Raw genomic sequence first — 56,880 nt, forward strand, 5'->3', positions numbered from 1 at the left:
TGCCCACGTTCAGTTCAACCGGGGCGACCACCGTGCGCGCAACGAGATCGGAGAGCGCCAGCAGAGTGGCCCCACCTAAAGCACAGGCGGGAATCAGATAGCGGTGACGCGGCCCCACGAGATAGCGGAGAACATGTGGAACAATGAGGCCGACAAACGAAATGACGCCTGTTGTGCTCACGGAAACGCCGACGACGAGCGCACACAGCCCAAGCGCAATCTGCTTGACCCGCTGCACGGCCACACCGACACCTTCGGCATGTTCTTCGCCGGTCACCATGATGTCGAGGGCCCACGCCAAAGTCAGAAAGGCGGGCAACACAACGCCGTCGACGATGGCGAGGATAAACGTCTCGTGCCAATTGCTGCCGTCAAGTCCACCAAACAGCCAAAACATCATCTGCTCCATTGTCTGCAGTGGTGACATGTCGAGAATCGCCGTGATGATGGCGCTACACAACGAACCCACAGCAACACCAGCCAAGAGCAACGCGTAAAGATTCGTCCGGCGACCGAAAGTGGAAAGGCGATAAATGAGGACGACCACCGCAAGGCCACAAACGAACGAGCCGACAGGCGTTACCCACAGCCATTTGTTTGACCAACCTAGGGCAATGGTGAGCACTGCGCCAAGGGCACCACCGCTCGAAACGCCGATCACGCCCGGGTCTGACATCGGGTTCTTGAAAATGGCCTGGAGGACGCAACCGGCCACAGCCAGCGCTGCCCCCGCCAACAGCGCGACCAACAATCGCGGCCAGCGAATGGCACCGACGACAATCGCGTCGAGCGACCGATGGCCGCTCGCGTACGCGATGGTGTCGCCAGGAATGTGCCAAAACGGGATATAGACGGGGCCAATCCCGATTTCGAGCGCGACGGCGACGCACAAGGCGAGCCCTAACAGCGCGAACGCAAGGGGCCGCCGACACCTCATGAAAGCACCTGAACCGCCGGAACGTGCGCGTTCGGGTGAATCACTTTTGCCACATCATAAACGCCTTTCACGACATATTGCGAAACGGATGACAAGTCGGCGCTGTCGATGGCGTAAAGATGATGCTCACGGATGGCCGCAACCGACTGCAAAGCCGGATCGGACGCTAGTTTTTTGAGAAACGCGGCATCGTCGCTCGAATCGATGATCACACTGGGGTTGAGTTTGACAATCTCCTCATCAGTGATCTTGGCCCAACCCTTCAAGCTCGCGGCGGCGTTTTTCCCGCCGGCCATGCGGATGATATCGTTGACCGTCGTACCTTCGCCAGCGGCGTACCCATAAGAACTGTAATCGAGGACCGTCGGACGACCGTACGGCGCGACCGCGTGTTCGATCTTGGCGATGTTGTGATTCATATTATTTACGATGGCCTTCGCCTTTTGCGGCTCACCGACTAGCTTGCCAATGACGCCAATGTTGTGCTCAATCATCGCCACCGAGGTAAAGTCGTTGAACTCATAAACCGGAACGCCCGCACTGCGTATTTGGTTCACCACTTTTTGTGGCGCATACGATGCCATGAGCACCAAATCCGGGTTGACGGCGAGCGCCTGCTCGGCGTCGTCACCGCTCCACTGGTGAATCCCTTTGACAAGGTTCGTGACATCCGAATATGTGGCGTCGCTGGAGAGGTTGGTCACAAGTGAAATGCGCGATTTCGGAACGAGTGACACGAGAATCTCGTCCGTGCCCTCGGTGCCTGATACGATGTGCATTGGCTCTTTTTGGATGGTAACCTTGGTGCCGGTGTCGTCGGTCATCGTGATCGGAAACGAAGCGGAACTGGATGCGGCTGCCCCGCTCGTTCCTTGCGTGGCGTTACCGCCGGATCCGCCAGTTGCCGCACCACAACCGGTAAGGGCCGCAACCGCGGCCAATGCCGTTGTCCACATTGCCCAGCTTGTCTTTCGTCTCATAAAAAAATGGACCCCCATTCATCTGGAGCGTCCCTTGCGAGAAAGTTGCCTGTGTCCGTCGTGCACGCCTCTCTGGACGCGCATGTCGAAACAAACCTTTCCTCGAAGGTTGGCTCGTAAGCAGCTAGGCAGGTCTCCTGGCTCACAGGTTCGTGTCGCATCCTTCCCACCCTACGGCAGTGGATTGCAATACGTGCCTCGTAGCAAAGGCGCCTATCCTGTTCACAGTGGCGGGACCGCACCGGATTTACACCGGTTTCCCTATTCTCTTCGCTTCGCGCGAAGCACCTAGCGGCTGGTTCAGTTCGCCTTTCATCCTAGTCAGCGGCGGCCCTGCTGTCAATCCTCTTGTGGGCGATCGCGGCGCGAGCGCGGATCGCGAAAGACTGGTGGGCTATTCGCGTAGTCGATGTCGTCCACGTGCATGCGGGCATTAACGGCCCGGGCAAGGACAAAGAGCAGGTCTGACAGCCGATTTAAATACCGCAGCACCGCGCCTGGGACCTCCTCGAACTCGGCCAAACGGACAACCTGACGCTCTGCTCGGCGCACCACTGTGCAGGCGACGTGCAGGGTTGCCGCTGGTTGCGAGCCCTGGCGGAGGACGAACTTGTCCAACTTATCTGCCTCTGCTTGGTATGTATCGATGTATGGTTCCAGCACCGACGCCGCATCTTCAGGCGTGCGTAGCACATAGGCAGTCGCGGACTTTGGTGCGGCCAAATCGGCTCCGACGTCCCACAAGCGCTGCTGGATGGCAAAGAGTAGCTCGCGGATGTCCGCAAACTGTGGATCGACAAGCTGGCTTGAGGCCAAGCCAAGAAAGGCCCCGGCCTCGTCCACCGTCCCGTATGCTTCGACGCGCAAATCGCTTTTGCGTCTCCGTTCGCCGCCGATCAGCGCTGTCGTACCGAGATCGCCCCCGCGCGTGTATAATCTCATCGTATATTCTCCTTCCATGGTTTTGCCCAGCCATTAAGAAAGACAATTTCATCAATGGCGATGCGATTGCGCCAACCGACCCTCTGCAAGATGGGTTCGTCCGCAAAATGAGGCGTATAGCCCAGCGAAAGCAAGGCAACGGGATCGACGTGTTCAGGAATACCTAAGAGGGTTCGCAAATCCCCCTTTTCATACATCGATACCCAGCCCATACCTATCCCTTCCGCACGCGCGGCCAACCACATGTTCTCAATGGCACAGGCAGTCGACATCAGGTCGGTTTCAGGAATCGTGTTGCGCCCGAGTACGACGGGTCCGCCCCGCGTCGGGTCGTTGGTGACGCAAATGGTCCACGGCGCCTCGCGCAATCCCTCTACCTTTAGCCGCAAATAGTAGTCCCTCTGCTCATCTGGAAATTTCTCACCGGCACGCACGCGTTCGCGTTCGACGAGCTCGGCGAGTTCGGCAAGCAGCTGTTTATCGCGAATCGCAATGAAGTTCCAAGGTTGCATATAGCCAACCGACGGCCCCTGGTGCCCGGCTTCCAAAATGCGCCGCACGACCGTGACGGGCACGGGATCGGGCAAAAACACGCGAACGTCGCGCCTTGTGGCAATCGCTTTGTACACCGCCTTGCGCTCGGCATCGTCAAAGTCCACGGCGACCGGCGGCATCTCGCGCCTTGTATCTGCATCGTTGAAGACGAGATGGCCTTCATCGTTAGGCAGATCGCCGGCAAACGGATTGGAGACGCGCGCGTCGGCAAACGTCGCTGTTTCCGCCATGATTTCACACCCTGCTTTGATCAGCGGCCAAGCCATCATGGCCCCCGTTCCTTCACCGACGCGCAGGCCCATATCGAGCATAGGCGTCTTTCCAAGCGCGGACAAAATCCGGCCATGCGCCGGTTCAGGCGAGCGATGGCCGGCAATGAGATACGCGCTCGTCTGGGGCCGCAGACGCGTTGCCCACAGCGCGCAAACGCCTGCGAGCAATCCGTCCAGCAAAACAGCCACGCCCGATGCGCTGGCTTGTAAGATGGCCCCCGCCATCGCGGCCAGCTCAAAGCCACCCAGTTGTGCCATCCCGGCTAACCAGTATGCGTCGCTACCCGGTTCGTAGGCCTGACTGGCGCTCTGCCAGAGCGCACACGCTCGCTCAACGGCATCGCGCTTGCTCGCGACCGCTTCGTCGGCGATGCCCGTACCTGGCCCGACCACCTCCTGTGCGTCGAGACCCAGCAACCATGCGGCAAGCGCGCTGGCCGCCGTCGTATTGCCAATTCCCATTTCACCAAGAATCAGCAAATCCATGCCATCTTCTTCAACGGCTCGTAACGCGGCCTTCATGCCAATTGCAAGCGCTTGTCGACACTGCTCTTCGGTCATCGCCGGGCCGGACGTAAAGTCGGACGTGCCAAGCCCAACTTTCTCGACGTGCACGCGTGGATGGCGCGGCTTGCGCAATACCCCGACGTCGTAGACGTCGAGCGCAACGCCCATGTTGCGAGCCATCACCGAAGACACGCTGGTGCCCATCGCGATGTTGACCACCATCTCTTCCGTCACATGCTGGCCGTAGCGCGAAATAGAGCGATTCGATGCGACACCGTGATCAGCGGCGAATAACAGAAAACGCGGTCGCCTCACGGATGGAATCGCTCGGCCTTGGATGGCGGCGAGATCGCATAAGATGGGTTCGAGCAAACCGAGACTTCCAACCGGCTTGGTCAATTGATTTAATCGATCCTGTGCTCTGGCATACGCCTTTGGGTCGACCGGGCGCGGATCAGGAAGTTGCAAAGGGCCGTCCACCGCTGTCATCTCCTTCATCGTGCGCATTCACTTGTCTCAGATGTAACAGAACTGGCGGCAATCTGCAATGGATGGAGGGTTTCGCCACGAGTGGTCGAAGATTCTGGCGACGGCAAAGAAAAGTTACTCACATTCAGTAGGAGACGTTGAAAGAATTGTGGTACAATATCGTTAGGAGATGATCGTCATGGGCAACCATGAGCAGATATGCCCGCGCTTCGAGTCGGCTTTCGCCCTTTTGGGCAAGCGCTGGACCGGGCTCATCATACGGGTTCTTTTGCAGGGTCCGAAACGATTTAAGGATATCTCGGAAATGATCCCGAACATGAGTGATCGAATGCTTGCCGAGAGGTTTAAGGAACTTGAAAAGGCGGGCATTTTGATTCGTCACGTGTACCCGGAAACACCGGTGCGCATCGAATACGAGTTGACACCCAAAGGCAAGGCACTCCGCCCTGTGATGGATGCGGTGCAACAGTGGGGCGACGAATGGGTGACCCCGGAGGAGTGTCAAGAACTCACGTCGAAATTGAGTCGCTGAGACCAATACAGCGATGGAAGGCTGTCATCCAACGGGTATCCTTGGTGACAGCCTCATTTACGTGTATAGGAACATATTCCTCTTATGCGCACAAACAACCGTTCAGTCGGTAGTAAGGAGTGGAGACGATGGCCGAATACAGAATCCCTGAGCGACTGCAGGTTCTCGGCGTCGATATAGAGAAATCGGAACTCCCTTATCATCAAAAGCGCGTCGCCGTCACCAAAGAATTTACGTTCGATGCGGCACACCATCTGCACGCGTACGACGGCAAGTGTACGAACTTGCACGGCCACACCTATCGGCTGGTCGTGACCGTCAGCGGCTTCGTCAATGCCATTGGCATCGTGATCGACTTCGGCGAATTAAAGCAGATATATCGCGATGTCATTGAGCGCAAAGTGGATCACCAATATCTGAATGAAGTGCTGCCAAAGATGAACACGACCGCCGAAAACATGGTCGTATGGATCTGGGAACAATTTGAGGCGGCCTTGGCTCAGTATGATGCTTACCGCGGCCTTCGTTTGGAGCAAATTGATCTTTTCGAGACGCCGACGAGTAAAGCGACGCTCAAGCGGGAGTGGATGATATGACTGGAAGCTCCGCTGGCACAACGGTTCGGCGTAACGTCGACTGGCACGTACAATACGAGCAGGCTCGCGAGGGCGATTGGCGATCCAGTCGCTTACCGATGGTTGAGATTTTCGAAACGGTGGAGGGCGAAGGTACGCGAGCAGGGTATCCTACCGTCTTTGTGCGCGTCTTTCACTGTAACCTGCGTTGTACCTGGTGCGACACACCCTACAGCTATGCCCCTGCCAAGCCGGAATTCGAAGCGTCGATTGGCGAGATCGTAGACCGCGTGGATCAGTTCGGCTGGCATCAGGTCTGCCTAACTGGCGGGGAACCGCTGATTCATCGGCACAAATCCCAGTTGCTCATCGACGCCATCGCGAGCCTGCCACAAATCGAGGACTTACATGTCGAGACCAACGGCGCGATCGACGTCCGGCCATTTGCAGCCCTGCGCGAGCAGTCTCCCGAATTGGCGGCAAAGCTGCGATTTATCGTCGATTACAAACTCCCGTCAAGCGGCGAACAGGCGCAGATGGTGCACGAACACCTGGCTGCCCTCTCGGACCGGGATGAAGTGAAATTCGTGATTGCGGACGATCACGACTTTGACACAGCCGTCTCTGTCTTGGCGGCCTATCCAACCAAGGCTCAGGTCCTATTCAGCCCTGTTTGGGAGTCGATGCCTCCTCGTGAACTGGTCAACCGGATACTGCAACACCGACTCTCACGGGTCAAGCTGAATCTACAAATACACAAAGTCATTTGGGATCCGAATCAGCGCGGCGTATGAACTTATGCGGCAGGGGGATATGAAAATGGCGGTTGTGGCGTTTGATGCCTATGGAACACTGTTTGATATAAGTGATTTGGCGGATGTTGCGCGCCCCTGGTTTGCGGACCAACCCGCCGCCGATGCATTTTGCCAACGTTGGCGACAGCTTCATCTCGAGTTTGCGTGGCAATCGGCATTGGCTGAGCAGTATCGCGATTTCGATCAACTCGCAAAACAATCCCTTTACGCCGCACTCGCCGAGCATGAGATGGTGCGGACAGATGCCGATGCGGTCGTCCAACAGCTACTTAAACACATGCAAAAGGTTCCTGTGTACCCCGATGTCAAGCCGACACTTCATCAGTTGGGCAATTACAAAACGGCCGTTTTGTCCAATGGAACCCTGCGCTCTCTACAAGCCTTGGCCGTTGCAAACGATGTTTTATTTTCGTTCGACTTCATCCTTAGCGTCGATCCCATTCGCACCTATAAACCGTCGCGCAAGGCTTATGCCCTTGTACAATCGGCCTTTGGCTGCGAGAAGCGGGAAGTTCTCTTTGTCTCAAGCAACAGTTGGGATATCGCCGGCGCGAAAGCGTACGGATTTCGCACGTGTTGGTGCAATCGAAGTCAAGCGCCATATATATCGCACGGACAAAAGCCGGATTACGTGATCGCAACGCTTGCTGAGTTGCCTGCCATCCTGGCCGAATCATGACGTTGTATCACGGTGAAAAGGGGCCGAACCCAATGGTTCAGCCCCTTTTGCAAACCCAATCTAATTACACACGACCAGCAAGGTTTTGCTCAGCAAATGCGACCAGGCGTTTCGTGATCTCGCCGCCGACCGAGCCGTTTTGGCGCGATGTCGTTTCGGCGCCCAAGTTGACACCAAACTCGGAAGCAATTTCGTACTTCATTTGCTCCAAAGCCTTCTCTGCTTGCGGAATCAACTTGCTGTTGTTATTGTTGTTGGCCATCGTCATTTACCTCCTTGTGGTGTGGTGATGATGACAGTTGTATTGTGACCCCATAGCTACGATCTATGCCACATTTATCATTCCTAATAATCCATTCAAAGCCAAATCCATCCTTCTGAACGAATCGACTTCCGCCAGCCATACGCTTATCATGATACTGACTGAAATCAAAGCGGAAGAGGATGAACACATGGAACGAAGCGAGCGGCTCGGTATTCTCGATCTCGGTTCCAACTCGTGCCGGATGTCGCTATTTGATACGTTTGCAGACACGACGTATCGTCCTGTTTATGAAGTCAAACAAAATGTACGTCTCGCGGAGGGCCTTTCAAATGACGGCAGTTTGACTGACGAAAGTCTGTCACGAGCCATCTATTGTCTGAAACGATTCGTCCGCGTTGGAAAATTGTATGGAGTCACTCGGTGGCTTGCCGTCGCCACCGCTGCGGTTCGCCAAGCCGATAACCGCGAATATGCGCTCTCGTTGTTGGAGCATGAAACCGGCGTTCCATTTCGCGTCTTAACTGGGGACGAGGAAGCCCGCTACGGATACTTAGGCGTGATCAATACCGTCGCCCTAAACGACGCGTTAATCTTTGACATTGGTGGTGCCAGCAGCGAATTGTGCCTTGTGCGCAATCGTCAACTGCTGAACGCCATCAGTATCCCCTATGGGGCACTCAATCTTCGTGAAATGTATGGCGCCCTTGGCGAGCAGGGAGCTGTCGAACGGGCTTACGCAGTCGTAACGGAGGCGTTAGCAGACGTTGTATGGTTGGCAAACGCCTGTGCGTTGCCGCTCATCGGCCTTGGCGGAACCGCCCGCGCCATGGCCAAACTTCATATGGGAGATACGGGCGCTGAATGGACACGGCTACATGGCTATTCGTTCCCCGCTTCTTACACAGGTGGAAAGCTGCGCGAGCTGCAGGCCATGAGTGTGAATAAACGGCGTAAAATTAAAGGTATTGCCAAACACCGAGCGGAAATTATCACGTCCGGGATGGCAATATTACAAGCTATTATCGATCACGTACGCCCCACCACCATTCATATCAGTCGCAACGGCATTCGCGAAGGGTTGCTCTTCGAAGCACTGCTTGCCGAAGCCCAAACACCTGTCGTCGGCTCCGTGTTGGCGCACAGCGTGGGCAACTTGCAAAGGCAGTTCGAGGTGGATCGCAATATTGCCGCCATCGTGACGACCGCCGCCCTGCGGCTATTTGATGTCATGCAGCCCGACGCAGATTTGAATCAAGAAGACAGAATGATTTTATGGACCGCTGCTCAAATTGAAGGTGCGGGTACATATATACATCCGGAACATGCGGCGGATCATGCCGCTTACCTTGTGCAATCGACGTACTTGTATGGCTTGTCCAACGAACAATGGGCCAGGGTTGGACATGTGGTAAGCGGAAAAACGCCCGATCCACGTTGCGCGAAGCTCTCCGTATTGCTTCGACTTGCGCGCTGGCTCACGTTAGAACTCGGCGTTCCCCTCACGGATATCGGATGGGTCACACAGCCCCGTCAATTGTCCATCGCTGGCGGTGCAGATCTCTGCCTGATTGCACCAGATACTGCAGACGCGAAAGTCGTGGAGGATGCACAACGTCTGTTCGGGATCACGCTTCACTTCTCGCAAGCCTCATCATGAAGAAAAACAAAACGGCCCAGGTCTGCCGGAAACGCTCCGACAGCTTGGGCCATCATATGATCCCCATGTATCGCGATTCACTCACCCTGCACACCCAACGGAGTTTTGCGCTTTTCCTTCAAAAAGATCCAAACGCCAAGCAACAAGCCGACAAGAACAGTCGCGAGTGCGGTCCACTGTGCGGCGTCCCAGCCAAAGACACCCCGCGGTGAGTCGCCGCGAAGTATCTCGAGAAAGAATCGGCATATGTTATACACGACCAAGTAATACACGAACGGGAACCCGAGCGGCCAACCCTTCTTGCGCTGCAATATGACAAACAAAAGGGCCAAGAGCACAATATCAACTTGTCCCTCCCAAATGACCGCAGGCCATAGGGGTTGGTGTCCATATTGCTCATACGCCAAGGTTCCGGGTGGGAATAACACGCCAAAGCCTTGGTGAGTCGGCGCACCAAAGGCACTTCCGTTCATAAAGTCTGCGTCACGACCAATGCTCTGCCCCAGCAAGATGCCTGGCGTCGCAATGTCAGCAAAGTGCAAAAAGCTCTGCCGCTTTCGCCATAAATAGATGATGGACGCCGCTAGCGCACCCGCAATACCGCCCTGGATAGACAGGCCTCCGTGCCAAACCTGTAGAATCTGACCCGGATGTGACGCGTAATAGCCGAAGTCGAAGAAAAATACTTGCCAAAACCGGGCTCCCACGACACCACCGATGAGACACAGCGGTGCGAGCGCCCACCAATGCTCGGAATCCCCAGGGTTTCCCCGAACCTTGGCTAAATAAAGCGTGATGCCGAGTCCGAGTAGAAACGCCAGTGCAAAAATTGTGCTGTAAGAACGAACCGGAAACGCACCAATGTGAAACCAATACGAATGCACGCTTGCCACATCCTTTGTTCGAGTTAGTCACTCGTACCAATTTCCGTAGCCAGCGTACATGGATTCGCACCGCCCAGTCAACTCGTGGTCGTGCGATCCGTAAACTGGACGACGTGAAACCTTCTACGATACTGGAGGGGAAGTATACGTTTTTCGATATACGTGTGTTCTCCTGAGACACGAGGAGCAAATCCAATCTGCCTATCGTCGTTCGCGACAGTTCCGAGCTGGTTGCGCATCGCCGCCACCAAATGAAGATCCAGCAACTGACTGATGCGAATGACCCGCTCGTCTAACAGATTACCTGTTTCCTCTGCGGTCTCAACCATCTTTTTGCGCAGATATTCAACCAAATCTGTGGTGTTGCCCGCGCAGGCCATGAAATTCCCCCCACCCAAGTGACACAAAACCAACGTTCAACATTATACGACGTTTTGTCGTGTGAGGGGAAAAATAGTTGGAACAAAAACGTGACAAGATTGTCGAACAAAGTCGATCCGAAAGGGATTTCGTGAAATCGGATTGGATAGCTAAAGGTTATCCGCGAACAAGCCGAACGATCGCAGCGACAATCGCACTGGCGACCATCGGATCGATATATTGCGACAGCAAATCGCGTCGTAAAAACCGATGTTGTAACAGGTACTTACGGACTGTCGACAACAGGCCAAAAGCGAGGACAAAGAATCCCAATACACACGCAATTTTGACAGAATCGCCAACCACGCGCGCGATCCCCCATGTGGTTGCGGAGCATAGCAATGCCGTCACCACGCGAATCCACCAGACCATGACGACACACTCCTTGCAAATGAGATGATCGCGCTGTCATTGATGCTTACGACTTCGCCACGCGCTGTCGAATACGCCCGCTCAGGTCGTACGGTGTCTCTTGGTATACGCAGTAATTCAGCCAGTTCGCAAACAAGAGATTGGCGTGGCCGCGCCACCGATTCAAAGGCTCACGCCGCGGATCGTCCAATGGGTAATAGTTGTATGGCACATCGATTTCCAATCCTCGTTCGATGTCCCTTTGGTATTCTTCGGCTAGCGTTATAGCGTCGTACTCCGGATGTCCGGTGACAAAAATCTGACGAGCATCCGGGGTGGCGATAAGAAAGGCACCGGCATCGGCTGACTCGGCGAGGATATCGAGCCCTTTGACGCGCCGAATATCGTCCGGCCGCACTTCTGTATGGCGCGAGTGCGGCGCCAGAAACACGTCGTCAAAACCTCGCGTCAAGTTACATCGAACGTTGACGACGTGTTCGAAAATCCCGAACGTCTTGCGCTCCAGCGCGTATTTCGGAAGTCCATAATGTCTATATAACCCCGCCTGCGCGGCCCAGCAAATATGCAGCGTCGAGGTCACCGCACCCTTGGTCCAGTCGAGAATTTCACAAAGCTCTGGCCAATACGTCACTTCTTCAAACGGCAAGTGTTCAACAGGTGCTCCCGTGATGATCATCCCGTCATATGCCTGTTGTTCCACTTCATCAAAAGTCTGATAAAACGCCTCAAGGTGCTCCGTCGAAGTATTTTTCGCAACATGGGATCGCATGCGCAACAACGTGACTTCCACCTGCAGCGGCGAGTTACCGAGCAAACGCAATAACTGCGTCTCGGTGACTTCCTTGCGCGGCATGAGATTTAAAATCAAGATCTTGAGCGGGCGAATGTCCTGCGTATAAGCTCGTTCTTCGCCCATAACAAAAATATGTTCAGACTGCAAAATTTCTTTCGCAGGTAAGTGGTCCGGAATCTTGATTGGCACGTCGAAGCCACCTCTCATCTGAGTTTGCCTTGATTCGAAAAACATCAGAATCGGACAAATTCCGCAATGGTATCAGTGTAGCATAAATCGCCCCGTCTCACCTTGCGCCCAAAACACTCGGGACACTCGCACAGGACTTCAGTTCAATGCATTCTATGGTGATGACTTCGCGATTAGGAGGATGTGTACGCGTGGCAAGTGAATTTCCGTGGATGTTTGACGCAGAGCATGGGCGTAGCGAATCACCGTCACATACTGCAAAACAGGAGAGTCATGCAATCTTGGAGCCATCCTCACCATCTGCCTCCGACCCCGTAACACCCATTGCGCCTATGCCACCGTTCTCGTTCGACGACCCCGACAGCTCGCCCGCGGAGGTAGTCTTTCACACACCGCAGATGCCTTCGGCCCCACCGATGGCGACGGGCTTCGAGGCGCCGGGCGTGCAATATGAGGTAGTGGAAGAAAAGGTCGAGATCGAGGAAATATGGTTTAAACCCCATCCGCACCATCAGTGCCTGAACATCTGCGAGTACGTGAAAGACTGCATGCTGCATTGTGAGCGGGCCCTGCATATGCTCATGTGCCAACCCGACGCCCCGCTGCGCAGGCGACAACTGGCCCTATTACAGGACATGGTTGACGTATCGCTGATGACCACACGCGTTATCGCTCGCAAGAGTCCGTTGATGAAATCGGCACTACTCTATTGCGCAAAAGTATGTCGTACGTGCGCAGACGAGTGTGCGAGCTATGCGGACCCCGTCTCGCAGTCTGCAAAACAGTGTTGCCTACGTTGCGCGGACGCCTGCGAAAAGTTTATCGCGGGATACACGTGGATGTAGCCGAAGGTTGAAGACTGAGTGAATCCAACCGCCCCCCTTTGTCGACATGCTAACCAGCGCGTCCGCATAGGTTGTACAGAGGGGGTGCTCGCGGGTGCTCATCGCCATGGTAGTGCCGATCGCGCTGATTGAAACGTGGCTCATATGGAAGCGGATTGGCGCAAGCGCCGACGCGGACGCCGTCGTCTCTCGCGACATCGCAAACAGCGTGTTGATGCGACTGACGTTTGCGACGCAACTGATTGTCGAACTCTTGGTCCACAATAAAACGGTGGGCGGGATCGCAGCCTGCGTAGCGGGCGTCAGCGCCGGCTTGTTGACGATGCGATCCGCCCACCTCGAGGCGTTTTCCGAGCTTGCGATGAACGTGTTTATGGGCGTATCCATGGGCATTTTTCTAGTCGGGTCCCTACCACGTCACATCACCATTTTACTGATTACACCCGTGCTCGGATCGAGCGTATTCACGTGGTTGCACGTCGTTATGCGGAAACGTCTCGCTTCGTAAAGGACAACCAAGATATGGCGAGAAAAACGACATAGTACACGATGAGTACGATGATAGAAAACGATAGAGTCATGTTCGGCAAAGGCGACATATCGTTCTCAAAGTACGGTGCGAGGTTCCAGTTTGCAAACAAGACAAACCGATCCCACGCATAGCTGCGCAACACTTCTGTGATGACCGGGCCAAAGAGGACCAGAAACACCGAGAGTGCAATCGCCACCACAGAACTGCGAAATAGTGTAGAAATCATAAAGGCTAACGTCGACGTCAAGAGTAGCGGAATGGCCAGATATGCGTACGTTCGCACACTTTCTGAAGAAGCCGGGATCGACACGGCGTGTCCGCCGTACGAAAGTAGGTATGGTTCACCCGCTCCCGAAAAGCCAAAGACAAGGCCGCCGACAAGCCATGCGACGAAGACGGTGAACACGAGAAGTGTAAAACTGAACGAAAGAACGGACAGATACTTGCTAAGGAGTATTTTCCATCGGCGGTGTGGCCGAATAAGCAAAAGTTTGACGGTACCGCCTGCAAATTCCCCGCCGACAATGTCACCGGCGACAATCGATGCAAACACGATAACAAGATAGACGGCACGGCCCATACTATCCATGAACATCCAAACTGTTTCCTTGTCATGCAACTGAACGGCCGTATGATGTTTTAAGGCGGCCCCTAATATCGCAATGGCCGTAATAGCAGCGAAAAATATCCAAGTTCTCGCCCGACGATAGATTTTCACGTGTTCATTGCAGATAAGACCCATCATGCTTTGTCTCCACCTCCCGTCATTTCTAAGAATCGATCTTCCAACGTCTGCGTAACGATACGCACTTCAAAGACCGGTATATCCGATTGCACCAGCAATTGATGAACGCGTGGGATGACATCCCGCGGGAGTTTCATTTCAATGCCGCCATCGACTACGGCGAGATCCGCCATGCCATCCACGCGTCCGATCAGGGCCGTCTTTGCTTCCTGCCCACACTCAGTCTCGACAAATAGGCGCACCAGTCCATCTGTTCCAGCCGCAACCATCTGGTCGATCCGCCCGACGCTGACAAGCCTCCCCTGTTGGATGACGGCGACGCGATCGCACATTAATTCCATCTCGCTGAGCAAGTGACTGGACACAACGACAGCTACGCCTTCCTCGCGAGCCAAACGTCGCAGATGATCGCGCAACTCGCGAATACCTGCCGGATCGAGCCCATTTGTAGGTTCATCCAAAATTAACACAGATGGGCGATGCAAAAGCGCTTGTGCGAGGCCGAGACGCTGGCGCATGCCTAACGAATATTGACGGACTTTGTCGTGAATGCGCTCGGACAGTCCGACAAACTCCACGACTTCATCGATTCGCCGCGGCTCAATCCCCGGCGTCATGCGCGCAAATTGCCGTAAATTCTGATACCCAGACAAGTACTTGTACATCTCAGGATTCTCGACAATCGCACCCACTTGGCGGATGGCTTGTCCATAGTCGCGCACGATGTCGTGCCCCGCAATTTCGACCGTTCCTGAGGTCATGCGGATGAGACCGACCATCATCCGAATGGTTGTGGTCTTTCCCGCTCCGTTTGGACCAAGCAGACCAAATACCTCGCCGGAAGGAATGTCGAACGTCAGGTTGTCGACAATCGTCTTTTGGCCAATCCGTTTGGTGAGCCCTCGCAATACGATGGCGTTTGGCATGCAGCCCCTCCTCAAAGACAAATCCATGGTATCGGCTTACGTTCATGGAAAAACTCCACAAACCCTATTGTTTGCCGATCACCATGGATTTTGTCAATAGCCGAACGAGAATGTGGCCTGTCCAGCAACGCCATTTCCTACTCTTCTTCGACCTTTACGCGTCGGGTATGCGGGCGCATACTCCAATAAAGAAAGGCCACAACAACGGAAGCAACGGCGATAAATAAAGACGTATATTGATTGCGAGCCAAGATATCGACCAACAAATAGCTGACGAGTAACGATGTCACAGGAGACACAATCCAAGTCTTCAGAATGCGCGTAACCACGCCTTGCCGCCAAATGTCCGACCCGACATGAGATTGACCCACGCCAAAAATGGCCATTGTCGTCGCCTGTGTCTGCGGCACAGGTAAACCAAGAATCGAAGCAACCAGAACCAGCGTCGCACTCGTAAAGGAAACCACAATGCCTTGCATCAGCGACAATTTCGTAATCTTTTTCGCATTTGTATCTAAGACTTTGCTACCGAGCGTCAAAGCGCCCAGGGAAACGAAGAGGGCTCCCCAATACAATCCTGCGTGTACCGTAAGAATTCCAGATGCCACCATTGGTCCAACCGCGTTCGCCACGTTGTTCATCCCCGCCGAAAACGCCTCATAACATCCGGCCAAAACCAGCACGGCGATGAGGACTGGCACCATTCCCTTTACGTTGCGCAACAAACGTGGCTCTACGTGGCGAACCAGAATCCCTAACATAAATGCGATACACATCGCGATAAACGGCATCACCAGCCAGACGGCGATGATGAATAGCAGGTGTGCGTAATACACGTGGCCCATTGCGAGACCCGCACCGACGACCGCGCCCACGGTTACCTCACTCGTGGACAACGGGACGCCAAACAGGTTGGATCCAAACAAGGTAAGACAAGCTGCACCCAGAATGATGACGGTGATCTCAACCGTGATCACGTGCGAAGGAACAATGCCGCTACCGATGGTTTTGACCACGCTTCCCCCGCCAATCACCGCACCGAGAAACGCCGCCATGGCAACCAGCAGCAACGCAACCCACTTTTTACGCACTGCGCCAGCCCCATATGCCGCACCCATCGACGCGGCTGTACCGCTTGCCCCAATGTTGGCGGCAAAGAACAAGGCGATCAGCCAAGCTGCTATAACCATGGACATCCCTCTTGACGTACCTTCATGGTACCCAAATCATCATAAGTCCTAAGCGAAAAACACATTAAACCAAATAGAAAAGTCGGATTTAGAGCAGTGTAGCATACTGAAGATGCGGTTGCAATTGTCGCTTGTCCTAAGTTTCTGCGCCGCAACGCCAAGCGCTGCGGCGATCCCATCAAGGTCCGTCCTGCCAACCGTCAAAGGGCCTACTTGTCACGACGGAGGTGATCTCGTTGTGATCACCTACAAACACGACACTCGCGGTAAAGTCCTCCCATTCGCTTTCGTCGATCCAAGCTAGTGATAGGACAATGGCTTGATCGCCCGGCTGAAAGTGGCGGGCCGGCGGGCCGTTCAGGCAGACAACACCGCTGTTCTCCTGGCCTTCAATCGCATAGGTTTGCCAGATAACACCGTTCTCGAGGCTCGTGATTTGCACCATTTCGTAAGGTCGAATGCGAGCGGCTCGCATCAAAGCCGGATCCAGCGTGATGCTTCCCATGTAATTGAGATCTGCCTGCGTGACGCGAACACGGTGAAGCTTACCTTTGCACACTTTCCTCAGCACGCAAATCGCCTCCTCCCCACATCCGCAGACGTGGTGTTCGATTCAGCATATTGTTTGCGTGCTTGTTCATATGTTCCAAGTTACGCGCTGGTATCCGCAGTTCCGCCGCCACCAGAACCTTGGTTCGCAGTGTCTCCGGCCCCCGGATCCTGCCACTCGATGGGCCCCGTGCCAAAGGTTTCGATGAAATCGTCAAAGAGAAGTTCTCCAGCCAGTTCGTGTCCAGCCTCGTTCGGATGCCAACTGTCGCCGTAATATTGCTGCCAAGTCTGACCGTGCGCGGCCATATACACAGACATGTCGTGGTTTAAATCGATGAAATAAATGTTTGGGTTGTCAAAAGAGCTCGCCTGTTGCTGTTCCAGAGCGATGTAATTCTCCACTTCGGCGTGATTGTACGTGGCTGTGGCCTTGGTCACAGGCGACGTCACAAAGATCACCACAGCATTCGCCGCAAGCGCTTCCTGAATCTCGTCGTGTATGGCTTGGCTAAACGCGGCCATCGGAGTCTTGTCAAACACATCATTAAGCAAGCCCCAAGAAATGACGACAATCTGAGGCTTATCCTCGGCCAGCCAGGTCGCATACTTGCCACTCTTGTCCAATCCCACCGGCGATCCGCCCACCACCGTACGATCATCATACGCATACTGCGTATCGGTCGAATTCGAAAGTGCCGCAAACGCGCGCTTTAGATAACTATCGTTGTTCGGATCTTTCCACCCGTGTGCCATGGATCCGCCGATAATCATCACCTTTTGGGTGGTCAGTTGGCTGGATAATTGCCCTGTAGGCGTCGCCGCCAGCACGTTGGCGGAGCGGTTTTGCAAGGTTCCAATACACCAACCGCCGACCATCAGCATGGCCCCACTGATGACCAGGCCCGCCCCGCGCCACAGACGTCGCCATGCCTGACGTCGTGTGGCATCTACCCCCCGCATGTGCTCCTCCTCGCGATCCGCCATCGCTGTCACCCTTTCGAGCTCTGCCACGTGGAAAGGTCCGAATTGCCTTTCATCCAGCTCGCTTGATCAAATCTCCTTTCGCTATGTATATCAAAAATTCCTTGAAGCGAATTCGAAAAATGCGGCAAACGCCAATCTCAATGCACAGTTTTGTGTGCGTCGCAATTCACTTCGTCGATCACGTTGCGAATCACTGCATCATCGACTGTATCGTCGTCGTACGTGATGACCGCAATTTCATCCGAGAGGTCGACGTCGAAGTTGCGTACGCCCGCAACGGCGTGTAAGGCCACCGATACGCGATTGGCACAAAGTGGACATGTTGCAGATTGCAGCGTGATCGTTGAAATAGCCATGGAAAGAACACCCCTTCCGCAGATGTACGGATAGCATCCCCATGCGACGGTGGGCGTTATGCCTAGGACGAGCAGACACATACCATCAACACGCATAACCTTCCAGAATTATACACATGCTAAAGGCGCACCTATGGATAAGGGTGGTATCGCATGGGATGGTTCAAACAACTGACAGAGCGCTGGTCGTTTACCAATCCGGTACACGGCCGCTATGCCCCACACATACCAAATTTCAGGGACTTCCCTGACTATACAGGCAAGCTGGACGAGACGCTTGACTACCTTGCCCGGACACTCGGCGTAAGCGACGACTATGTCGTTCGCATGATTGAGGTTCAAGGGGTTTCGGGAGCGTTGATTTTCTATTCGAGTATCTGCGACAAGCGTGCGGTGGAAGACACGCTGCGCTCGATTCATTCGCACCGCTTCCCCCGCCGCATGCCAAAGAACTTGTCTCAATATTTGATCGAACACGTGCTCATCGGCTCCGACGCCATTTTCATGGTCAATATGTTCGAACTGCGCGAAGCCGTAGCATCGGGCAAGCTGGTTTTGTTGTTTGACCAACACAAACCGGCCGTCGTCATCAGCGCGAAAGCAGTGGAGCATCGCACCCCAGAACAGCCTACGGTTGAAAGTGCATCGCGCGGATCGCAGGTTGCCTTTGTTGAAAATATCGACATCAATCTGGGCATGATTCGGCAACTGCTGAGCTCCGATACCTTGGTCATTAAGCGCTGGACCATCGGCGTTCGCTCGCATCATACTGTGGCCCTGGCATTCATTCGGGACGTCGCCAACCCGGTCTTGGTCGATACCGTCATGAAGCGCTTGGAAAGTATTCATATCGACCACATCAGCAACTCGGCTGCCATCGAGCAGCGCATTAGCGATCATCCTTGGTCACTGTTCAATCTGACGCGGGTGACGACGCGCGTGGATAGCGTCTGCCGCGAATTAAACCAAGGAAAGGTGGTCGTGATTGTCGACGGCGACCCCACCGTACTCCTTGCACCTGCGACGTTTCAGGACTTTTTCCAAACCGAAGAGGATTATGTGCACTCTTGGTGGGAAGGGACATTTATTCGCTGGCTGCGCATCATTGCGTTTGTCCTAGCCGTGTGGCTTCCCGCACTCTATATCTCATTTGCCGACTTCAGCCCGGAACTGTTACCCAAGACCATGGCGTTACAAATCGCGCAATCGCGGCAAGGCGTGCCGTTTCCGGCCGTCATGGAAGTCATCATCATGCAAACGGTCGTCGAGATTTTGCGAGAAGCGACCCTACGTATGCCGAAACAAATGGGCCAGACCATCAGCATTGTCGGCGGCTTGGTCGTCGGTCAGGCGTCTGTTGAAGCGGGCATTGTCAGTAACATCCTGATCATCGTGGTCGCGCTGACTGCCGTCAGCATCTTTGTGACTCCCAGTTATGAATTCACCGTCATGATTCGCCTGGGCGGCTGGATCATGATTTTAGCGGCTACGCTGCTTGGATTTTATGGGGTCGTGCTCGTCACCATCTGGGCCTTGTATGAAATCTGCAACTTAAAGTCTTTTGGTGTGCCCTATGTCGATCCTTTAGGTGGCGATTATGTCAAAGACGCCTTTGTCGATGGCTTAATCCGTCTGCCCATCACGGTGATGGACAAGCGCACCAAGCACTTGCATCCGTTCGACGCAACCGGCGATACGGATCTGGTGGTGCCCATCCCCCATCCGCAGCTTGAGAAGTGGCCGCCACCGTCCACCACCCCAAAGCGTAGGCGAAGGTGGTGGCAACGTCAGCCATGAAACGACTGTGGCCTTTGTTCATCCTCGTCCTTTTTGGTGTGACAGGGTGCGGAGATTACCAAAAAATTAACGAGCGCTCGCAAATCATTGGCATCGGTGTCGATCCAGTACCAGGGCGCGACGACATGCTGGCGTTCACACTGCAGATACCGAATTTAGAAAAACCTGCGTCGGAAAACATGAACCTTGGTACAGACGGCAGGCAAGGTGGAGAATCGCAAGCTTATAAAAACTTTTATGTCGAAGCGACTTCGTTGCAATCCGCAATCGCTCGGGCACAGACGACCTATGACAAATCGTTTTTTCTTGGCAATATGGAATCCATTGTTTTACAGTCAGGACTGAGCGAACAAGCGGTGATGCGCGTCACGGAGCAGATGATGCGGGACGAGTCGCTTGACAAGCTTGCCGTAATCGTCGCAACATCGTCATCAGCGCGCTCCGTCTTGGAAGCCAACACCAGTTCTCCACCCGCTACCTATATCGAATCGATGTGGACGCGAGCCATCCCGCAACGCGGCTTCACGGCACCGACGCGCCTGTGGGAATTTTGGCGAGACGCCGAGTTGATTGGCCGCGAACCGCATATGCCCCTCGTCGAAAGTTTGGACAATAGCGTCAAGGTCGGTGGAACGCTGACCTTTCAAGGATATCGACCGGTTGGATCGCTCACGCCTGATGATACGGTTTTTTATAACTTGCTCGCTCACGATATCCATGCCTTGGCCCTGAACATCCCGGATGGCGACAGATCTTTTGACATCAAAAATGCGTCGAGCCACTCAAATTTCTATGTCACAAATGACCACGGCGGGCTGACCTTGCACGACGTGATCCATGTAAGTGCAGACCTCGCGTCATCTGAAGGACTTGGCGAACGCCCCATTACGAACGCCGAAAGTGAACGGTACGAAGACGCCATCGAATCCTACGTCAAGGCGAATGCACGAAATGTGCTGAAAAGACTACAGGAGAATCAAACAGATATTGTTGGATTTGGATTTTGGTATATGATTAAGCATCCAAAAGCGGCTCTTCTCGTGCGCGATCATTGGAGCGACATGTTCAGCCATGCGCGTCTCGATGTGCAAGCTCACTGCACCATTTCCCGCGAAGGCAACCTCATATGACAGGAGGTAAACACTTGAACAAGGCAACCCTTTCTAAGTACCAAGCCATCGCTCTTTCTTCATCAAGTTACCTGCCTGTCATGTTCTGGTTTTATCCAAGCGTTGCTGTACACTACGCACTGCTCGACGCACAGTGGGCAGTTCTCGCTGTGGTACTTATCGGCGTTTGGGTCAATTGGATGCACGGCAAGTTTAATGACCGCTTCCCGAATATGACAGGGGCGGATCCGGCCATCCTGCTGTTCGGAAAACCCTTGGGCAAACTGATTGTCATAAGCTATATGCCAGTCTACATTCTGTTTGTGGCGCTCAGTCTATATTTCACAATTAGTTTGATGAAGTACTTTTTCCCGCACACGCCTCGCTATATCCTTGGCGCCGCCATGATGCTCGTCAGTTGGCGTGGAGCTTGGTGTGGAATCGAGACGCTTGGCCGCACGGCCGCCATTGTTCATCCTTTGACCTTTGCTGGCATTATTGCAGCGTTTACAGCCATTTTGTTTCAAGCGAAGCATCCAATGATCCCGCTTACGATGGCAAGCCCAAAGGCCACCGCCATCGCAACCTATCATCTGCTACCCCTTTATCTCGGCGTGGATCTCATTCTCATCTTGAGTCCATATTACGCACACAAAAACAAGGTCAGTGTATGGTACCCAGTATACGGATCCATAGCCAGTGCCATCATTGTGCTCTTGGTCTTCTTTTCCATCGTGATGAACCTAGGTTGGTCCCCTGTGGAACGGCTGGCCTATCCAGTCCAAGTGGTCATTCAACTCATTCGCATGCGTGGCTTTTTGGTCGAGCGCTTAGGAATTGTAATTATCATCCTATCGGTCGCGTTCACCACGCTTTTTATCAGCAATCACATCTGGGGCATTTCCACGACCATTGCTCGAATATTTGGCCAGTCGGATCACAAGTTTAAGCCGTTTACCTTCTTCACTGCGCCGTGTGTATATACCATCAGCATGATTGTGCAGTCGACCGTCGAAGCGCGCTCGCTCGTATACAACATTCTGACCCCGGTGACTTGGCTGCTTGTGGTCATTATTCCGACCGTCAAGCTCGTCACGTCGTACGTACGAAACATCCGTACCGATGACCGAGAAGAAGGTCCGAAACAAATCAAGCAGCCAAGTCGCAGGTACCGGCGGCTTCAGCGCCGAGCGAAAGGAAGAGTGTAAACGGTGTTACTGCGCCAAGCTCGACAACGTTTGAAAATCAGCATCACGAAGATCGATACTGACGGCCGCCATGTTCTCTTCCAAATGTGCGACGGATGAGGTGCCGGGAATCGGAAGCATGACGGGCGAACGCTTTAGCAACCAGGCTAAAGCCAATTGGGATGGTTTCGCCTGCAACCGCTTGGCAATCTCGTCAAGGGGTCCGCCCGCTTTCGCAAGCTGGCCAGTCGCCAGTGGAAACCAAGGGATGAACGCAATCTGATTCGCCTCGCAGTACTGTAAAACCGGCTCGGCATCGCGTTTTACGAGGTTATACAGATTCTGCACAGATGCGATTTTGGCAATTTTACTGGCGGCTTCAATTTGCTCAACGCTCACTTCGCTCAGACCGATGTGGCGAATCTTCCCCTCGTCTTGTAATAGCTTTAACTCGCCGATTTGCTCTTCCAGAGGAACCTTGGGATCGATCCGGTGCAGTTGTAACAGGTCAATCCGCTCAACCCCTAGATGGCGCAAGCTTAAATGGACCTGTTGTCGTAAATATTCGGGTCGTCCGACCGGGCGCCAATCGTCCGGACCGGAGCGGGTAAGTCCCGCCTTTGTGGCGATGACGAGGTTATCCGGGTACGGGTGTAACGCCTTGCGAATCAACATTTCGGACACAAACGGTCCGTAGGCGTCGGCTGTATCAATAAACGTGACATCGAGTTCCACCGCGCGGCGCAGGACTCTCACAGCTTCATCAGGATCGCGAGGATCTCCCCAAACCCCTGGGCCTGTCAATTGCATAGCACCGTACCCGAGACGATGCACGGTCAAATCGCCGCCGATGGTCAACGACCCAGATCGCTTCGCGGACATCGTTTCATTGGTCATGTTATTCCTCCAAGTCTCTCATACAAATGTTTAGTTCGGCATACTCCGTTTAACCTGTCCAAATCAAAACGCCAAAATGCCTACACCGACCTGTCACGTACCAATCTCGCGTGCGTGATCGGTCTAACGCCCGTCGTGTTCTATGTACGATACGGTTGATACCTGTGGCAAAATCGCTGACTGTGTCGCAAGTGGTCGTGGTGAACTGTCCATTCTCTGCGCATCAAAATCAGGAATGTTAGGAGGAAAGTGCTTGGTCTTGCGCGTAGTCGCCGCATTGTATAAACAAAGCCAAACGACAGCGGCCGTCGGTACGTGTCGATGTCATCGTGATCGGGGGAAATTACGGGAACCGTCGGGGGTGTGATTATCCGGGGCGACGATGCCGCAAGAGACTCCACCAATGCGACGTCGCGCCCCCTTTGTATTAGGCCCGTTGGAACAGCTGTACCTGCACAAGGAAGGAGTCTGGCATTTCTTGCTTGGCAAACGCCTCTGCTTCTTTTGCACTTCCAAGGGGGGGCGTGAGAACGATTTTCGGCTTCTTGGCAATCACTTCGTACATCGTCTTATATGCAAACACCTTGTATACGCTCATCATGCTATGCTCGCCTCCTGAATTCCATCTTTCATATGTAGTGTATTCCGGAGGCGTTGTGCACTCAATCGAAAAAACGTCGATTGTATGCGCTAGCATCAGAATGTTGTACGAAACGTTAGGCTAACGAAACCGCTTGCCCTAACGAAATAGCCACTCAGTCGTTCCACCCCACTTTGCGATCCAGATTATGAATGGCATCGACAAAACGCACTGTACCCGTTTTCGCACGCATCACAATCGACTGTGTACGGGCACGGCCGTTCGCAAGGAACCGCACACCATGCAATAGCGATCCTTCCGTTACACCCGTAGCCGAGAAAATGGCATCGTCACCTGCAACCATGTCATCCAACATGAATACGTGATCCACATCCGTGATTCCCATGTCCAGACAGCGCTGACGCTGCTCTTCATTCTCGGGAAGCAGGCGCCCCTGCATCTCCCCACCCAGACATTTCAGGGCACACGCGGCCAGGACCCCTTCCGGAGCGCCGCCCGCCCCCAGCAAGATATCCACTCCGCTTTCCGGAAACGCCGTTTGTATGGCAGCGGCCACATCGCCGCTCGGAATGAGCTTGATCCGGGCACCAGCCGCCCGCACTTGCTCAATGAGTTCCGCGTGCCGGGGCCTGTCCAAAATGACAGCAACGACCTGTGACACAGGCTTATGATTGGCCTTTGCAACAGCCTCCAGATTTTCACGAACGCTCTGTTCCATATGTACGCGTCCCTTGGCACTTGGTCCAACGACAAGCTTATCCATGTACATATCCGGTGCATGGAGCAGGTTCCCGCGCGGCGCAATCGCGACGACGGTCATCGCGTCCGTCTGACCACTGGCGACGACCTCTGTCCCTTCCAACGGATCTACCGCAACGTCGACGATGGGAGGCACGCCAGTACCCAGTCGCTCACCGATGTACAGCATAGGGGCTTCATCCATTTCCCCCTCGCCAATGACGACGGTTCCGTCCATCGAGACGGTGTCAAACATCTTTCGCATCGCTTCGGTCGCCGCTCTGTCTGCTTCCATCTTGTTGCCCCGCCCCATCCAGTGCGCGCTCTTAAGCGCCGCCAGTTCAGTTACGCGGACAATTTCCATCGCCAATTCGCGTTCCATGTCACATCCACCTCTTTACTTTCCAACACCCCCAGTATCATCTTCACGACGACCGACTATGCGAACAATTGCCGAATCTATTCTTCTATATCTTGCATTCGCGGAATCCCTATAGTGAAATGAACATGAGCTGTATGACCGTGTGCAGTTGGCGTACCGCCGTTTTCTTTGGCAAGGAGGCATTTCGATGCAACCGACGGACGAAGATTCATCACTGCCATTTCCTTGGCGTTATGTTTCGGCATTTCTCATTTGCGTTGCCTTGACCGGACTCGCCATTTTGATTGCGAACGAACTTCATATGCCTCATGCTGTTACCGTCGTTATCATCCTTGGCATGGCACTGGTGCAAGTCATTCTTCAACTTACATTGTTGTTGCACGCCAGTTTCAAAGACGAGCGCTGGGTGCGCTTGGCCGCCCTCCTTGGCGGCACATTTATCGCCGTCGTCGTCGTTAGCTTTACCTATTTGGTGATGACCTTTCGAAGCGGCGTTTCATGACGAGGAAGGGGATTTGCATGATTCGACTGCGTGGCCATCACTTGCTGTGTCTGCTCGGATATCGGGGCATGGGCTACTCGCAGGACTACGTAAGTAACATGACACAAATCTATGAAACTTTGCGCAAAAATCCAGAGACGCGTATCCGATTGGTGGCCGGCCCAGACGATTTGTGCGCGCGATTTCCAGTTGACAAACCGTACCACTGTCAAAATGCAAGTGTCCACAGGCGCGATGCAGCCGTATTGGCTCGCCTTGGGCTCAAGCCTAGTGGTTGGGCAACCTGGTCCGAAATCCAAGAACGCATCGCCCAGCGCGTGGAGTCCCATGACATTCACGGGTTATGCAAAACGTGTTCCTGGCGCACCTATGGCGTTTGTGAAGAAGGTATCGTGTTAGTTCGGTCAGGCCGCCCTTTGCCCCCTGCACCGCCAGTCGACTAAGCGGCGGTCTGATCATTCCTTATTCTGTCGCAACGCTTGGCTTTTGGGCAACCGGTAGCAGAATCGTTACGGTCGTCCCTTGCCCGATGGTGCTCTGCACGGAGAGGCGACCGCCGTGCTCTGCAACAATTCTCTGACTCACCATCATACCTAGACCCGTCCCTTGCTCCTTCGTCGTAAAAAACGGCTCCCCGATATGCTTCAACTTCTCCGGTGGGATGCCAACTCCCTCGTCGACAAAGTCGATTTGCACGTGACCATCGCGCCGCTTCGCCACGACGCGCAAAGTTCCGCCGCGCTCCATCGCTTCGATCCCGTTGCGAACAATATTGATGAAAACCTGTTTCAATTGATTGGGTTCACACGTAATCTGTGGCAAGTCGTCACGAAAGGTTGTCTCGATCACGACGTTGTGAATAATCGCCTGTGGGCTCATGAACGAAACAATTTCCTGTAACAGCAAATCGACATCTTCGGTCGAATAATGAACCTGTTGCGGCTTCGCGAGCATGAGCAGTTCGCCCAAAATGAGCTCCATGCGCCCGACTTCGCCTTTCATAATTTCAAGATATCGCTTGTTATTTCCTTTTGATTTGCGGTGCATCAAGTCAATAAACCCTTTTAGGGCCGTGAGCGGGTTGCGAATCTCGTGGGCAATGCCAGCCGCCAATTGACCGACGGCCGCCAACTTTTCAGACCGCTCCAACAGCTCCCGAGACGTTTCCAATGCCAACTCCTGCTCTTTGCGAGCCGTAATATCTTGAGCCACGCCGAAAAAGCGGACAGGCCGGCCGTCGGCATCCATATCCGTTTGACCCAGGGCCGAAATATGCCGGATTTCACCGCGCCCAGTAAGAATCCGGAACTCAATTTCATACAATTGCCCATAAAGCGACTCTTGCACCGCTTGATGAACTGCCGTTCGATCCTCTTCCACAACGGTTTGTAAAAAGGCTTCGTACGTGCCAGCAAATTCTCTTGGGTTCATATCCCAAATGACAAACATCTCATCGGACCATACGAGGTGATCGTGTCGCACATCGAGTTCCCAGTAGCCCGAACGAGCCAGTTGATGTGCTTGCTTCAGATTGTCTCGGCTGCGCTGTAACTCATGTTCTTGTGCCAGCTTGTCCGTGATGTCCCGAAACGTCATCACAGCTCCGACAATCTCGCCAGCCTCGTTGATCGGCGTGATGGAATATTCGACGGGGATGGGCGCGTGCCCATCGTCACATCGCTGAAACCATGCTCTGCAGTCCGTGATCACCTGGCCGGCTTCGAGTGTAGAAGCAAACAGGTCGTGCCTCTGCCGTCCCAAAAACCCTGTTACGGAAGCAAACGGCCTGCCAATCATGTCCTTAATGCCGAGCCCCAGGATGTTTGCCGCAGCTGGATTGGCGAAAATGATACACTGTTGCGGATCAATGCCGATAATCCCTTCACTGGCCGCATTTAATATCCACTCGTATTTCCGCTTTATCGCCGCCAGTTCTTCATCCGCAAGCCGCTCATCGGTCACATCGCGACCAATTCCGATGACACCCGCAATCCGACCGTGCGCATTGCGTTGTACGCTCAGGGTCACCTCAAACCAACGGTAACGGCCACTCTTATGGCGAATACGCAGCGTAATTCGCTTGTGAGTAGCCCCTTGCTCCAGCGCCTTGATGGCTTCGTCCCAGATATCCCGGTCTTCTGGGTGTGAAAACGGTTCAATTGTTTGCCCCAACACTTCTTCGCATGTATATCCTAAAATATGTGAAACGGATGGCGAGACATACTCGCAAATCCCCGTTGACGTGCAATATGTAATGACATCTTGTGAATTATGTGAAATGATATCGAATAATTGCTTGATCCGCCGCGCACGCCTGCGCGGGGAATCTCCCGGCCACTCAGTCATGGCAACCACCCGCGTTCCGCAACCGAACGGATGTTGCCAAGAAGAGCCGACAGGCGCATTTAGTGCCTTTCGGCTCAAGTCAGCAACAAACCGATTCCGTGCAATGCATCTCTATCTATTCTACTTGTTGTATCATACGTGGCGAAACGCAGATTCGCAACGACCAGTGAATGTCAAAATGCCCGTGCATACTGCTTTGGCACATTTAGCTCTACACCCAGTGCCTGTGCCGCGTGAATCGGCCAGTATGGATCCCGAAGCAGGCCGCGCCCGATGGCGACGAGATCAGCATCACCGCTGGCGATGACGGACTCGGCCAAGGCGTACTCGTCGAGCATACCCACGGCAATAACGGGCACGTCAAGCGCCTCCTTGATTTGGCGTGCAAACGGTACCTGATAGCCCGGATAGTTACCAGGTTTGCGCTTGCCCGGCCGACCCTCGCCGCCAGAGCTGACATGCACGACGTCGACCCCAGCCTCACGATAACGACGGCACAGCTCGATAGCGTGATCGATCCCGTAACCGCCATCGACGTATTCGACTGCCGAGATGCGAATCAAAAGCGGCATATTGCTTGGCATTTCGCTTTTGACCGCCTGGATGACTTCGACGCCGAAGCGGGCGAGGTCTTGTCCGTATTCATCAGAACGGCGATTGGTCACAGGCGATTGGAACTGATGAATGAGATAACCGTGTGCGCCGTGTAGCTCAATCGTGTCAAATCCAGCGGCCACGGCCCGCTTTGCCGCTTGGCCAAACCGTTCGACCATGCGCTTGACCTCGTCTGTCGACAATTCACGGGGCACCTTGTACTGTGGTCCCTCAAATGCAATTGCGGATGGCGCCACAGGCGTTGCTGCATCCTCGGCTTTACGTCCCGCATGTGCAATTTGCACGCCGATTTTGGCGCCATAACCGTGGCAGGCGTCAACAATGCGCGCAAACGGCGCAATGTGATCATCCGACCAAAGCCCGAGATCAAAGTCGCTGATCCGACCATCCGGCTCGACGTCTGTCATCTCGATAATGACCAGTGCGGCCCCGCCAATCGCCCGACTCGTATAGTGTGTGTAATGCCAGTCATTCGGTTTACCGTCTTTAGCCGTCACTGAGTATTGGCACATTGGCGCCATGACAATCCGGTTTTTTAGCTCAAGACTTCCCACCGTAAACGGCGTAAACAGGTGTGCCATCGTCCACCGCTCCCCATCTCCAAAAATCGCACCCAAGCGGGCCTTTCACCCTCATGGTGCCCTAAAGCGCGCCCAGGCATCAAACTATCGTCTATTTACTTACTACTTTTTTTATAGCACATTCGCAAAGGCCATGCAAAAATCCACGTTGGGTAGGTCTCCAAGAAGGGGCCCCGACCGGCTTAACGAACTGGAAACGAGGCCGTCACCTGTGTGCCCACACCCCAATCGGCAGGGCTCGCGATGCTCATCTCGCCGCTATGTGCTTCGACGATCCACTTCGCGATCGCAAGGCCAAGCCCCGCGCCAACTGTCGCGCGAGATGGATCAGCCTGATAAAACCGTTCCCATACGCGCGACAAGTGTTCTGGAGCAATGCCCGATCCGGTGTCTTTCACGACGAGCAAAGCACGGTTGCGGTGCCGTAACACTTCGATCACGATACGTCCCCCTTCCGGGGTGAACGACAAGGCGTTGTCAAGAACAATGGCGAACCATTGCCGTAGCCGCTCAGGATCCGCCTGAAGCTGTACGGACGCCAACGCGCCGGTCAGAATGTGCACGCCGTGGGCACGGGCGAGATCGACAAAACGCTTCTCTGCTTCCCTGGCGAGAACGTCCAACTGAACTTCGCGCATTTGCAGCCATGCATGTCCGGAGTCTGCTCGCGCCAAGGTCAGTAAATCGCCAACCAACTTTTGCAATCGCCGCGTTTCGCGATCGAGCGCGGCCAATGTTTCTCCCATTTCTTCGACGGTCGCCGACGGATTGCGAAACATCCGCTCGACGTGAAGTTGCACAATGGAAAGGGGTGTTCGCAGCTCGTGTGAAGCGTTGGCAACAAACTGCTGTTGGCGGGTCCAAGCCCGCGAAATGGGCGCTAACGCTCGATTGGCCAAAAAGATACCGATGGCTGCAGCAAGTCCGGCAAAACCGATGATGCTCACTTCCATGACCTTCGCCATATGGCGCAAAAAGGCGACGTCCATCGTGCGGTTATAGAGAAGGTAGACAGCCTTTACGGGTTGACCATGGTATACGATCGGCGATGTAGGGTAAACCGCTTGAAGGAGAAATGGCGTGTTGTCGAGCGAAACTGCGCGCAATCGATTCGACGCGGGGAACGCAAACAGTTGTTTGAGTTCCGTGTTGGACAGACTGCCAGCGGGCGTCTGAACAACCGCCTGCCCTGCGGTCCCTTGTAACACGTAAACCATGTGTTGGTCGCGCGTTTCCCGCTCTTCCTCATCGAGCGAAGTCGGGGGCGGATCATGCTCCGGTGCGGGATTCGACTTCGGCTTGGCACGATGCATAGGACTGCCATCGATTTCATCGTGATCGCCAAAAATTTGGTCGTTATGGTGCGCGAGCATTTGCGTAGCGGCTGAGTTCACTGCCTGGGCTTCGAGTGACCATAAGCGCTGGGCCATGACGCGATCCACGACCCATGCAAACAACACGAGAATGCCGATAAACGCGAGGGTATACAACGCAACGAGTTGCCATGCGGTCTTCCTGAACACGGTCACGACTCACTCCAGATATAGCCGACATTGCGAATGGTGCGAATGCGCTTGTCCAGGTCAAACGGCTTCAACTTTTTACGCACGTAATGTATATACAAATCGACAGTCGATTCGCTCGTCTCTGCATCGTGTCCCCAAAGGCGATACGAAATTCGCTCGCGCGTGAGAATTTCACCTTGATGCAACAAGAGATATTCGAGCAAATCGAATTCTTTGTCTGTCAGAACAAGTGGCGTATCCTCATACACGGCCTCTTTGGCTGCTGGATTAAGCACGAGATAACCACTTCTCACCGTCATATCAGCGCCAACATCGCGATTGCGTCGAAGCAGCGCCCGCAGACGGGCGAGCAACTCTTCCGTGGCGAACGGTTTCGCCAGATAGTCGTCCGCCCCCGCATTCAGGCCAACCACACGATCATCGACATCCCCGCGCGCGGTGAGAAACAGCACGGGCACAAAAATCTGTTGCAGGCGCAATTGCTTGACCAGCTCGATCCCGTTGAGTCCGGGTAACATGATGTCGACAATGAGCACGTCGTAGACGGCCGATTCTGCAAAATAAAGTCCATCGTCGCCAGTCTCCGCGACGTCGACTTGATACGCCGCCTCTTCCAAGATTTTTGCAACAATGGCACGCAGACCGGGATCGTCCTCGATTAACAAGACTCGCATATGTACTACACATCCTTATGCCCATTCCATCGATGACATTGGTCTATTACATTACCCAAAGAAACTTGAAATTGAATTTGCTCCTGATACTCGGTGGGGTGACAAGACCGTATGAGTAAACGTGAGTCTGGGACCCCGGAACACCGGACAACCGCCCGCCCTATGATGATACGGAACGTATATCAATCACTCATCAAGGAGGAGCTATCATGGATGAAAGCGCCCGGTCAGCAGCGCAGCATTCCCTCGCCATGCATGAAACACTGGAATTACATGAACTTCTCGCCATGAAATCGAATCGCCTAGCGCAAGACAAACGAACCGTAGCAAAAATTACTGATCCGCAATTGCGAGACATGTATCTTACATGCATTCAGGTTACGACGAAACAGATTCAGGAGTTGGCTGCACTTCTCGAACAATACTCGATACAGCGGAGGTCCTAATCATGGAGCGTTCTTACCGAGATGCCATATACGCCGGTAGCCTTCTTGGTTACGCCAAGGCGGCTGTGCGCAACACGTCAGCCGCGATCACCGAGACAGCCACACCCGCTGTCCGGCAAGTGCTCAACCGACATTTGCAACAAGCCATTGAACTCCACGAGCAAGTCTTCAACTATATGCTTCAACATGATTTATACCCAGCATACGACGTGGAAAAGATCATTGAACACGATATTCGCAACGCAAAGTCTGCGATAGCTATGCCGATTCGTTCACGGCAACCGTGAAGCGGTTTACCAAGACTATCCCCCACGCAAGTTGGGGGTTCTACATACACTCCACGCCGTTATCCATTTTCATCCAAGGAATGTTCAAACCATTTTTCAATGTTACTGTGAGATTATAAACATAGATCTATGAAATTTTTCGCTTCTGCAACGGACTGCACTGCATAGAAAGGAGCATCCGTCCACGTGCTCGCAACGATTGAACACATGTTTCCTGCTACGATTCATCCAATGGTCGTTCATTTCACGATTGCCATTACGTATCTTGCAACACTTGCAGGCCTTATTGGGCTTATACGCCGCAAGTCTGATTTCTGGCCTACATCGTTTTTGTATCTGCTTGGTCTAGGTATCCTTGCCACCATCGCTGCAGGTGTCGCGGGTGTGATCAGTGAATCCTACATTCGTCACATCTCACCGACAGTTGCACCCATGTTCCATCGTCACAAGGAGTACGGCGTGTTAACAGGTGTCGCACTCATCATCGCCTTCGTGGCGCAATGGCTGCTTGGCTTACGGAAACAACGAGTGGCTATGATTGGCTTCATCGCGTCGCTCGTCGCCACGGTACTCGTCAGCCTCGCCGGGCACCTGGGAGGAACGCTTGTTTATCACGATGCGTTTGGTATCGCATAAACATAAGCATGTCACTGGTCGTCACTTGAAAATGTGGATCCCTTTATGATCCGTTGGATTTCCCATATTCCATCGTTGTTGAAATGAGTTATCCATAAGGTTACAGAATGTCCATTTCCAAATGTTAAAACCTCGTAGGTCTTCAATGTAGAGAAATCTGATGCCACCCTACCACCCCCAATATACTGGCGAAGGGCATTAAAGTCTGTGCGAGTGAATGTATTCCTTGTTAGGGGTGTCATCAGTTGTTGTGCCTTTTCCGGTTGGTCACTAACGATTGCTTGTTCAAACATCAAGGACACGCTGGTTGGACTCGTTGGCCTCATTACGCTTGACCTCAATGGGTAGTCAACGAACCAAAAACCCCCAGCGCCAATAAGGACACCCAATAATACCCATCCGACATTTTTCAATTGCCACCACTCCCACACTCATGTACTCAAAGTGCAATACATATGTGACATTGGACTTGAAAGAAGACGCATGCCCACTTACAGAATTGAATAAAGCAAAAACCGCGCTCAGGCTCGGTGTAAAATCAAGCGTAGCGCGGTTCATGATGATGTATGTGCGATATAGGGTACGAAGAAGTAAGCCTGTAAGCCGAGTTCTGTACTCCTGTGCTACAAACGGCACGCGCGCGGCGGCCTCGCACGTATGGAGCAGCAATCATCTATCTAGGCCGACTGTTGCCAGTCGGCTCAAGCGACCAACCCGAGTGCGTGGCGGGCCACCACATCAGCACTCCTATCCGGTCTTGCTCCAGGTGGGGTTTACCTAGCCAATCCGTCTCCGGACTGCTGGTGCGCTCTTACCGCACCGTTGCATCCTTGCCTGTGCCTGTAACAGGCCATCGGCGGTCTTCATTTCTGTGGCACTTTCCCTGAGATCGCTCTCGCCGGACGTTATCCGGCACCCTGCCCTGCGGAGCTCGGACTTTCCTCCCGTGCTGCCTTTCGGCCATGCACCGGCGATTGCCCAGCTTACTTCCTCGCTTGAAACCTCTCATAGTATACTCCGGTCGGCGCACACTGACAACCACACACCATAAAGTTACAATTCACAGCCAGCGCCATGGATCAACGGCAACAGGTGCCGTCTTCACGGTAACACGACTGCCTAGCGCGGCCTGTAACCGTGTTGCAACCACCTCGCATACCGGTGCTTCCAACGCCGCGTGAGGTATATCGATCACGGCAATACCATCGTGCACTGCATCGGCCGCCTGATGATGTGAGATGTCCGCCGTGACCAACACGTCCGCCCCCGCCATCAAAGCCTTGCCTATCCAACCACTGCCCGATCCGCCAAGTACCGCTACGGTTTTGACACTCCGTCCCGGATCTCCCGCGTAACGCACGTGAGGAAGGCCAAATGCAAGACGAGCGCGATCGGCAAACTCAGCAAGGGTCTGTGCAACCGACAGTTGTCCGATGCGCCCGATTCCAAAGGAAGCCCCAGGCAAAGCGAGATCGAACACGTCGTAGGCGACTTCTTCATAGGGATGCACAGCCAACATGGCAGAAACCACATCTTCTAGGAGGTGCTCTGGCACGACCGTCTCCAGACGCACTTCCGAGACCAGCTCCATTTCCCCTGCCTCACCAATGTATGGATGCGTCCCATCGCCAGGCACAAACGAACCCGTTCCTGGCGCAGCAAACGTACAGTAAGAGTAATTCCCGATGTGCCCAGCTCCTTTGTCGCAAAGCGCCTGCCGTACAGCCTCGACGCTCGCTGCAGGCGTGTAAACGACCAACTTCTTGAGTCGAGTTCGGTACGTGATATCGAGCGGCTCTTGATCGACAAGATCAAGCCTTTTTGCGATCACGTCATTGACTCCTCCTGGCGCCACATCGAGGTTGGTATGAGCCGCGAAGACGGAGATACGATGCGCCACGAGCTCCGCGATGGCTCGTTGCCGCGGCTGCGACCAGTCGACTTGCGAAAGCGGTCGATACAGCGGTGCGTGATGAGTGACCACCATGTCGACGCCTTCTGCAACCGCACGAGTGACCAGTTCGGGAGTCACCTCCAAAGCTACCCAAAGGCGTTTGACGATGGCGTTTGGGTCTCCAAGCTGCAGTCCGATTCGGTCATCCGCCAGTGCCAAGTGTTTCGGTGCAATCCGCTCCATCTCCCGTATGACGTCAGAAACGCGTATATCCATCACGTACTTTCCTCCATCTGTTGAAGCCACGATTCCAACATGCGTATGGAATGGCTTAGCTGAAGCTGCTTATCTCTGTTATCCGAAGCCTCGGCAGGCAATCTCGACAACACCCAACGTAAGCGCTCAAGATCCATCGAGGCCCGCCGTGGGGCGAGTGGGTGGCCCAAGCGGACAATCATCGGCCCGTACGTGTACAAAAAGTGACGAGCTGCGGCCGCTGAAACTTCTGTCAAAAACTTCGGCAATGCAGCCGATGCATACGCGGGATCTAGATCATCCTTCGGCTCCGCCGCAATGATTTCATACAGCTTGTCCCCTTCGGCGACCAATGTTTCGGCCACGATGTGAAAACCGAGTTCGTACAATGTCGAGCGTACCAAGTGTCCCGCGTTCATCGGCTGCAGTACGATGCGCTTGGCCGCTTTTGCGACAGGCTCACCCGCCCGCAGCAGCTGCGCATGGACATGACCACCAATGCCAGCGGATACGATCACGTCGGCCTCCCCTTGTTCGATGGGCGCAAGGCCGTCGCCATGGCGCAACGAGATTTGCGTGGTCAGGCGATGGAAAGCGACGTTGGTCCGGGCGCGATCGAGCGGGCCCGTGCGCAAATCGGTTGCAATCGCCCTTTGAGCCAACGCGTGCTCAATGGCGTAAATCGGTAAATTGGCGTGATCCGTGCCGATATCGGCCAACACTGCACATGGCAAGGCATAGTCCGCAACTTGTTGCAGTCGCGGTGACAAACGTAATTCAGACATACTCCACTCCAGTTTCGACGATCTGCCGGATCGTCACGAATTCCAAAACGGCGCTTCGCGTCCTCGTAAAGTATATTGGATATGCGCGAATACCTCACGCGTCGCGGCGCGAAATTCCTGACGGCTTGATGGCGCTCCGCACCCACTCGCTTCGATGCCGAGAGTGCGCGCGACCGCCAGCGCGCGCGGCAAGTGATAATCGGACGTAACGATGACGGCAGTCCGATACCGCAATCTTTCCATCAAGGCCTGGCTGTTCTTCAAGTTTTCCCATGTGTTGCTGGACCAGCGCTCCTCGTGAATCAACTGTGGCGGTACACCATTCATGATCAAAAACCGCTTCATGGACGACGATTCGCTCACCGTCTCGTCATCGCCGCGACCACCGCTCACGATAAACGCCCGAATATAACCATGTCGGTAGAGGTGTAGTGCCGCGCGCAACCGAGATAAAAGTGGCTTACTCGGGCGGTAGCCATCCGTATACGCACCCAACACGATACCGACGTCGCTCGGCACCGGACGCTCGCGCAAACCCTCGCGACGCAAATGTTGTGCAAACCGCTCTATAAAGATCGAAGTGCCGCACAGTGCGATCACGACCGCAAACAGCGCGAACAGAATCCAGACGAGCACACCACTCACCGCCTCGCGAGGTGAACATGACAAAGTCTCCCTTCCACCATACGCAGAGGGGTGTCTCTCTAGACCGAACGGCAAGCTTGAAATGCAAAACAGGCTGTTCCCCGGTCAAGACGGGATATAAACAGCCTGTTGATCTGCATGTAGCTTACAAACTCATTCCAGGAAATCCTTCAACCGCTTGCTGCGACTTGGATGCCGCAGTTTGCGGAGTGCTTTCGCTTCGATCTGGCGGATGCGTTCACGCGTAACGCCAAACACCTTGCCGACTTCTTCGAGCGTTCGTGTACGGCCGTCATCTAATCCGAAACGCAGGCGCAAAACATTTTCTTCGCGTTCCGTCAACGTATCGAGAACATCTTCCAATTGTTCTTTCAACAATTCATAAGCAGCGGCATCCGCCGGTGCAGGGGCTTCGTCATCCGGGATAAAGTCGCCTAGGTGAGAATCGTCCTCCTCACCGATAGGCGTTTCCAGGGAGACAGGCTCTTGAGCAATCTTTTGAATCTCCCGCACCTTATCAGGAGTCAGGTCCATCTCTGCGGCAATTTCCTCTGCAGTAGGTTCTCGCCCGAGTTCCTGCAGCAATTGGCGCGAAACGCGAATCAATTTATTGATGGTCTCGACCATATGCACGGGAATGCGGATGGTTCGTGCCTGGTCGGCAATCGCACGCGTGATGGCCTGGCGTATCCACCATGTCGCATATGTGCTGAACTTATAGCCCTTGCGGTAGTCAAATTTTTCAACCGCTTTGATCAAGCCTAAGTTGCCCTCCTGAATGAGGTCGAGGAACAACATACCGCGCCCTACGTAGCGCTTTGCAATGCTTACGACAAGACGGAGATTGGCTTCGGCCAACCGGCGTTTTGCCTCTTCGTCGCCGGCTTCAATTCGCTTTGCCAATTCAATTTCTTCTTGGGCCGACAAAAGTGGTACGCGGCCAATTTCTTTTAGATACATGCGAACCGGATCGGAAATCTTGACACCAGGGGGCATGGAAAGATCATGCAAATCATAATCCTCTTCGCCGCCGTCCTGTTGGCTCGGATCCCCGTCGCGCTCGTTTACGACATCGATACCTTGTTCTGCAAGCTGTTCAAAAAAATCGTCCAAGGCATCCGTGTCTTGATCAAACTGCGCCAATCGGTCCGAAATTTCTTCATATGTCAACGAGCCTTGCTTTTTCCCTAGCTCCACCAGTTGCTGTTTTGCAGCCTGAAGGGTCAGTCCCTGATCTTCCTCGCGGACTTCATCTTTTGCCTTCGCCATAGTTCCCCGCCTCCTTTACCCCAAGGTCACTCCGCGTGAATCGCTCGGGGCTGCTTCAATGTTGCAATCTGGTCCTGGATCTGTTCCACTTGCAACTTTATCTCTGTGGATCTTTCTTCATCGCCGCCAGCTTCCGCTTCAATCCATTGACGAAGCAGGCTTCTGTGCAGCTGCTCAAGCCGATGCAATTCTAACGCACGCAGATAATCGTCCAACAAGGCCGTGGAAAACTCGGGCACTTCGTAAAAGAACAATGACGAGGCAAAGTGAGCCAACGACTCATCCTCCAGTTGATCTACGAAGGCAGACGGCGAACCGTCCGGATTCTCCAAACGCCATGCGTACAAATTGGATAACAAGGCAGTCTGCAACGGCTCAGCCAATTCGGTGAGCCCCTTCTCCATCAGATACTCGGCTGCCTCACGACTAAACAGCACTGCCTGCAATAGCCTCATACTCGCCTGTTGATCCGCGCGCGCCAGCGGCTGTGCCACCGTCTTCGAACCGCTCGTTTCCCGTCCGAAAGTACGACGCCTAGATTGTTTCGAGAAGGTTCGCAGTTCCTCCTTCAATGTTTCGACAGAGAGGTTAAATTCCTGTGACAAATTTCGCAACTCGTACTCCTGCTCGACCGGCGTCGCCCGTTCGGCAAGAATCTTCAACGCCTGACGAACAAACTCGGTCCGCCCGACGGCACTCACCAACTGTGCGCCTTGTCTCAATTCATCGAGCAAAAATTGCACGACCGACAGTGTGTTCCGGTTCAACAAACGTGCAAATGCCGTAGCGCCGTTCGCTCGAATGTATTCATCCGGATCCATGCCATCTGGTATTCGCAACACGAGCGGTGAGATACCGACGCCCTCCAGAATGTCGATTGCCCGCACGGTCGCCTTGCGTCCCGCCTGGTCTCCGTCGTACGCGATCACGACTTTGTCACAGTCTGCCTTGAGCAGATGCGCCTGCTCCTCGGTCAACGACGTCCCCAAGGTCGCCACGCCATGTTCGATGCCTGCCTGCTGTACCGCAATGACGTCCATATAGCCTTCGAGCAACAGTGCCTGCTTCTCTTTGCGGATGGCCTTGCGCGCAAGATGGTAATGAAACAACAACTGACTCTTGTGAAACAGTTCATACTCGGGCGAGTTCAAGTACTTGGGCTTTACGCCTTCATCCATCGCTCTCCCGCCAAACGCGACAACCCGCCCTTTGCGATCCGCAATAGGGATCATGACGCGTCCCCGAAAACGGTCGGTCACGGCCGACCCAAGTTCGACAGCCAAACCGCACTCGAGTAACTCCGATTCCGAGAAGCCTTTTCGTTTCAAAAATGGAATCAGCACATTGCCGGGCTTGGGCGCAAAACCCAATTGATAAGACATGATGGTTGTTCGGGAAATTCCTCGCGAAAGCAAGTAATTCAGGGCTTGCACACCAGCATCTGTATTCATTAGAATGTGGTTGAACACTTTTGCAGCCAGAGCATGAGCTTCGCGAAAGCGTTCCAACTTTGGATTCGATGCAGTGCGCCCGACGCCAAAATGTGCAGGCAAAGCAATGCCCTGCCGCTCAGCGAGATAAGCAACAGCTTCAGCAAACGGCAAGCCCTCGATATCCATGATGAAGCGAAATACGGTACCACCGGCTCCGCACCCAAAACAGTGATACATTTGTCGTTCAGGTGACACAGAAAATGAAGGAGTACGTTCGTTATGAAACGGACAAAGTCCTGTCAAAGAGCGCCCGTTTTTTCGCAATTGGACGTACTCGCTGACCACTTCCACGATGTCAACCTGTTGACGCAGCGACTCTAGGAACGAATCGGGTACGTTCACCACGGCACCCCCAATTCGGTGCGACCGGAATTCGGTACGTCGAATGTTCCTTGCCTTGCGGCTTATATACAGTTATTCTACAAAGTAAGACACTTTCCTCCTATCTGATCAAAGTTTATCGTTGCCAAGCTGGATAACGGCAGGACACCTCTTCATGGCGCGACGAACGACGATGTCCGTTCGCGTTCAAGACAAACCTAGTATCGACGCATTGAGACAAATTTATCCTCTTGGATGTCCCGCAATCAGTGTATGGTTTGACAAATCCACTTATGTGTGCAATGTCACCGATTTTAGCTTTTGTTATAAATCAAATCGCAAAGACTGAACAATTTGGTCAAGAACGTCTCTCGCTCGGCCATGCAAACCTGCAAACTCGCGCAGTTGATGTGAGAGAATGGTGTCCAGTGCGCGCCGCGTCGGCGGTGAAACTTGAATTCGGCCCAATCGACGCACGTCCACTTCTGTAAACACCGAAAGCAAACGCCCAGTTCGTTCTGGAACGACAAATTCCGCGGTTCTGTCCATGTCACGCCTGCATACACCACAGACCAGACCGCCCTCTGTCATATGATAAGCAATTGGCGGTACAAGCGGTTGTGAGCAGCGGATGCACCGCTCCCAATCTGGGCTGGCGCCTAGCCAACTGCATATTTTCGCCTCGTACACGCGCGCCAGGAGATCAGGTGGCGTCTGATCGCGCAGTTCCAGCGCAGCGAGCACCGCACTGAATTGGTTGTACATAGCCGTCGGTGCATGCGGGCGCTCGGGCGTGGAAACAAGTGCGAGATCGCAAAAATAGGCGGCATACGCCGCCGCCTCGATATCCTCGTGCAGCCGTCGGCGGCTCGCCGTCAGCTGCACTTGTCGAATATCCCCCATCCCGTGACCTTGATATAGGAAATAAGTTCCCTCTGCACACAAGCGCGTTCCGGCCGCCAAGCGACTCTGCGGTTTCAGTGCGCCTTTGGCCATCGCCGACACGAGACCGGACGGAGTCAACAGCGTGACGATGGCACTATGTTCCCCGTAACGAACCGTTTTGACGACCACCGCGTCCGTGTTGTACAGCAACTCTTCTCCAACTCCCAAAACCGGCTGTCAAGATGGTGGGAAATGCGATTCCTCTTCGAGCTCGACGTCGTTCGCCGCACGAACGTCGTCGCCTGTGAGATCCGCCTGCTCGCAGGCGCGGTACAACAAATACGCGTCGATATCGCCTGTGAGCTCGAACATTTGCCACGTGATGTCACGCAACAGGATCGTCTCCTTTCAAGCTCTCCTGGGCTGCATTTCCGAACGCTTTTAGTCTTCCGCGCAGACCGCCTGCTATACCCTGTGAACCGGTCGTCAGACGTCCCCGTCAAAGCCAAATTGGCGCAGTAACGCCGGGCGGTTGCGCCAATCGCGCTTGACTTTCACCCACAACTCGAGATAGATCCGATTCCCCAGTAAGCCTTCGAGTTCGCGTCTGGCCATTTCGCCTACGCGCTTTAACATTTGACCCTGTTTCCCAATCAAAATGCCCTTTTGACTATCTCGTTCCGTGTAAATGGTCGCATGCACATGCAGGGTATCCGACGCCCGGCGCTCCATGTGCTCAATCGCCACCATGACCGAGTGCGGCACTTCCTCGCGCGTCAACATCAATACCTTTTCACGGACGATCTCGCTGATAATAAAACTTTCCGGGTAATCTGTGACCATATCGTCTGGGTAGTATTTGGGCCCCTCCGGCAGGCGTTGCTCAATCAAGCTCGCGAGCAGATCCGTTTGCTCTTGCCGCAAAGCCGAGACCGGTACATACTCATCAAAGGAACGCAAGGCCTGAAAAGCTGCAATCCGCTCTAGAATCAGTCCCTTGTCGACTGCGTCCGTCTTGTTGATCACGAGAAAAACCGGCGTGCGCACGCCTTCCAACTGTTTGATGATCTCCTGTTCTGCCGCGTGCACGGGCGACGTGACGTCGACGACAAACAAGATTAAATCCACTTCGCCCAACGTCTGCAATGCCATATCTACCATCACTTCACCGAGACGGTGATGCGGCGTATGCACACCTGGAGTATCAATAAAGATCATCTGCGCGGTTTCCGTCGTGCGCACGCCGCGAATGCGGTTGCGCGTCGTCTGTGGTCGGTTGGACATAATGGCAATCTTCTGACCAACCAGTGCGTTGAGCAAGGTCGACTTGCCGACATTGGGTCGGCCTACAATCGCGACAAATCCCGACTTAAACGCCATGTTCATCCCCCTTTCGCCTGCGTTTGATCACAGTTTGCTGACGATATGGCCAACAACGAAACGCCCAGACGACAATCAATCCAGCGGCCACCATCCCTGCACCCGCTGGATGATGCCCCGTAAACAACCAAAAGTGCCAGGGCCACAAGCTTACCACCAACCAGATGGCCAACGCGATCGCGCCCAGCGACACGCATGTCACCGCTCCGGATGCGACGTCCTTCGCAGCCCCTGCGACGACATGATGCTGCCACTGCGATGCGATGTCGACGGCCAATTCGATGGCAGTATTGAACAACTCAGCGGCGAAAACACACATGGCGACGAACATCGTCAGGGCTACATCGCGCAAGGGCGGCCGCAACACGAGTTCGACGGCGCACAGCACGGTAAACAACCAGACGTCGCGCTTGACGTTCTGTTCCGTGTGAAACGCGTACACCACACCCTGCAAACTGTACGCAACAGCCCGCGCAAATGGCTGTACGGCTTGCAACTCCGAGTCGTGATGGTTGACTTCGCCCTCGTGCACGTCAATCGCCCCAATCTTTATCAACCGCGCGACAAACCGATGCCCTGCAAGATCTCCTCCTGCAGCGCAAACATTTCGCGTTCTTCATCTGGTTCAGCGTGATCGTAACCGTTCAGGTGAAGAAAACCATGAACCAGTAAAAACGCCATCTCGCGTTCCAAAGAGTGGCCGTACGATTCGGCCTGCACTTTCGCCGTGTCGATGCTGACGACGATGTCGCCTAGCACAGGCAATTCGCCCTCAGGCTGCGGCGTTTCTTCGCCCTCGAGCATCGCAAACGATAGCACATCGGTCGGCCTGTCCACCTGGCGATATGTTCTGTTGAGTTCGTGAATCGTTTCATCGTCGACGAACAGTACGGATACTTCGCCTTCAATATCCAAGCGATTCGCTGCTGCCTCCAGTACCCGTTGTACGAACGACTGCGGATCCTTCCCAGCATCCGACCAAGGCCAGTCGACCTCGCATTCGACGCCGATGGCAAGGCGATGTTCCGCCGTCATTTGGCCACTTCCTTCCGCAGTTTATCGATATCCGGATACTCGATCCGGGAGTGGTAAATACCTTTGAGCGTCTTCATGAAGGCACCGACCATCGCGTCGAGATCCTGCAGCGTTAGGTCGCACTCGTCCAACTGTCCGTCCTGCAGACGATCCCGAATGATCTTGCGAATGACGCCTTCCACCCGATTCGGCGTGGGACGCGCCATGCTGCGCACCGCCGCTTCCACAGCGTCACAAATCATAATAATGGCGCACTCACGCGTCTTGGGCTTGGGACCAGGGTAGCGAAAATCGTCCACCTTCACGGTACCGTTCTTATCTTGCTCTTTCGCTTTGTTAAAAAAGTACCACAAAATGGTCGTCCCGTGATGGGTCGCACAAATATCCTGAATGGGCTTTGGCAAGCCCGCTTGTTTAAGCATCTCAAGACCGTCGCTGACATGCGATGTAATAATCAAATGACTTAGACTGGGCGCCACTTTTTCATGTGGGTTGTCTTTGGTCATCTGGTTTTCAACAAAAAACATCGGCCGCTTTGTTTTGCCAACGTCGTGGTAATAGGCGCCAACCCGACAAAGAAGCGGATCCGCCCCGACCAACTCCGCGGCGGCCTCGGCCAAATTGCCAACGATCAAACTGTGATGGTATGTTCCAGGTGCCTCAAGCAATACCTTGCGCAACAAGGGATGATTCGGGTTGGATAACTCAAGCAACCGAATAGGGGTCAACAACCCGAACGCCGATTCAAAAAACGGCAGTATGCCCATGGCTAGGATTGCCGCGAAAATACCATTGAGGGCGGCTAGACCGACGTGCAGCGAAAGCGAGTGCAGATCCGCACTCCGATTGGCCTGCAACAAATACAGTGCAAGCACCGAGCCGATATTCATCAACGACACGAAAAATCCGGCCCGCATGAACGTTCCGCGGCTCGTCACGCGAGCCACGCTGTACGCGCCGACAAGCGAACCGACAAATCCATAGAAGACGAAATCGTAGTTAAAATTCAGGGCTGCTCCCAACAAAAACGAGAAATAGAAGGATGCCACCACCGCCAGAGATGAATCCATCATGACGGTAATCAGCATCGCTCCCAAGGATATGGGCAACAGATAGGCAATCGAATTGGGACCGCCAGCCACGATGATCCACTTCGTCACCGAAATCAGAATCGACATAAGCACAAAAACTAAGCCGAGAATACCAAGAAGCAAGTTATCGACCCGCCGCCGCGGCGCCCGCCTTTCGATATAGGCGGCGAGCATCCCCACAGAAAGTGCGACAAACAACGCAAATCCAATTGCAATACCGACGCTTGGATATGAAGAATAAAGCCCTACGTCGCGCAACTTGCTAATGACATCCTGAGTGACAATGCCGTTTTTGGCGACGATAATATCTCCCGCGTGTATCAATACAGGTTGCACAGACAATGCCGCCTGTTGCCTGGCAGCCGCAGTCGCCTGTGCTTGATAGATCATATTGGGTTTGAGAACACTGACTGCAACATTTTGGACAATCAACGCGTCGTCGTGATCGAGACCCAGGTTGAGATTCAAGATCTGTCGATCCACGAGCAAGGTCGCTTGCTGCATCGACTCTTGATAAAACGGCGCGTCGAGGATTTCCTCGACCACTCGCTCCGTGTCGCGCTCGAGAACCGTCATTTGCGCAGGCGTACGCGTGAGCAAACGCACCAACGTCGCCTGGCTCACCCCTGCCGGGGCGGCGCTGCGCACGTTTTTGAGCTTGTCCGCGTCGGACAGCGACGAATCCGATGCGGCTTGCATCGCCGCCGCATAGAGGATATCGACGCGATTGACCGCCTGCGTCAAGACCGCGGGCGATTGCGCATACTGCTTGGGAACCTTGCTTTCCGCCGCTTCTTTTTCAGCTTCGGTTGCCGCCGTATCCACAGTCGTCGTCGGCGAGACGATAGTCGTGGGACTCGTTTGCCCGACGGTGAAATGATATCGTGGCGGCAAAATGCTGCCGACGAGAATCGCAAACATGGCCAGACCGAGTCCGACGTATATCCATGTGCGGATCCGGTGGTTCTGCCGGAACTTTTCATCGTCGAGAAACTGGCGAATGGCCTGTCCCCATCCTGAAAAGACCATACCATGTGCTCCTTAGATGTGAACTGTTGCGGCGGGTTGCTGCCGCCGGGCATACGGCGGCTCAGCTGTTCGCGCTCTGCTCCGCGGCGTACGCATCGATAATCTTTTGTACAAGATGATGGCGTACGACATCGCTTGCCGAAAATGTGTGAAATGCAATTCCAGAAATACCCGTAAGTGCTTTTTGTGCATGCAGTAACCCCGACTGCTTGCCAACAGGCAAATCGACCTGTGTGACGTCTCCTGTAATCACCATCTTTGAATGAAAGCCCAGGCGCGTCAAGAACATCTTCATTTGCTCGACGGTCGTGTTCTGCGCCTCATCGAGAATGACATAGCTATCCTCCAACGTGCGTCCACGCATATAGGCGAGCGGGGCAATCTCGATGTTACCTCGTTCCAGCGCACGCTGTACTTGCTCCAGTCCATAAATATCGTACAGGGCATCATAAAGCGGACGCAGGTACGGGTCGACCTTCTCCTGCAAATCACCAGGCAAAAAGCCTAGTTTTTCGCCCGCTTCGACAGCCGGACGCGTGAGGACAATACGCTTGACTTCGCCGCGTTTCAGTGCCATCACAGCCATAGCCACCGCCAGATAGGTCTTGCCCGTCCCTGCGGGACCTACGCCAAAGACAATATCGTTTTTCTGGATGGCGTCGACATAGCGGCGTTGGCCCAGGGTTTTGACGCGGATGGCTTTACCTTTAAACGTGACGCCAATCTCCGTCGTATACACATCGACGACACTGTCCAACTCATCCGCATTTGCCATTTGAATGATGTATCGATAATCTGCCTCACCCAACTGCATACCGTGGCGCACGAGTGTCGTCACCGTACTGCAAATCGCCTGCAAACGCGCCACTTCATCGTCTGCACCTGCAAACGCAACCTCCGTGCCCCGCGCGATGACCTTCGCCGAGGACGTCTGACTGAGCAAGTGGATGAGCAAGTCGTTTGGCCCGAGAACTTTCACTGCCTCTTCATTTGTCGCAAATACCCATTTTTTCGTCGCTGTCTGCTCGGTCAACCGTCAACCAACCCCCGTCTTCAGCCTTGCGTTTGCGATGTGCTATTGCTCGATTCCGGCGCTGGTGCAGGTATGGGCGCCGGCGCACCAATATCCTGTTCGACTCGTGTCAATATGGTCTCGTATAGAGTACCACGCTCGACTCGTTCGTGTAAAACAGACTGCCCTAGGACGCGGCTATCTCCACCAGCTTGTGTCGCCACGTCGCGCTGTGCCGCGACAAGAGCCGTCTCCTTAGCCGCAGCCACCGACTGGATGATGGCGGATGGAGACGCCTCATAAAGCGTGGCGCGCTGCCACTGAACAGGCAGTACAAATTGCCCAATGTGCCAGTCTGTTCCCTCATCACGCTCGTAGACTGCCGCAAACTGCGGCTCCTTAAAGCCCCATACACGCAACCGCCAGGAGCCCAAGTACAGATAATCGCGGGTAGCCGTTTCCCCTGTCAACCCCTGTTGGATCATCGTGAGCGGAATCGTGACATTCGATGTATACCAAACTTCACCCAGCACTTTCCCCGACGCTGGCACATTGGGTTCGCCTTCGGCCAGAACGCCCGAAATCAGTACTTGGCCTGGGCGAACAAATTGGTTGGGCTTAACCATGGGGCGTCCACGCGTAGCCTGCACGTTGAGGATGACGGCCGGACGAGCCGCGACGATGTTGTGCGGTTGTTCAGCAGCCGCCCGCGCACCTTCAATCTTGGGAATCGCGCGGATGGTCGTGACAGACCCGGTTGTTTGAACGCCGATCCAGACAAAGTTGTTTGCGTGCTTGAGCATCTCTTCAGCAAGGACAGCCGGGTCTGCGAGGCGCGATCGCCATTGACCGACATACAGGCCGGCGTCATGTGCGGCGGCTCGTAGTTCAGCCACGCCGTCCTCATCCGTGGCCCCTTGGATGTCGATCCGCCAGATGACCGACGACATGGCGTACATCGCACAGACGAACGCTACGGCGCCGATTGCGAAAGCCTTGCGACGCCATAGCCGACGGCGCCAGAAAGGTGCACCATGGCGCGCCTCAATGCGAAATTTGACACGATGCTGTCGGCACACTTGATAAACCATTGGAAACGCACGCAGGCTCACCGTAACGACGGCATAATCTCGCCGTACCCGTACGTTGCGCAACGTGATGCCGCGCCGCTGTAGGGCCGCGATACAAGCGCTTAAATCCCTGCCGCGCAGCGCGAGCGTCAACGAGCCGTACCAGACCAACTGAATCGGCGTCTCGCTCATGAGCCAAGGCCCCCTTGCGACTGATACTCAATTTGCACAACGCGTCCCGTCACGTGAATCTCGTGCTCCGTGACTAACGTCACTTCAAAGTCATGACCGCGCACCCACAGCGTTTGTCCACCGAGATCGACCGCGATAGACGAATCGCCAACCTCGATCAGTCCATCGGCCCCCTCGACGATCACCTGCGATCCGCCGATGCATGTGACGCGCGGCACGTCCAGCAGCGCGTCGGCAGGCAGATTGAGCACTTCACTGGCGCGCTTGCGAATCCGCGTCTTCCATCCTGGCATGGCCAACTCCTCCCCTTGCATGACTATGCTCGTCTCGGGGCGGCTAATACCTGGATCTGCGACCTTTTGCAAGCGAATGATGCCAACGAAAAAACGACCGCTCAAACGGCAGAGACCTGCCATTTAAGCGATCGTTTGAATGAATTTCATTGTCGTGCAGGCAAACAGCCTATGCATCCGATCACGATAGCAAGCGCTGAACGACCTGCTGTACAAGCCGACCATCGGCGCGGCCTCGCACCAACGGCATCAGTTCGGCCATCACTTTGCCCATATCGGACTTCGACGATGCGCCAACGCGCTCGACGACCTCTGACGCCAATGCGCGCAACTCATCTTCGGTGAAAGGCTCCGGCAGATACGATTCGAGGATAGCTATCTCCTCTTCCGCCGTCTCAGCCAAATCCGTTCGATTCGCATCCTGGAACGCCTGGAGGGAATCTTTGCGCTGTTTAACCTCCTTCTGAATGACGCCGATGACGTCATCTTCGGAGAGCGGATGCCCGAGTTCGATTTCCCGGTTTTTCACCGCGGACTTGACCATACGAATGACGGAAAGCCGCACCTTTTGCTTCTCTTTCATGGCCTGCTTCAAATCGTCATTGAGACGATCAAGTAACCCCATGGAACGTCCTCCTGGCCATCCGAATGATCAATAGCTACGGCGCTTTTTGCGAGCAGCCTCGGCCTTTTTCTTGCGTGCGACGCTCGGCTTCTCGTAGTGTGCGCGCTTGCGCGCCTCGGCCAAGACGCCGTCGCGAGCCGTCGCCTTCTTGAAGCGGCGCAGGGCGCTGTCGAGCGACTCGTTCTTGCGCAGACGAATTTCAGACATCGAATTCCCTCCCTCCAGCGATGCATCAGACAGTCGTAATTATAGTACAGCGAAAAAAAGCTCGTCAAACGAAAGCATGGCCCCATCCGTGTATGCATACGGTTGTCCTAGAACAGGAGAGATTGCCATGTGGACTCACGCGATTGCGACGATACTCTCCATCGTCGCCTTTCTCGGCGGACTACGCGTCATGCGCAGTGGTCTGACAGGCCTGGCGGAAGGCACCTTGACAAAATGGCTACAGCGGCTCGTCGCAACGCCCTCGCGCGGCATCCTCACAGGTGCCTTCGCGACGGCGATACTGCAGAGCAGCGCGGCCTTGACCGCGATTGCCGTCGGCCTCGTCGCCGCCGGCAGCATCACGTTTCCAAGCGGCCTCGCCGTCGTCCTTGGCGCCAACGTCGGATCGACGATTACACCGCAACTGTTGAATCTCAACCTTTGGGGCATCGTCCTGCCTGCGCTGATCGCCGGCATCATCCTGGTATACACGCGCAAACCGAAGCTGGGACGCTTGGGTGAAGGCCTCGTTGGCTTTGCTTGCATCTTTATTTCGCTACAGGCTTTAAAGACATCCCTAGAACCGCTTGCCGCGAGCAATTGGTTTCATGTGGCACTCCTGCATGCGGGTGCCCGGCCGCTTCTCGCGCTCGCCATTGGCTGTGGCCTTAGCGCCATCGTCCAGTCGTCGACGGCAACCACGCTCATCGCTATGGCCCTGGCCGCAGACGGTTTGATTTCCGTCGTCGGCGGCATCGCGATCGCGCTTGGCGCCAATGTAGGTACATGCCTGACGTCCGTCATCGCCGCCATCGGCACCATCCGCCCAGCCCAGCAGGTCGCCTTGGCCCACGTGCTGCTCAACGTGTTGGGCGTCGTGGCTTTTGTTCCGTTACTGCAACCATTCGCGCACGTGATGGCCATGACCGCGGAAGATCCAGCACAGCAAATCGCCAATGCAAACACGGCGTTCAACCTTTTGTGCACGCTCATCGTGTGGCCGTTTACTCGCCAATTCGCAAGCCTGGTGGAACGCCTGCTACCGGCCCACTGAGGCTAGGGCAACAGTTTAGCAGCAGCCGACGTCCCAAGCCGATCCGCGCCATAGCGCAACAACTGCACGGCCGCCTCGGGGGTGCGAATGCCTGCGGAAGCCTTCACACCAGCCCGCCCGGCAACCGCCATCGCCATCGCGGCGACATCCGCGATGCGCGCGCCCCCTGTGTGAAACCCTGTCGATGTCTTAACGAAGTCCGCTCCCGCCGCCGCGGCGACCAGGGCGCCCTTGATGACGCCATCGATGGCGAGTGCGCTCGTCTCCAGAATCACCTTGACAACAGGCGGGTCTGCGAACTGATGGGCGGTATCGACCACAGCGCGGACCGCTAGATACCAACTCGCGAGATCGCCCTCGCAAAGCGCGCCAACAGGCCCCACCATATCGATCTCGACAGCGCCGGACGCCACGGCATCTGCCACTTCAAAGCGCAAAGCACCTGGGGTCGACGCGCCATGGGGAAATCCAATGACCGTGCACACGCGCACCGGTTCCGCGCCAAGAAAACGCCTTGCCAAGGCCACATGGCGCGGCGATACACAGACGGTCGGCCACTTCTTGCGGATCGCTTCCGCGCAAAGATTTTGAATGTCGATTTCGCTGGCCTCCGGGCGCAACAATGTGCTTTCGATGGCCGCTTGCACCGCTTCGGCACTGGGCTTTGGGCGAGGAAGGGAGACGTCTTTGGCCGGAAACCACGGCACTTGGGGCAACGTCTGTAGCACTTCCGCGCGGCAGGCGGCGACCAGCTTGTTTAGCGCAGCGCGCGCGGCGACAAATGCCTGATCGACGTCTGCCACAGGTGCGGCGAGCGACAGCTGGCGAAACTTCTCTTCAAAACCGCCGTCGAGCCAATCCAAGATCGCCTCCGCTTTGGCAAAGGCGAAAGCCCAATTCGGGTATCCGCGTTCCTCATGACGCGCTTTTGCCTCATCCCACGGCAAAAAGTAAGCCGCGTTGACTTCCTCGACCTGGTGCACCGGCGACGCATCGCCCTCCGCTTGAAGGAGGTAAAGCCGCACCTGCTTGCGCACCGGATCGCCATTGCGCTCAATCCGATATTCGATCCGCCCGATGTCGCCGACAATGCGCGCCCGCACGCCAGTCTCTTCCAAGATTTCGCGAACCGCCGCCTCTTCCCACGTCTCACCTGGCTCCAAGTGGCCTTTCGGAAATGCGACTTGGCCGTACGCGTCGTCGATCAACAACACTTCGCGACCTTGCCTTCCCTGGCGCACAACCAGCCCGCCTGCAGCTCGTTCGACCCGCTCGCTCACGATGTCAACCTCCCGCCTGTGCTCACCGCGACGTCATGCTCGTCCTGATCGGAAAACGTCAGTTGTTCGACAAAATGCCCTAATTGCACCCCATTGCCCGTCTCAACAATGCGTACACGCATCCGTTCGCCGACGAGCGCTTCGAGGGGCATCCCCTCGGGGACACGAAATGCCACGCGCAAGTAATTTCCGGCATAACCGACAAGCATCCGCTTTTGCTCCGGGTGTGCCGCAAACGCGCGCCGCGTCTCGTCATCCGCCGAGATGACCGGCGACTCGGCGATGACGTCGAGATGGCGTCCGACAAATTGACGTGCATAGTCCGCTTCCAGGCGCTGCGAAAGTTGAATCATGCGTGTCACGCGAAGGTGTTTCACGTCTTCTGCAACTTGATCCTTAAATTTGGCCGCAGCCGTACCACGCCGCTGTGAATACGGAAAGACGTGAAGCTGCGAGAAGCGCTGCTTTGCAACAAACGCGTAAGTGTTCTCGAAGTCGGCGTCCGTCTCACCCGGAAAACCGACGATCACGTCGCTCGTGATCGCAAGATCAGGGAGGGCCTTGCGCAACTGCTTCAACTTTTCCGCATATTCGGCAACGGTATAGTGGCGATGCATGCGCCGCAATACTTCATCGCTGCCGGCCTGCAGAGGAATATGCAAGTGGTTGACGACTTTTTGTGAACGGCCGAGCACCTCGATTAAATGGTCGTCGATCTCGCTTGCCTCAATCGAACTGATCCGGATGCGAAACGGCAACTCGATTCGTTCCAAGTCCGCAAGCAAATGCGCCAATCGATAATCTTCAAAGTCTGCGCCATAGCCGCCTGTATGAATGCCCGTCAAGACGATTTCCCGATAGCCAGCTTGAGCCAATTTGGTTGCCTGCGCCAGGACATTTTCCGGCTTGCGGCTGCGAATCAAACCACGTGCACGCGGAATGATGCAAAACGTGCAAAAGTTGTTGCAACCATCCTGGATTTTCAGGTTCGCACGCGAACGCTCTTCGAAATACGGGACGTCCAATTCCTCAAATGCGTCCGCCTTCATGATATTGCCGACGCTTTGGTAGGGATGCTGTTCTTTTTGCACGCGCTCGACGTGATCGACAATCTTGGACTTCTGGTCGTTGCCAATGACCAAGTCGACGCCGGCGATGCGAGCCACTTCATCGGGTGCCACCTGCGCGTAGCAACCCGTGACGACGACCACAGCATCGGGATTCGTACGGACCGCACGGCGAATCATCTGGCGGCTTTTTTTGTCGCCGGTGTGCGTCACTGTGCACGTGTTGACGACGTACACATCCGCCTTTTCCTCAAAAGGCACCTGCTCGTAGCCGCGGTGCTTAAAAACCTGCCAAATGCCTTCCGTATCGTAAAAGTTCACTTTGCATCCGAGCGTATGAAACGCGACCGTTGGCACCTTATCAACCTCCCATGTCGCCAAAATGCATCAAGGCTGCTGCAAGTGCGGCCATCCCCGCCGTTTCTGTGCGCAAAATGCGCGGCCCAAGCGTCACCGCACAGGCCCCCGGCAGACTGTGCAACGCGTCCCTTTCGGCGTCGGCCCAACCGCCCTCCGGCCCAATCAGAATCGCCCGCACAAAAGCACCCGGCGCCTCCTGCAACGCAGAGCGAAAACCTCGGGTGCGCTCCGACTCGTCGAGCACAAGGGAATGCGTCACTCCCTTGCTTTCGAGCAAGCGAGCGAGATCGGGCAACGTCTTGGCGTACACCACGTCAGGTACGCGATCGCGCTGTGCTTGCATCGCCGCCTCGCGAACGATCTTGCGCCAGCGCTCCAACTTCGCCTCCACCTTGCCCTCAATGCGGGCAACTGAACGCTCTGCCTGGTAAACAACAAAAGAGATGGCGCCGATCTCCGTGCACTTCTGGAGGATCGACTCCATCTTGTCTCCCTTGGCCATGCCTTGCACGACGACGAAACCTGCGGCAGGCTCGGAAGTAGGATAGCGTTCGCGCAAGCAAACGGCGACAGCCGACTGCTCCACGGCGACGATTTCCCCAAGCCATGGCCCGTCGTCCAAGGCAATGACCAGCTGCTCCCCGGGACGCACGCGCAAAACGCGGGCGAAATGGCGGCCGTCTTCGCCGCCGATGGCAACCGTCCGCCCCGGCTCACCGATTCCCTCGACAAATGCGCGCGGCAACATTACAACTTCACCGCCAAGAGCGCCACCCAATCGTCGCGCTGATATCGCTTTTCGACGGTAAAGCCAGACCTTTGCAGGGCTGCTTCGACCGCCGGCGCCTGTGTGTCGATATAGCCAGACGTCAAAAAGCGCCCGCCGGCCGGCATACGTGAAGCGACCTGTGGCACGAGTAAAATCACGATGTCGCGCAGAATGTTCGCGATCGCGATATCAAACTGCACACCCTCCGCAAAGCCCGCGAGCAAGTTGCCTTCCGCCACTTGGATGCGATCCGCCAATTCGTTCCGGGCGACGTTTTCGTGCGCCGCCCGCACTGCCACCGGATCGATGTCGATGGCCGTGACACGTTGTGCGCCAAGCCGCGCCGCGGCGATGGCGAGCACGCCTGTCCCGGTGCCGACATCGAGTACCCTCGCCTCTGGGGTGACGATCTCCGCCAATGCGGCAGCGCACATTTGTGTGGTCTGGTGGGCACCCGTGCCAAAGGCCATACCCGGCTCAATGACGATCCGCTCGCGGCGAGCGAGATCGCCTGTCAATTGATCGACATGCCAGATCGGCACAATGACGAGCGAATCGCCCACCGGAATGGGCGCGTAATGCTCTTTCCACGCGTTAAGCCAGACGCTGTCGTCGATTGCGTCGATCCGAATGTCGATGGGCCCGTCGCCCACGTGCACGCCTGCGGCGGCAACGCGGTCGATGACGCCCTGAATGCGGTCGCGCAGCGAGGCCGGATCGTATTCCTCGGGGAAATAGACCGCAACCGCGACGTCGGGCGTCGGTACAATCATCTCGTCAAACCACTCGCCGTACTCGGGATGGGGCTGCTCGAATTCGCCGATACCCTCCAGTTGAACTCCCTGAACGTCCGGAAACTCCTGTAGCAACGCCGCAATCGCGTCAGAAGCCTCGTGCGCCACCCGAAACTGCACATGCCACCAGTGCATGCCACGCCTCCTCACGCGTTTCCGAGAAACGCGTCTTTCATCCGTTCCATAAATGATCTCGCTTGTTCATGCGTTTGCACGCCGAGCTCTTTGCCCAACTCACGGAACAAGTCCTTTTGCCGCTCGGTCAAATTCGTGGGCGTCATGACTTGCACGCGAACGTGTTGATCGCCACGCGCGACCGGTGAACCCAGCTTGGGAATCCCTTTGCCGCGCAATCGGAACGAGGTCCCAGACTGTGTACCCTCGGGAATCCGCAGTTTGACAGAGCCGTCGAGCGTCGGCACGTCGATCTCGTCGCCGAGCGCGGCCTGCACAAACGACAGAGGAACGTCGAGATAGATATTGGTGCCTTCGCGTTCAAACAGTTCGTGCGGACGCACGTGCATCACGATAAACAAGTCGCCGGGTTGCCCGCCATTGGGGCTCGACTCACCGGCACCCGGCATTCGCAGACGCGTACCATTGTCTACCCCGGGTGGCACCTTGACCTGAACCGTACGGCGCACGCGCCGCCGGCCTTGCCCGCGACAATCTGGACATGGATCGTCAATCATCTGGCCGCGGCCGTGACAGGCCTGACACACCCTGCGATTCACCATCCGACCAAACGGCGTGTTCGTAACCGTCTGTTGTTCGCCCGTGCCGTGGCAGACCGAGCACGTCTTGGGATGCGTGCCTGGGCGTGCTCCGCTGCCGCCACAGGTCGAACACGTCTCTGTACGGGGAATTTGAATCTCTTTCTCCGCGCCAAACGCGGCCTCCTCAAACTCGATTTCCAAGTCGTATTCGAGGTCCTGTCCGCGCTGCGGCCCGCGTGGCCGTCCGCCCGCGCCGCCGAAAAACATATCGAAAATGTCCCCAAACCCGCCGAAGTCGAAATCGCCAAAGCCTGCACCCGGCCCACCCGCGCCGCCGCCAAAGCCCTGCGTGGGATCTTGATGGCCGAATTGATCATAGCGAGCGCGCTTCGCGGAATCAGAGAGGACGTCGTACGCTTCCGCGATCTCCGCAAACTTTTGCTGGGCGTTTGGATCGTCCTTATTGACATCTGGGTGGTATTGCCGCGCCAGCTTTCGATACGCCTTTTTGATTTCATCTTGCGTGGCGGACCGGCTGACACCGAGAACTTCATAATAATCTCGCTTGCTCACCGGTATCCCTCCAAAGCAGAGTTCCTTTGTTCATCTTACAACGACGGCAGGGCGTCGTCACCCTGCCATCAGACACATATATCAACGATAGCCGCACACCGTCAAGCTGTGTGATCGATTCACTTCTGGTCTTTATCGACTTCTGTGAAGTCGGCGTCGACGACGTTGTCAGATGCGTTCTGGGCCCCCGCGTCGGCGTGTGTTCCCGTCGTTTCCCCACTTTGCGCCGACTGTGCAGCCTGTTCGTAAAGCTTAGTCGAGAGCTTGTGCAAAACGTCGGTCAGCGCTTGCGATTTCTGCTTGATGGCCTCTGCGTCCGTCCCCTCAAGCGCCGCGCGCAACTCCTTCTGCTTTTCCTCCGCCTCGCCCTTAAGAGCCGCATCCGCCTTGTCGCCAAGGTCTTTCAACGCCTTGTCCGTTTGGTAGAGCAATTGGTCCGCTTGGTTGCGAATCTCGACCTGCTCACGGCGCTTTTTATCTTCTTCCGCATGCATTTGCGCTTCTTTCATCATGCGGTCGACTTCTTCCTTGGACAGGCCACTGGACGCGGTGATGGTAATCCGCTGCGACTTGCCTGTGCCTAAGTCTTTTGCCGAAACGTTGACGATACCGTTGGCGTCGATGTCGAACGTGACTTCGATCTGCGGCACGCCGCGCGGTGCTGGTGGAATGTCGCTGAGCGTAAAGCGACCCAATGTCTTGTTATCCGCAGCCATTTCGCGCTCGCCTTGCAATACGTGAATTTCCACGGACGTTTGGTTGTCTGCAGCCGTCGAGAAAATCTGGCTCTTCGACGTCGGGATCGTCGTATTGCGATCAATCAAGCGCGTGAACACGCCACCCATCGTCTCAATGCCGAGGGACAGCGGCGTGACGTCGAGCAAGACGATGTCTTTGACTTCGCCCGTCAAGACGCCTGCCTGAATCGCAGCACCCACTGCGACAACCTCGTCCGGGTTGACGCCTTTCGACGGTTCCTTGCCAATTAACTTTTTGATAGCCTCTTGTACGGCTGGAATGCGGGTCGATCCGCCGACCAAAATGACCTTGTCGATGTCGTTCGCCGTCAGTCCAGCGTCGGACAGCGCTTGGCGAGTGGGCCCGAGGGTCGCTTCGATCAAATCTGCCGAGAGCTCTTCGAACTTCGCACGCGTCAGATTGACTTCGAGGTGTTTCGGCCCCGTTGCGTCAGCCGAGATAAACGGCAATGAGATAGTGGTCGTCAAGGTCGACGACAATTCCTTCTTCGCTTTTTCTGCCGCATCCTTGAGACGCTGCATCGCCATTTTGTCGTGGCTGAGATCAATCCCAGTATCCTTGCGGAATGTGTCAATCAGATATTGCATAATCCGGTTGTCGAAGTCATCGCCACCCAGATGGTTGTTGCCGCTGGTCGCCTTGACTTCGAACACACCATCGCCCAGTTCCAAAATGGAGACGTCAAACGTCCCACCGCCGAGGTCGAAGACGAGAATCGTCTGATCGTCTTCCTTGTCGACGCCGTAGGCAAGCGCCGCAGCTGTCGGCTCGTTGACGATGCGCAGCACTTCCAGTCCGGCAATGCGGCCTGCATCCTTCGTCGCTTGGCGCTGGCTGTCGCTGAAGTACGCCGGAACGGTGATCACGGCCTGGCTGACCGTCTCACCGAGATACGCCTCCGCATCCGCCTTCAACTTTTGCAAGATCATCGCCGAAATTTCCGGCGGCGTGTACGATTTGTCATCGATCTGCACTTTATGACTCGTACCCATGTGGCGCTTGATCGAAATAATGGTTCGATCCGGATTCGTGATCGCTTGGCGCTTTGCAACGTCACCGACCAGCCGCTCGCCATCGCGGCTAAAAGCGACGACTGACGGCGTCGTACGGTTGCCTTCTGCATTCGGAATGACGACCGGTTCGCCGCCTTCCATCACCGCTACACAAGAGTTTGTTGTACCCAGGTCGATGCCAATGACTTTTGCCATCGGTTATCCTCCTCCATCGTGTCACACAGACGTTGTTTCAAAAGGTCAAGTAAGCTTAGACGCTGACCTTGACCATCGCCGGTCGCAGCACTTTGCCGTGAATCGTATAGCCCTTTTGTAAGACCTGCAATACGACGCCCGGCTCTGTACCTTCCGCCGACTCCTGCATAACCGCCTCGTGCAAAGCGGGATCAAACGTGGCGCCTTCCGCCGCCATCGCTTCAACGCCATATTGCCCGAGCAATTGTTGCAACTGCCGGTGGACCATTTCAATACCCGTTTTCAGTTGCGGCTCGTCCACCTGGTCGAGGGCCGCCATCGCGCGATCAAAATTATCGATAACCGGCAGCAAGTCGCCAAGCAGTTTTTTCGTCGCAAACTGGGTCAATTCTTCGCGCTCCTGGCGCGTACGCCGACGAAAATTGTCAAAGTCCGCGCGCGTACGCAACAATTGCTGGGTCAGTTCCTCAATCTGCGCATCCCTCGGGTCGCGCGCGGTCTC

The 56,880-nt window shown here is 55.1% G+C and carries 61 protein-coding genes, 1 other RNA gene, 1 pseudogene and 1 riboswitch (2 of these 64 running past the window's edge); of the genes and pseudogenes, 16 read left to right on the forward strand and 47 right to left on the reverse strand.

All coding sequences use genetic code 11. The features are described 5' to 3' along the window. The 5 genes and pseudogenes from QMF38_RS01470 to cobT form a co-directional block, all read right to left on the reverse strand. Window positions 1–937, reverse strand: the 5' portion of a protein-coding gene (locus QMF38_RS01470) for a FecCD family ABC transporter permease (protein ID WP_281758444.1). Its footprint begins 77 nt before the window's first position; 937 of the gene's 1,014 nt are visible here — the first part of the coding sequence; the start codon lies at window positions 935–937; its stop codon lies beyond the left edge, outside the window. Continuing rightward, the gene (locus tag QMF38_RS01475; protein WP_281758445.1) at window positions 934–1,917 is read right to left on the reverse strand and encodes an ABC transporter substrate-binding protein; all 984 of its coding nucleotides are present in this window, start codon (window positions 1,915–1,917) and stop codon (window positions 934–936) included. Before QMF38_RS01475 ends, QMF38_RS01470 begins: the two co-directional genes overlap by 4 nt. Before the next feature lie 110 nt (window positions 1,918–2,027). Further along, a riboswitch (cobalamin riboswitch) is annotated at window positions 2,028–2,224 on the reverse strand. Between the two features lie 32 nt (window positions 2,225–2,256). Beyond that, window positions 2,257–2,859, reverse strand: coding sequence for a cob(I)yrinic acid a,c-diamide adenosyltransferase (locus QMF38_RS01480; protein ID WP_281758447.1), 603 nt, complete (start codon window positions 2,857–2,859; stop codon window positions 2,257–2,259). Beyond that, window positions 2,856–3,533: a 5,6-dimethylbenzimidazole synthase gene (gene bluB, locus QMF38_RS14760; RefSeq protein ID WP_281758547.1), complete on the reverse strand. Its 678-nt coding sequence runs from the start codon at window positions 3,531–3,533 to the stop codon at window positions 2,856–2,858. Before bluB ends, QMF38_RS01480 begins: the two co-directional genes overlap by 4 nt. 81 nt (window positions 3,534–3,614) lie before the next feature. Next, a pseudogene (gene cobT / locus QMF38_RS14765) lies at window positions 3,615–4,700 on the reverse strand (nicotinate-nucleotide--dimethylbenzimidazole phosphoribosyltransferase); the annotation flags it as partial. A gap of 160 nt (window positions 4,701–4,860) precedes the next feature. Between cobT and QMF38_RS01495 the strand changes: the two are divergent. From QMF38_RS01495 to QMF38_RS01510, 4 genes are all read left to right on the forward strand, one after another. Next, window positions 4,861–5,214 carry a winged helix-turn-helix transcriptional regulator gene (locus tag QMF38_RS01495; RefSeq protein WP_040288332.1) on the forward strand — a complete coding sequence of 118 codons (354 nt, stop codon included), beginning with the start codon at window positions 4,861–4,863 and terminating at the stop codon, window positions 5,212–5,214. 128 nt (window positions 5,215–5,342) lie between these two features. After that, entirely contained in the window at window positions 5,343–5,810 is a 468-nt protein-coding gene (gene queD, locus QMF38_RS01500; protein ID WP_281758449.1) for a 6-carboxytetrahydropterin synthase QueD, read from the forward strand. Continuing rightward, entirely contained in the window at window positions 5,807–6,583 is a 777-nt protein-coding gene (locus tag QMF38_RS01505; protein WP_281758451.1) for a 7-carboxy-7-deazaguanine synthase QueE, read from the forward strand. The genes queD and QMF38_RS01505 overlap by 4 nt, the downstream gene beginning before the upstream one ends. A 25-nt stretch (window positions 6,584–6,608) precedes the next feature. Then, window positions 6,609–7,283: a haloacid dehalogenase type II gene (locus QMF38_RS01510; protein ID WP_281758453.1), complete on the forward strand. Its 675-nt coding sequence runs from the start codon at window positions 6,609–6,611 to the stop codon at window positions 7,281–7,283. A gap of 64 nt (window positions 7,284–7,347) precedes the next feature. Here QMF38_RS01510 and QMF38_RS01515 read toward each other — a convergent pair whose 3' ends face one another. After that, a complete protein-coding gene (locus tag QMF38_RS01515) occupies window positions 7,348–7,545 on the reverse strand; it encodes an alpha/beta-type small acid-soluble spore protein (protein ID WP_040288328.1) in 198 nt (65 codons plus the stop codon). Between the two features lie 190 nt (window positions 7,546–7,735). Here QMF38_RS01515 and QMF38_RS01520 point away from each other — a divergent pair, with 190 nt between their 5' ends. After that, window positions 7,736–9,205, forward strand: a complete 1,470-nt coding sequence (locus QMF38_RS01520; protein WP_281758457.1) for a Ppx/GppA phosphatase family protein — start codon at window positions 7,736–7,738, stop codon at window positions 9,203–9,205. Window positions 9,206–9,282: 77 nt separating this feature from the next. Here the strand turns inward: QMF38_RS01520 and lgt are convergent, their stop codons facing one another. From lgt to metA, 4 genes are all read right to left on the reverse strand, one after another. Continuing rightward, window positions 9,283–10,089 carry a prolipoprotein diacylglyceryl transferase gene (gene lgt / locus QMF38_RS01525; RefSeq protein WP_281758459.1) on the reverse strand — a complete coding sequence of 269 codons (807 nt, stop codon included), beginning with the start codon at window positions 10,087–10,089 and terminating at the stop codon, window positions 9,283–9,285. 77 nt (window positions 10,090–10,166) lie between these two features. Further along, window positions 10,167–10,469, reverse strand: a complete 303-nt coding sequence (locus QMF38_RS01530; protein ID WP_058094852.1) for a Spo0E family sporulation regulatory protein-aspartic acid phosphatase — start codon at window positions 10,467–10,469, stop codon at window positions 10,167–10,169. A 157-nt stretch (window positions 10,470–10,626) separates the two neighbouring features. Next, window positions 10,627–10,881 carry a hypothetical protein gene (locus QMF38_RS01535; RefSeq protein ID WP_058094851.1) on the reverse strand — a complete coding sequence of 85 codons (255 nt, stop codon included), beginning with the start codon at window positions 10,879–10,881 and terminating at the stop codon, window positions 10,627–10,629. Window positions 10,882–10,927: 46 nt separating this feature from the next. Then, window positions 10,928–11,863 carry a homoserine O-acetyltransferase MetA gene (gene metA, locus QMF38_RS01540; protein ID WP_058094850.1) on the reverse strand — a complete coding sequence of 312 codons (936 nt, stop codon included), beginning with the start codon at window positions 11,861–11,863 and terminating at the stop codon, window positions 10,928–10,930. Between the two features lie 191 nt (window positions 11,864–12,054). On the opposite strand from metA, the gene QMF38_RS01545 reads away from it, so the two are divergent. Both QMF38_RS01545 and QMF38_RS01550 read left to right on the forward strand, forming a co-directional pair. Further along, complete coding sequence (locus tag QMF38_RS01545) at window positions 12,055–12,708, forward strand: hypothetical protein (RefSeq protein ID WP_058094849.1); 654 nt, start codon at window positions 12,055–12,057, stop codon at window positions 12,706–12,708. A 94-nt stretch (window positions 12,709–12,802) separates the two neighbouring features. Next, on the forward strand, window positions 12,803–13,216 hold the full coding sequence (locus QMF38_RS01550) for a hypothetical protein (protein ID WP_058094848.1): 414 nt from the start codon (window positions 12,803–12,805) through the stop codon (window positions 13,214–13,216). On the opposite strand, the gene QMF38_RS01555 is transcribed toward QMF38_RS01550, so the two are convergent. The 6 genes from QMF38_RS01555 to QMF38_RS01580 all read right to left on the reverse strand — a co-directional run bounded on the left by QMF38_RS01555 (window position 13,191) and on the right by QMF38_RS01580 (window position 17,993). Then, on the reverse strand, window positions 13,191–13,985 hold the full coding sequence (locus QMF38_RS01555) for an ABC transporter permease (RefSeq protein WP_281758464.1): 795 nt from the start codon (window positions 13,983–13,985) through the stop codon (window positions 13,191–13,193). The two genes, QMF38_RS01550 and QMF38_RS01555, sit on opposite strands and share 26 nt — an antisense overlap. Beyond that, a complete protein-coding gene (locus tag QMF38_RS01560; RefSeq protein ID WP_058094846.1) occupies window positions 13,982–14,911 on the reverse strand; it encodes an ABC transporter ATP-binding protein in 930 nt (309 codons plus the stop codon). Before QMF38_RS01560 ends, QMF38_RS01555 begins: the two co-directional genes overlap by 4 nt. A 137-nt stretch (window positions 14,912–15,048) precedes the next feature. Then, entirely contained in the window at window positions 15,049–16,101 is a 1,053-nt protein-coding gene (locus tag QMF38_RS01565) for an inorganic phosphate transporter (protein ID WP_058094845.1), read from the reverse strand. A gap of 178 nt (window positions 16,102–16,279) precedes the next feature. Continuing rightward, window positions 16,280–16,672: an aspartate 1-decarboxylase gene (panD, locus tag QMF38_RS01570; RefSeq protein ID WP_058094844.1), complete on the reverse strand. Its 393-nt coding sequence runs from the start codon at window positions 16,670–16,672 to the stop codon at window positions 16,280–16,282. Between the two features lie 80 nt (window positions 16,673–16,752). Then, the gene (locus QMF38_RS01575; RefSeq protein ID WP_232302273.1) at window positions 16,753–17,637 is read right to left on the reverse strand and encodes an SGNH/GDSL hydrolase family protein; all 885 of its coding nucleotides are present in this window, start codon (window positions 17,635–17,637) and stop codon (window positions 16,753–16,755) included. Between the two features lie 137 nt (window positions 17,638–17,774). Beyond that, the gene (locus QMF38_RS01580; RefSeq protein ID WP_040288317.1) at window positions 17,775–17,993 is read right to left on the reverse strand and encodes a heavy-metal-associated domain-containing protein; all 219 of its coding nucleotides are present in this window, start codon (window positions 17,991–17,993) and stop codon (window positions 17,775–17,777) included. 153 nt (window positions 17,994–18,146) lie between these two features. Between QMF38_RS01580 and QMF38_RS01585 the strand changes: the two genes are divergently transcribed. The 3 genes from QMF38_RS01585 to QMF38_RS01595 are packed head-to-tail and all read left to right on the forward strand — an operon-like array spanning window position 18,147 to window position 22,107. Next, complete coding sequence (locus tag QMF38_RS01585) at window positions 18,147–19,790, forward strand: spore germination protein (RefSeq protein ID WP_281758468.1); 1,644 nt, start codon at window positions 18,147–18,149, stop codon at window positions 19,788–19,790. Beyond that, complete coding sequence (locus QMF38_RS01590) at window positions 19,787–20,920, forward strand: Ger(x)C family spore germination protein (protein WP_281758469.1); 1,134 nt, start codon at window positions 19,787–19,789, stop codon at window positions 20,918–20,920. The genes QMF38_RS01585 and QMF38_RS01590 overlap by 4 nt, the downstream gene beginning before the upstream one ends. A 14-nt stretch (window positions 20,921–20,934) precedes the next feature. Then, window positions 20,935–22,107 carry a GerAB/ArcD/ProY family transporter gene (locus tag QMF38_RS01595; RefSeq protein WP_281758470.1) on the forward strand — a complete coding sequence of 391 codons (1,173 nt, stop codon included), beginning with the start codon at window positions 20,935–20,937 and terminating at the stop codon, window positions 22,105–22,107. 6 nt (window positions 22,108–22,113) lie between these two features. Here QMF38_RS01595 and QMF38_RS01600 read toward each other — a convergent pair whose 3' ends face one another. The 3 genes from QMF38_RS01600 to glpX form a co-directional block, all read right to left on the reverse strand. Further along, the gene (locus QMF38_RS01600) at window positions 22,114–22,983 is read right to left on the reverse strand and encodes an aldo/keto reductase (protein ID WP_006445571.1); all 870 of its coding nucleotides are present in this window, start codon (window positions 22,981–22,983) and stop codon (window positions 22,114–22,116) included. 427 nt (window positions 22,984–23,410) lie between these two features. Further along, window positions 23,411–23,584, reverse strand: a complete 174-nt coding sequence (locus tag QMF38_RS01605; protein WP_157057236.1) for a hypothetical protein — start codon at window positions 23,582–23,584, stop codon at window positions 23,411–23,413. Window positions 23,585–23,738: 154 nt separating this feature from the next. Further along, a complete protein-coding gene (gene glpX / locus QMF38_RS01610) occupies window positions 23,739–24,704 on the reverse strand; it encodes a class II fructose-bisphosphatase (protein ID WP_058094839.1) in 966 nt (321 codons plus the stop codon). Between the two features lie 187 nt (window positions 24,705–24,891). Between glpX and QMF38_RS01615 the strand changes: the two genes are divergently transcribed. Beyond that, a complete protein-coding gene (locus QMF38_RS01615) occupies window positions 24,892–25,206 on the forward strand; it encodes a cytochrome C oxidase subunit IV family protein (RefSeq protein ID WP_058094838.1) in 315 nt (104 codons plus the stop codon). Between the two features lie 17 nt (window positions 25,207–25,223). Further along, window positions 25,224–25,649, forward strand: coding sequence for a DUF1284 domain-containing protein (locus QMF38_RS01620; RefSeq protein WP_058094837.1), 426 nt, complete (start codon window positions 25,224–25,226; stop codon window positions 25,647–25,649). A gap of 19 nt (window positions 25,650–25,668) precedes the next feature. Here the strand turns inward: QMF38_RS01620 and QMF38_RS01625 are convergent, their stop codons facing one another. From QMF38_RS01625 to QMF38_RS01640, 4 genes are all read right to left on the reverse strand, one after another. Next, window positions 25,669–27,552, reverse strand: coding sequence for a PAS domain S-box protein (locus tag QMF38_RS01625; RefSeq protein ID WP_083496114.1), 1,884 nt, complete (start codon window positions 27,550–27,552; stop codon window positions 25,669–25,671). Between the two features lie 173 nt (window positions 27,553–27,725). Continuing rightward, on the reverse strand, window positions 27,726–28,748 hold the full coding sequence (locus QMF38_RS01630) for an NADH:flavin oxidoreductase/NADH oxidase (protein ID WP_058094880.1): 1,023 nt from the start codon (window positions 28,746–28,748) through the stop codon (window positions 27,726–27,728). Window positions 28,749–28,930: 182 nt separating this feature from the next. Next, the gene (locus tag QMF38_RS01635) at window positions 28,931–30,277 is read right to left on the reverse strand and encodes a sensor histidine kinase (RefSeq protein WP_058094836.1); all 1,347 of its coding nucleotides are present in this window, start codon (window positions 30,275–30,277) and stop codon (window positions 28,931–28,933) included. Next, window positions 30,274–30,948 carry a response regulator transcription factor gene (locus QMF38_RS01640; RefSeq protein ID WP_058094835.1) on the reverse strand — a complete coding sequence of 225 codons (675 nt, stop codon included), beginning with the start codon at window positions 30,946–30,948 and terminating at the stop codon, window positions 30,274–30,276. Before QMF38_RS01640 ends, QMF38_RS01635 begins: the two co-directional genes overlap by 4 nt. A 209-nt stretch (window positions 30,949–31,157) precedes the next feature. Between QMF38_RS01640 and QMF38_RS01645 the strand changes: the two genes are divergently transcribed. The 3 genes from QMF38_RS01645 (at window position 31,158) to QMF38_RS01655 (ending at window position 32,317) form a co-directional block, all read left to right on the forward strand. Next, a complete protein-coding gene (locus QMF38_RS01645; protein ID WP_058094834.1) occupies window positions 31,158–31,394 on the forward strand; it encodes a hypothetical protein in 237 nt (78 codons plus the stop codon). A 2-nt stretch (window positions 31,395–31,396) separates the two neighbouring features. Beyond that, on the forward strand, window positions 31,397–31,681 hold the full coding sequence (locus tag QMF38_RS01650; RefSeq protein ID WP_281758476.1) for a spore coat protein: 285 nt from the start codon (window positions 31,397–31,399) through the stop codon (window positions 31,679–31,681). Between the two features lie 186 nt (window positions 31,682–31,867). Next, window positions 31,868–32,317: a DUF2231 domain-containing protein gene (locus tag QMF38_RS01655; RefSeq protein WP_198146660.1), complete on the forward strand. Its 450-nt coding sequence runs from the start codon at window positions 31,868–31,870 to the stop codon at window positions 32,315–32,317. A 583-nt stretch (window positions 32,318–32,900) separates the two neighbouring features. On the opposite strand, the gene rnpB is transcribed toward QMF38_RS01655, so the two are convergent. The 17 genes from rnpB to rpsU form a co-directional block, all read right to left on the reverse strand. Next, an RNA gene (rnpB, locus tag QMF38_RS01660) (RNase P RNA component class A) lies at window positions 32,901–33,307 on the reverse strand. Window positions 33,308–33,377: 70 nt separating this feature from the next. Continuing rightward, the gene (locus QMF38_RS01665) at window positions 33,378–34,487 is read right to left on the reverse strand and encodes a Nif3-like dinuclear metal center hexameric protein (RefSeq protein ID WP_058094831.1); all 1,110 of its coding nucleotides are present in this window, start codon (window positions 34,485–34,487) and stop codon (window positions 33,378–33,380) included. Further along, a complete protein-coding gene (locus tag QMF38_RS01670) occupies window positions 34,487–35,251 on the reverse strand; it encodes a tRNA (adenine(22)-N(1))-methyltransferase (protein WP_058094830.1) in 765 nt (254 codons plus the stop codon). The genes QMF38_RS01665 and QMF38_RS01670 overlap by 1 nt, the downstream gene beginning before the upstream one ends. 33 nt (window positions 35,252–35,284) lie before the next feature. Continuing rightward, window positions 35,285–35,887: a YdcF family protein gene (locus tag QMF38_RS01675; protein ID WP_281758480.1), complete on the reverse strand. Its 603-nt coding sequence runs from the start codon at window positions 35,885–35,887 to the stop codon at window positions 35,285–35,287. 162 nt (window positions 35,888–36,049) lie between these two features. Beyond that, window positions 36,050–37,165, reverse strand: coding sequence for an RNA polymerase sigma factor RpoD (gene rpoD, locus QMF38_RS01680; protein WP_058094829.1), 1,116 nt, complete (start codon window positions 37,163–37,165; stop codon window positions 36,050–36,052). A 26-nt stretch (window positions 37,166–37,191) separates the two neighbouring features. Continuing rightward, window positions 37,192–39,000, reverse strand: coding sequence for a DNA primase (gene dnaG / locus QMF38_RS01685; protein WP_232302270.1), 1,809 nt, complete (start codon window positions 38,998–39,000; stop codon window positions 37,192–37,194). Window positions 39,001–39,303: 303 nt separating this feature from the next. Further along, window positions 39,304–40,074 (reverse strand): DNA repair protein RecO, encoded by a 771-nt coding sequence (gene recO, locus QMF38_RS01690; RefSeq protein WP_058094876.1) that lies wholly within the window; start codon window positions 40,072–40,074, stop codon window positions 39,304–39,306. A gap of 27 nt (window positions 40,075–40,101) precedes the next feature. Further along, entirely contained in the window at window positions 40,102–40,257 is a 156-nt protein-coding gene (locus tag QMF38_RS01695; RefSeq protein ID WP_006445554.1) for a YqzL family protein, read from the reverse strand. A 93-nt stretch (window positions 40,258–40,350) separates the two neighbouring features. Continuing rightward, a complete protein-coding gene (era, locus tag QMF38_RS01700; protein WP_058094828.1) occupies window positions 40,351–41,244 on the reverse strand; it encodes a GTPase Era in 894 nt (297 codons plus the stop codon). Beyond that, window positions 41,234–41,776, reverse strand: a complete 543-nt coding sequence (locus tag QMF38_RS01705; protein WP_058094875.1) for a diacylglycerol kinase — start codon at window positions 41,774–41,776, stop codon at window positions 41,234–41,236. The genes era and QMF38_RS01705 overlap by 11 nt, the downstream gene beginning before the upstream one ends. A 20-nt stretch (window positions 41,777–41,796) precedes the next feature. Continuing rightward, window positions 41,797–42,279 (reverse strand): rRNA maturation RNase YbeY, encoded by a 483-nt coding sequence (ybeY, locus tag QMF38_RS01710; RefSeq protein ID WP_198146659.1) that lies wholly within the window; start codon window positions 42,277–42,279, stop codon window positions 41,797–41,799. After that, on the reverse strand, window positions 42,276–44,399 hold the full coding sequence (locus QMF38_RS01715) for an HD family phosphohydrolase (RefSeq protein WP_058094827.1): 2,124 nt from the start codon (window positions 44,397–44,399) through the stop codon (window positions 42,276–42,278). The genes ybeY and QMF38_RS01715 overlap by 4 nt, the downstream gene beginning before the upstream one ends. 61 nt (window positions 44,400–44,460) lie before the next feature. Next, entirely contained in the window at window positions 44,461–45,432 is a 972-nt protein-coding gene (locus QMF38_RS01720) for a PhoH family protein (RefSeq protein WP_058094826.1), read from the reverse strand. A gap of 20 nt (window positions 45,433–45,452) precedes the next feature. Beyond that, window positions 45,453–46,673 (reverse strand): sporulation protein YqfD, encoded by a 1,221-nt coding sequence (locus tag QMF38_RS01725; protein ID WP_058094825.1) that lies wholly within the window; start codon window positions 46,671–46,673, stop codon window positions 45,453–45,455. Further along, complete coding sequence (locus tag QMF38_RS01730; protein ID WP_281758489.1) at window positions 46,670–47,071, reverse strand: YabP/YqfC family sporulation protein; 402 nt, start codon at window positions 47,069–47,071, stop codon at window positions 46,670–46,672. The genes QMF38_RS01725 and QMF38_RS01730 overlap by 4 nt, the downstream gene beginning before the upstream one ends. Window positions 47,072–47,147: 76 nt before the next feature. Next, window positions 47,148–47,591, reverse strand: coding sequence for a GatB/YqeY domain-containing protein (locus QMF38_RS01735; RefSeq protein WP_058094823.1), 444 nt, complete (start codon window positions 47,589–47,591; stop codon window positions 47,148–47,150). Window positions 47,592–47,618: 27 nt separating this feature from the next. Further along, entirely contained in the window at window positions 47,619–47,798 is a 180-nt protein-coding gene (gene rpsU, locus QMF38_RS01740; protein WP_040288309.1) for a 30S ribosomal protein S21, read from the reverse strand. Window positions 47,799–47,925: 127 nt separating this feature from the next. On the opposite strand from rpsU, the gene QMF38_RS01745 reads away from it, so the two are divergent. After that, entirely contained in the window at window positions 47,926–48,852 is a 927-nt protein-coding gene (locus tag QMF38_RS01745) for a Na/Pi cotransporter family protein (protein ID WP_058094822.1), read from the forward strand. A 2-nt stretch (window positions 48,853–48,854) separates the two neighbouring features. On the opposite strand, the gene deoC is transcribed toward QMF38_RS01745, so the two are convergent. The 7 genes from deoC to grpE form a co-directional block, all read right to left on the reverse strand. Continuing rightward, complete coding sequence (gene deoC, locus QMF38_RS01750; RefSeq protein WP_058094821.1) at window positions 48,855–50,132, reverse strand: deoxyribose-phosphate aldolase; 1,278 nt, start codon at window positions 50,130–50,132, stop codon at window positions 48,855–48,857. After that, the gene (mtaB, locus tag QMF38_RS01755; RefSeq protein WP_058094820.1) at window positions 50,129–51,556 is read right to left on the reverse strand and encodes a tRNA (N(6)-L-threonylcarbamoyladenosine(37)-C(2))-methylthiotransferase MtaB; all 1,428 of its coding nucleotides are present in this window, start codon (window positions 51,554–51,556) and stop codon (window positions 50,129–50,131) included. Before mtaB ends, deoC begins: the two co-directional genes overlap by 4 nt. Window positions 51,557–51,560: 4 nt before the next feature. Continuing rightward, on the reverse strand, window positions 51,561–52,307 hold the full coding sequence (locus QMF38_RS01760) for an RsmE family RNA methyltransferase (protein ID WP_058094819.1): 747 nt from the start codon (window positions 52,305–52,307) through the stop codon (window positions 51,561–51,563). Further along, window positions 52,307–53,257: a 50S ribosomal protein L11 methyltransferase gene (prmA, locus tag QMF38_RS01765; RefSeq protein ID WP_058094818.1), complete on the reverse strand. Its 951-nt coding sequence runs from the start codon at window positions 53,255–53,257 to the stop codon at window positions 52,307–52,309. The genes QMF38_RS01760 and prmA overlap by 1 nt, the downstream gene beginning before the upstream one ends. A gap of 11 nt (window positions 53,258–53,268) precedes the next feature. Beyond that, window positions 53,269–54,411, reverse strand: a complete 1,143-nt coding sequence (dnaJ, locus tag QMF38_RS01770; protein WP_006445539.1) for a molecular chaperone DnaJ — start codon at window positions 54,409–54,411, stop codon at window positions 53,269–53,271. A gap of 119 nt (window positions 54,412–54,530) precedes the next feature. Beyond that, window positions 54,531–56,378: a molecular chaperone DnaK gene (dnaK, locus tag QMF38_RS01775; RefSeq protein ID WP_058094817.1), complete on the reverse strand. Its 1,848-nt coding sequence runs from the start codon at window positions 56,376–56,378 to the stop codon at window positions 54,531–54,533. Window positions 56,379–56,433: 55 nt separating this feature from the next. Next, window positions 56,434–56,880 carry the 3' portion of a nucleotide exchange factor GrpE gene (gene grpE / locus QMF38_RS01780; RefSeq protein ID WP_058094816.1) on the reverse strand. It continues 174 nt past the right edge of the window, so only the last 447 of its 621 coding nucleotides appear in the window; its start codon lies off the right edge, out of view; it ends in the stop codon at window positions 56,434–56,436.

Source organism: Alicyclobacillus hesperidum subsp. aegles (genome assembly GCF_027923525.1).
Taxonomy (GTDB): domain Bacteria; phylum Bacillota; class Bacilli; order Alicyclobacillales; family Alicyclobacillaceae; genus Alicyclobacillus; species Alicyclobacillus aegles.

Coding starts and splice junctions, on each gene's coding strand:
- QMF38_RS01475 (WP_281758445.1), bottom strand. CDS start 1,917: ATGAGACGAAAGACAAGCTGGGCAATGTGGACAACGGCATTGGCCGCG.
- QMF38_RS01480 (WP_281758447.1), bottom strand. CDS start 2,859: ATGAGATTATACACGCGCGGGGGCGATCTCGGTACGACAGCGCTGATC.
- bluB (WP_281758547.1), bottom strand. CDS start 3,533: ATGCCGCCGGTCGCCGTGGACTTTGACGATGCCGAGCGCAAGGCGGTG.
- QMF38_RS01495 (WP_040288332.1), top strand. CDS start 4,861: ATGGGCAACCATGAGCAGATATGCCCGCGCTTCGAGTCGGCTTTCGCC.
- queD (WP_281758449.1), top strand. CDS start 5,343: ATGGCCGAATACAGAATCCCTGAGCGACTGCAGGTTCTCGGCGTCGAT.
- QMF38_RS01505 (WP_281758451.1), top strand. CDS start 5,807: ATGACTGGAAGCTCCGCTGGCACAACGGTTCGGCGTAACGTCGACTGG.
- QMF38_RS01510 (WP_281758453.1), top strand. CDS start 6,609: ATGGCGGTTGTGGCGTTTGATGCCTATGGAACACTGTTTGATATAAGT.
- QMF38_RS01515 (WP_040288328.1), bottom strand. CDS start 7,545: ATGGCCAACAACAATAACAACAGCAAGTTGATTCCGCAAGCAGAGAAG.
- QMF38_RS01520 (WP_281758457.1), top strand. CDS start 7,736: ATGGAACGAAGCGAGCGGCTCGGTATTCTCGATCTCGGTTCCAACTCG.
- QMF38_RS01530 (WP_058094852.1), bottom strand. CDS start 10,469: ATGGCCTGCGCGGGCAACACCACAGATTTGGTTGAATATCTGCGCAAA.
- QMF38_RS01535 (WP_058094851.1), bottom strand. CDS start 10,881: ATGGTCTGGTGGATTCGCGTGGTGACGGCATTGCTATGCTCCGCAACC.
- QMF38_RS01555 (WP_281758464.1), bottom strand. CDS start 13,985: ATGATGGGTCTTATCTGCAATGAACACGTGAAAATCTATCGTCGGGCG.
- QMF38_RS01560 (WP_058094846.1), bottom strand. CDS start 14,911: ATGCCAAACGCCATCGTATTGCGAGGGCTCACCAAACGGATTGGCCAA.
- QMF38_RS01565 (WP_058094845.1), bottom strand. CDS start 16,101: ATGGTTATAGCAGCTTGGCTGATCGCCTTGTTCTTTGCCGCCAACATT.
- QMF38_RS01575 (WP_232302273.1), bottom strand. CDS start 17,637: ATGGCGGATCGCGAGGAGGAGCACATGCGGGGGGTAGATGCCACACGA.
- QMF38_RS01580 (WP_040288317.1), bottom strand. CDS start 17,993: ATGGCTATTTCAACGATCACGCTGCAATCTGCAACATGTCCACTTTGT.
- QMF38_RS01585 (WP_281758468.1), top strand. CDS start 18,147: ATGGGATGGTTCAAACAACTGACAGAGCGCTGGTCGTTTACCAATCCG.
- QMF38_RS01590 (WP_281758469.1), top strand. CDS start 19,787: ATGAAACGACTGTGGCCTTTGTTCATCCTCGTCCTTTTTGGTGTGACA.
- QMF38_RS01600 (WP_006445571.1), bottom strand. CDS start 22,983: ATGACCAATGAAACGATGTCCGCGAAGCGATCTGGGTCGTTGACCATC.
- QMF38_RS01605 (WP_157057236.1), bottom strand. CDS start 23,584: ATGATGAGCGTATACAAGGTGTTTGCATATAAGACGATGTACGAAGTG.
- glpX (WP_058094839.1), bottom strand. CDS start 24,704: ATGGAACGCGAATTGGCGATGGAAATTGTCCGCGTAACTGAACTGGCG.
- QMF38_RS01615 (WP_058094838.1), top strand. CDS start 24,892: ATGCAACCGACGGACGAAGATTCATCACTGCCATTTCCTTGGCGTTAT.
- QMF38_RS01620 (WP_058094837.1), top strand. CDS start 25,224: ATGATTCGACTGCGTGGCCATCACTTGCTGTGTCTGCTCGGATATCGG.
- QMF38_RS01625 (WP_083496114.1), bottom strand. CDS start 27,552: ATGACTGAGTGGCCGGGAGATTCCCCGCGCAGGCGTGCGCGGCGGATC.
- QMF38_RS01630 (WP_058094880.1), bottom strand. CDS start 28,748: ATGGCACACCTGTTTACGCCGTTTACGGTGGGAAGTCTTGAGCTAAAA.
- QMF38_RS01640 (WP_058094835.1), bottom strand. CDS start 30,948: ATGCGAGTCTTGTTAATCGAGGACGATCCCGGTCTGCGTGCCATTGTT.
- QMF38_RS01645 (WP_058094834.1), top strand. CDS start 31,158: ATGGATGAAAGCGCCCGGTCAGCAGCGCAGCATTCCCTCGCCATGCAT.
- QMF38_RS01650 (WP_281758476.1), top strand. CDS start 31,397: ATGGAGCGTTCTTACCGAGATGCCATATACGCCGGTAGCCTTCTTGGT.
- QMF38_RS01665 (WP_058094831.1), bottom strand. CDS start 34,487: ATGGATATACGCGTTTCTGACGTCATACGGGAGATGGAGCGGATTGCA.
- QMF38_RS01670 (WP_058094830.1), bottom strand. CDS start 35,251: ATGTCTGAATTACGTTTGTCACCGCGACTGCAACAAGTTGCGGACTAT.
- rpoD (WP_058094829.1), bottom strand. CDS start 37,165: ATGGCGAAGGCAAAAGATGAAGTCCGCGAGGAAGATCAGGGACTGACC.
- era (WP_058094828.1), bottom strand. CDS start 41,244: ATGGCGTTTAAGTCGGGATTTGTCGCGATTGTAGGCCGACCCAATGTC.
- ybeY (WP_198146659.1), bottom strand. CDS start 42,279: ATGACGGCGGAACATCGCCTTGCCATCGGCGTCGAATGCGAGGTCGAC.
- QMF38_RS01715 (WP_058094827.1), bottom strand. CDS start 44,399: ATGGTCTTTTCAGGATGGGGACAGGCCATTCGCCAGTTTCTCGACGAT.
- QMF38_RS01725 (WP_058094825.1), bottom strand. CDS start 46,673: ATGAGCGAGACGCCGATTCAGTTGGTCTGGTACGGCTCGTTGACGCTC.
- QMF38_RS01735 (WP_058094823.1), bottom strand. CDS start 47,591: ATGGGGTTACTTGATCGTCTCAATGACGATTTGAAGCAGGCCATGAAA.
- rpsU (WP_040288309.1), bottom strand. CDS start 47,798: ATGTCTGAAATTCGTCTGCGCAAGAACGAGTCGCTCGACAGCGCCCTG.
- QMF38_RS01745 (WP_058094822.1), top strand. CDS start 47,926: ATGTGGACTCACGCGATTGCGACGATACTCTCCATCGTCGCCTTTCTC.
- QMF38_RS01760 (WP_058094819.1), bottom strand. CDS start 52,307: ATGTTGCCGCGCGCATTTGTCGAGGGAATCGGTGAGCCGGGGCGGACG.
- prmA (WP_058094818.1), bottom strand. CDS start 53,257: ATGCACTGGTGGCATGTGCAGTTTCGGGTGGCGCACGAGGCTTCTGAC.
- dnaK (WP_058094817.1), bottom strand. CDS start 56,378: ATGGCAAAAGTCATTGGCATCGACCTGGGTACAACAAACTCTTGTGTA.